This window comes from Streptomyces sp. NPDC030165, from assembly GCF_055573595.1.
Map to the genome: position 1 here is coordinate 115,344 of NZ_JBVIBD010000007.1, position 57,671 is coordinate 173,014.

The 57,671-nt window shown below is 70.9% G+C and carries 42 protein-coding genes and 1 pseudogene (1 of these 43 only partly in view); 8 read left to right on the forward strand and 35 right to left on the reverse strand.

Going from position 1 to position 57,671, the window contains the following annotated elements; translation table 11 throughout:
* Positions 1-96: 96 nt before the first annotated feature.
* From ACZ4Z1_RS15535 to ACZ4Z1_RS15595, 13 genes are all read right to left on the reverse strand, one after another.
* The gene (locus tag ACZ4Z1_RS15535) at positions 97-2,091 is read right to left on the reverse strand and encodes a hypothetical protein (protein WP_468487112.1); all 1,995 of its coding nucleotides are present in this window, start codon (positions 2,089-2,091) and stop codon (positions 97-99) included.
* Positions 2,088-3,173, reverse strand: coding sequence for a TRAFAC clade GTPase domain-containing protein (locus ACZ4Z1_RS15540; protein ID WP_468487113.1), 1,086 nt, complete (start codon positions 3,171-3,173; stop codon positions 2,088-2,090). The genes ACZ4Z1_RS15535 and ACZ4Z1_RS15540 overlap by 4 nt, the downstream gene beginning before the upstream one ends.
* Positions 3,170-4,279, reverse strand: coding sequence for a protein kinase family protein (locus tag ACZ4Z1_RS15545; protein WP_468487114.1), 1,110 nt, complete (start codon positions 4,277-4,279; stop codon positions 3,170-3,172). The genes ACZ4Z1_RS15540 and ACZ4Z1_RS15545 overlap by 4 nt, the downstream gene beginning before the upstream one ends.
* A gap of 9 nt (positions 4,280-4,288) precedes the next feature.
* Positions 4,289-6,961, reverse strand: a complete 2,673-nt coding sequence (locus ACZ4Z1_RS15550; RefSeq protein WP_468487115.1) for a hypothetical protein — start codon at positions 6,959-6,961, stop codon at positions 4,289-4,291.
* Positions 6,958-10,455, reverse strand: coding sequence for a tubulin-like doman-containing protein (locus ACZ4Z1_RS15555; protein ID WP_468487116.1), 3,498 nt, complete (start codon positions 10,453-10,455; stop codon positions 6,958-6,960). Before ACZ4Z1_RS15555 ends, ACZ4Z1_RS15550 begins: the two co-directional genes overlap by 4 nt.
* Before the next feature lie 111 nt (positions 10,456-10,566).
* Complete coding sequence (locus ACZ4Z1_RS15560) at positions 10,567-13,032, reverse strand: VWA domain-containing protein (protein WP_468487117.1); 2,466 nt, start codon at positions 13,030-13,032, stop codon at positions 10,567-10,569.
* Entirely contained in the window at positions 13,029-13,610 is a 582-nt protein-coding gene (locus ACZ4Z1_RS15565) for a Pycsar system effector family protein (RefSeq protein WP_468487118.1), read from the reverse strand. The genes ACZ4Z1_RS15560 and ACZ4Z1_RS15565 overlap by 4 nt, the downstream gene beginning before the upstream one ends.
* The gene (locus tag ACZ4Z1_RS15570) at positions 13,610-15,019 is read right to left on the reverse strand and encodes a hypothetical protein (protein ID WP_468487119.1); all 1,410 of its coding nucleotides are present in this window, start codon (positions 15,017-15,019) and stop codon (positions 13,610-13,612) included. Before ACZ4Z1_RS15570 ends, ACZ4Z1_RS15565 begins: the two co-directional genes overlap by 1 nt.
* 92 nt (positions 15,020-15,111) lie before the next feature.
* A complete protein-coding gene (locus ACZ4Z1_RS15575) occupies positions 15,112-17,454 on the reverse strand; it encodes a hypothetical protein (RefSeq protein WP_468487120.1) in 2,343 nt (780 codons plus the stop codon).
* Positions 17,451-18,455: a nucleotidyl cyclase domain-containing protein gene (locus ACZ4Z1_RS15580; protein ID WP_468487121.1), complete on the reverse strand. Its 1,005-nt coding sequence runs from the start codon at positions 18,453-18,455 to the stop codon at positions 17,451-17,453. Before ACZ4Z1_RS15580 ends, ACZ4Z1_RS15575 begins: the two co-directional genes overlap by 4 nt.
* Positions 18,456-18,521: 66 nt before the next feature.
* Complete coding sequence (locus ACZ4Z1_RS15585; RefSeq protein ID WP_468487122.1) at positions 18,522-19,268, reverse strand: Crp/Fnr family transcriptional regulator; 747 nt, start codon at positions 19,266-19,268, stop codon at positions 18,522-18,524.
* Between the two features lie 474 nt (positions 19,269-19,742).
* Positions 19,743-22,340 (reverse strand): polynucleotide kinase-phosphatase, encoded by a 2,598-nt coding sequence (locus ACZ4Z1_RS15590; protein ID WP_468487123.1) that lies wholly within the window; start codon positions 22,338-22,340, stop codon positions 19,743-19,745.
* A complete protein-coding gene (locus tag ACZ4Z1_RS15595) occupies positions 22,337-23,836 on the reverse strand; it encodes a 3' terminal RNA ribose 2'-O-methyltransferase Hen1 (protein ID WP_468487124.1) in 1,500 nt (499 codons plus the stop codon). The genes ACZ4Z1_RS15590 and ACZ4Z1_RS15595 overlap by 4 nt, the downstream gene beginning before the upstream one ends.
* A gap of 270 nt (positions 23,837-24,106) precedes the next feature.
* Here ACZ4Z1_RS15595 and ACZ4Z1_RS15600 point away from each other — a divergent pair, with 270 nt between their 5' ends.
* The gene (locus tag ACZ4Z1_RS15600) at positions 24,107-25,030 is read left to right on the forward strand and encodes an LLM class F420-dependent oxidoreductase (RefSeq protein ID WP_468487125.1); all 924 of its coding nucleotides are present in this window, start codon (positions 24,107-24,109) and stop codon (positions 25,028-25,030) included.
* Positions 25,031-25,179: 149 nt separating this feature from the next.
* Here ACZ4Z1_RS15600 and ACZ4Z1_RS15605 read toward each other — a convergent pair whose 3' ends face one another.
* Together ACZ4Z1_RS15605 and ACZ4Z1_RS15610 are read right to left on the reverse strand one after the other, a co-directional pair.
* Positions 25,180-26,418: a PP2C family protein-serine/threonine phosphatase gene (locus ACZ4Z1_RS15605; RefSeq protein WP_468487126.1), complete on the reverse strand. Its 1,239-nt coding sequence runs from the start codon at positions 26,416-26,418 to the stop codon at positions 25,180-25,182.
* 118 nt (positions 26,419-26,536) lie between these two features.
* Entirely contained in the window at positions 26,537-27,094 is a 558-nt protein-coding gene (locus ACZ4Z1_RS15610; protein WP_468487127.1) for a quercetin 2,3-dioxygenase, read from the reverse strand.
* A gap of 172 nt (positions 27,095-27,266) precedes the next feature.
* On the opposite strand from ACZ4Z1_RS15610, the gene ACZ4Z1_RS15615 reads away from it, so the two are divergent.
* Together ACZ4Z1_RS15615 and ACZ4Z1_RS15620 are read left to right on the forward strand one after the other, a co-directional pair.
* Complete coding sequence (locus ACZ4Z1_RS15615) at positions 27,267-27,716, forward strand: MarR family winged helix-turn-helix transcriptional regulator (RefSeq protein WP_468487128.1); 450 nt, start codon at positions 27,267-27,269, stop codon at positions 27,714-27,716.
* 897 nt (positions 27,717-28,613) lie between these two features.
* Positions 28,614-29,054, forward strand: coding sequence for an Ig-like domain-containing protein (locus ACZ4Z1_RS15620; protein ID WP_468487129.1), 441 nt, complete (start codon positions 28,614-28,616; stop codon positions 29,052-29,054).
* Between the two features lie 945 nt (positions 29,055-29,999).
* On the opposite strand, the gene ACZ4Z1_RS15625 is transcribed toward ACZ4Z1_RS15620, so the two are convergent.
* The 4 genes from ACZ4Z1_RS15625 to ACZ4Z1_RS15640 all read right to left on the reverse strand — a co-directional run bounded on the left by ACZ4Z1_RS15625 (position 30,000) and on the right by ACZ4Z1_RS15640 (position 32,928).
* Positions 30,000-30,455 carry a DUF6099 family protein gene (locus ACZ4Z1_RS15625; protein WP_468487130.1) on the reverse strand — a complete coding sequence of 152 codons (456 nt, stop codon included), beginning with the start codon at positions 30,453-30,455 and terminating at the stop codon, positions 30,000-30,002.
* 134 nt (positions 30,456-30,589) lie between these two features.
* The gene (locus tag ACZ4Z1_RS15630; protein ID WP_468487131.1) at positions 30,590-30,943 is read right to left on the reverse strand and encodes a nucleotide pyrophosphohydrolase; all 354 of its coding nucleotides are present in this window, start codon (positions 30,941-30,943) and stop codon (positions 30,590-30,592) included.
* A complete protein-coding gene (locus ACZ4Z1_RS15635; protein ID WP_468487132.1) occupies positions 30,940-32,484 on the reverse strand; it encodes a biotin transporter BioY in 1,545 nt (514 codons plus the stop codon). Before ACZ4Z1_RS15635 ends, ACZ4Z1_RS15630 begins: the two co-directional genes overlap by 4 nt.
* 54 nt (positions 32,485-32,538) lie before the next feature.
* Complete coding sequence (locus ACZ4Z1_RS15640; protein ID WP_031004748.1) at positions 32,539-32,928, reverse strand: cell division protein SepF; 390 nt, start codon at positions 32,926-32,928, stop codon at positions 32,539-32,541.
* Between the two features lie 222 nt (positions 32,929-33,150).
* On the opposite strand from ACZ4Z1_RS15640, the gene ACZ4Z1_RS15645 reads away from it, so the two are divergent.
* Both ACZ4Z1_RS15645 and ACZ4Z1_RS15650 read left to right on the forward strand, forming a co-directional pair.
* Complete coding sequence (locus tag ACZ4Z1_RS15645) at positions 33,151-34,311, forward strand: magnesium and cobalt transport protein CorA (protein ID WP_468487133.1); 1,161 nt, start codon at positions 33,151-33,153, stop codon at positions 34,309-34,311.
* A gap of 137 nt (positions 34,312-34,448) precedes the next feature.
* Complete coding sequence (locus ACZ4Z1_RS15650; protein ID WP_468487134.1) at positions 34,449-35,639, forward strand: IS110 family RNA-guided transposase; 1,191 nt, start codon at positions 34,449-34,451, stop codon at positions 35,637-35,639.
* An 88-nt stretch (positions 35,640-35,727) separates the two neighbouring features.
* Here the strand turns inward: ACZ4Z1_RS15650 and folE are convergent, their stop codons facing one another.
* The 8 genes from folE to ACZ4Z1_RS15690 all read right to left on the reverse strand — a co-directional run bounded on the left by folE (position 35,728) and on the right by ACZ4Z1_RS15690 (position 44,041).
* The gene (folE, locus tag ACZ4Z1_RS15655; RefSeq protein WP_468487135.1) at positions 35,728-36,318 is read right to left on the reverse strand and encodes a GTP cyclohydrolase I; all 591 of its coding nucleotides are present in this window, start codon (positions 36,316-36,318) and stop codon (positions 35,728-35,730) included.
* Entirely contained in the window at positions 36,318-37,052 is a 735-nt protein-coding gene (locus ACZ4Z1_RS15660; protein WP_468487136.1) for a 7-carboxy-7-deazaguanine synthase QueE, read from the reverse strand. Before ACZ4Z1_RS15660 ends, folE begins: the two co-directional genes overlap by 1 nt.
* Before the next feature lie 10 nt (positions 37,053-37,062).
* Positions 37,063-37,428 carry a 6-pyruvoyl trahydropterin synthase family protein gene (locus tag ACZ4Z1_RS15665; protein WP_468487137.1) on the reverse strand — a complete coding sequence of 122 codons (366 nt, stop codon included), beginning with the start codon at positions 37,426-37,428 and terminating at the stop codon, positions 37,063-37,065.
* A 103-nt stretch (positions 37,429-37,531) separates the two neighbouring features.
* Complete coding sequence (locus ACZ4Z1_RS15670; protein WP_468487138.1) at positions 37,532-38,206, reverse strand: 7-cyano-7-deazaguanine synthase; 675 nt, start codon at positions 38,204-38,206, stop codon at positions 37,532-37,534.
* A gap of 156 nt (positions 38,207-38,362) precedes the next feature.
* On the reverse strand, positions 38,363-39,613 hold the full coding sequence (locus tag ACZ4Z1_RS15675) for an ATP-grasp domain-containing protein (RefSeq protein ID WP_468487139.1): 1,251 nt from the start codon (positions 39,611-39,613) through the stop codon (positions 38,363-38,365).
* 501 nt (positions 39,614-40,114) lie between these two features.
* Entirely contained in the window at positions 40,115-41,386 is a 1,272-nt protein-coding gene (locus tag ACZ4Z1_RS15680) for an MFS transporter (RefSeq protein WP_468487140.1), read from the reverse strand.
* Positions 41,387-41,457: 71 nt separating this feature from the next.
* On the reverse strand, positions 41,458-42,366 hold the full coding sequence (locus ACZ4Z1_RS15685; RefSeq protein WP_468487141.1) for an MmyB family transcriptional regulator: 909 nt from the start codon (positions 42,364-42,366) through the stop codon (positions 41,458-41,460).
* 346 nt (positions 42,367-42,712) lie between these two features.
* Positions 42,713-44,041 carry a Rieske 2Fe-2S domain-containing protein gene (locus tag ACZ4Z1_RS15690; protein ID WP_468487142.1) on the reverse strand — a complete coding sequence of 443 codons (1,329 nt, stop codon included), beginning with the start codon at positions 44,039-44,041 and terminating at the stop codon, positions 42,713-42,715.
* Between the two features lie 803 nt (positions 44,042-44,844).
* On the opposite strand from ACZ4Z1_RS15690, the gene ACZ4Z1_RS15695 reads away from it, so the two are divergent.
* The 3 genes and pseudogenes from ACZ4Z1_RS15695 to ACZ4Z1_RS15705 all read left to right on the forward strand — a co-directional run.
* On the forward strand, positions 44,845-46,125 hold the full coding sequence (locus ACZ4Z1_RS15695; protein WP_468487143.1) for an ATP-grasp domain-containing protein: 1,281 nt from the start codon (positions 44,845-44,847) through the stop codon (positions 46,123-46,125).
* A gap of 179 nt (positions 46,126-46,304) precedes the next feature.
* Positions 46,305-47,303, forward strand: coding sequence for an isopenicillin N synthase family dioxygenase (locus ACZ4Z1_RS15700; RefSeq protein ID WP_468487144.1), 999 nt, complete (start codon positions 46,305-46,307; stop codon positions 47,301-47,303).
* A gap of 732 nt (positions 47,304-48,035) precedes the next feature.
* A pseudogene (locus ACZ4Z1_RS15705) lies at positions 48,036-48,227 on the forward strand (CorA family divalent cation transporter); the annotation flags it as partial.
* 204 nt (positions 48,228-48,431) lie between these two features.
* Here ACZ4Z1_RS15705 and ACZ4Z1_RS15710 read toward each other — a convergent pair.
* The 8 genes from ACZ4Z1_RS15710 to ACZ4Z1_RS15745 form a co-directional block, all read right to left on the reverse strand.
* Positions 48,432-49,064 carry a hypothetical protein gene (locus ACZ4Z1_RS15710; RefSeq protein WP_468487145.1) on the reverse strand — a complete coding sequence of 211 codons (633 nt, stop codon included), beginning with the start codon at positions 49,062-49,064 and terminating at the stop codon, positions 48,432-48,434.
* A gap of 26 nt (positions 49,065-49,090) precedes the next feature.
* On the reverse strand, positions 49,091-49,624 hold the full coding sequence (locus ACZ4Z1_RS15715) for a hypothetical protein (protein WP_468487146.1): 534 nt from the start codon (positions 49,622-49,624) through the stop codon (positions 49,091-49,093).
* A gap of 3 nt (positions 49,625-49,627) precedes the next feature.
* Positions 49,628-52,051, reverse strand: a complete 2,424-nt coding sequence (locus ACZ4Z1_RS15720; RefSeq protein ID WP_468487147.1) for a glycoside hydrolase domain-containing protein — start codon at positions 52,049-52,051, stop codon at positions 49,628-49,630.
* A 296-nt stretch (positions 52,052-52,347) separates the two neighbouring features.
* Complete coding sequence (locus tag ACZ4Z1_RS15725; protein ID WP_468487148.1) at positions 52,348-53,619, reverse strand: ATP-grasp domain-containing protein; 1,272 nt, start codon at positions 53,617-53,619, stop codon at positions 52,348-52,350.
* Positions 53,616-53,873 (reverse strand): hypothetical protein, encoded by a 258-nt coding sequence (locus ACZ4Z1_RS15730; protein WP_468487149.1) that lies wholly within the window; start codon positions 53,871-53,873, stop codon positions 53,616-53,618. The genes ACZ4Z1_RS15725 and ACZ4Z1_RS15730 overlap by 4 nt, the downstream gene beginning before the upstream one ends.
* A gap of 21 nt (positions 53,874-53,894) precedes the next feature.
* On the reverse strand, positions 53,895-54,782 hold the full coding sequence (locus ACZ4Z1_RS15735; RefSeq protein ID WP_468487150.1) for a hypothetical protein: 888 nt from the start codon (positions 54,780-54,782) through the stop codon (positions 53,895-53,897).
* 32 nt (positions 54,783-54,814) lie between these two features.
* Complete coding sequence (locus tag ACZ4Z1_RS15740) at positions 54,815-55,267, reverse strand: hypothetical protein (RefSeq protein WP_468487151.1); 453 nt, start codon at positions 55,265-55,267, stop codon at positions 54,815-54,817.
* Between the two features lie 1,027 nt (positions 55,268-56,294).
* Positions 56,295-57,671, reverse strand: the 3' portion of a protein-coding gene (locus tag ACZ4Z1_RS15745; RefSeq protein ID WP_468487152.1) for an FAD-dependent oxidoreductase. 3 nt of this gene lie beyond the right edge of the window; the window shows 1,377 of its 1,380 coding nt (coding positions 4-1,380); the start codon falls outside the window, past its right edge; the stop codon is at positions 56,295-56,297.

The window sequence follows — 57,671 nt, forward strand, 5'->3', positions numbered from 1 at the left end:
GGGCCGACCGCGACACGGTGTTTCCGGGGTTCCCTGACACGCGCCGGGTCCCTCCGGAGCCGACCGCGGGCCGGCACGGCCGTGTCCGTGTCCGTGCTAGGAGCCCGCCGCGAGGATGACCGCGATCAGGATCACCGCGACGGCTATCAGCGCGAGCAGTGCGGTCACCCAGAGCTTGCCGGCCGCGTCCTCCGCACGGCCGTACCCGTCGTCCGGAGGGCGGCGGACGCGGGAACGGTGGTCGGGGGAACGGCGGTCACGGGAACGGCGGTCGGGGAGCCGGAAGCGGCCGGCGGTGCGGCCGGCCCGCGGTTCCCCGCGCACCGCCGTCGTCGCGCGTGTCGCGGCCTCGAACAGGGCCCGCCAGCCCTGGTCCCCGAAGCCGGTGGGCCGGCCGTCGTCGAGCAGCTGCCGCAGCAGCTCGCGGCCCCGTCCGTGGTGGCCGTCCCACAGGTCCGGCAGGACGTGCCGCAACAGGCCGGGGACGCCGCCCTGTTCGCCGTACGGATACACCAGCTCGTTGTACAGGTGCACGGCGGTCACGATCCGCCGGTGGCCGTCCGGTCCGGTGACCGGGTCCTCGTCGCGGTGTTCGCCGTACGGGCCGAGGAACAGGTGCGCCCGGAGAAGCCGTTCGCAGACCTCCTGGGCGTCGGCGGCGGAGCGGTGCGGAGCGCGCAGGACGATCACCTCGGCCACATGGGCGGCCTGTTCGGCGGGGAGGCCGCTCTCCAGTACTTCCAGGAGCACCCTGTCCGCGCTGTTGGCCAGGTACTTCTCGGCGTCGTCGTGGCGCAGTGCCCGGCGCAGCTCGCCGGCGGTCACGTCGCGGACGAGTCCGGTACCGGCCCGTACGGCCTGCGAGGCGGAGGCGGGTGGCACGGAGTCCCGGCCGGAGTCGGCGGCGTGCTGTGACGTCCTGGCCGGCTGACCGGCCGGCTGCTCCTGATCCTGCCGCATGTGGTCGAACACCGCGGTGTCGTACACCTGGCCGTCATGCGCCTGACCGTCATACGCCCGGCCGTCGTACGCCCCGCTGCCGTACCGCTCCTCACGGGCCCGGTCGTACGGCGGCTCGCGCCGCGGCTCACGGGGCTCGGCCACCTGGGCCGTACGGGTGCGGCGGTGGCTCCCGGCGTGGCTGAGCCACTTCAGCGCCTCGTGCACCAGGCGCACCCGTTCGTCGAGGCGCTCCTCCTCGAAGACGTGCCGCTCGGCCAGCGCGTCGCGCGTCTCACGCAGCGCGCCGGGGTCGTGGCGGACGTCCAGGTAGTGCTCGGCCAGCCGCGCGGCGGCCTCCCTGGCCTGGTCGCCGTGGTCCGGCACCCGGTCGTCCCGGCCACCCCCGCCGCGGCCCGGGCGGGCCGGGTCCAGGCGGGTCAGCTGCTGGTCCCGCGTGGCCGACACGGGCCAGTCCGGTACGAAGACATAGCGGAACGGCCGGGCTTCACGGGTGTCGTGGGTGGCGAAGGACCAGCCGGGCAGTGCCCGGCCGGCCAGGTTCCACAACGCCCACAGGACGTGCACCGGTCCGTCTCCGTCCGTGTGGTCGAGGACGGAGAGCCGCTGCCGCGGTGCGCGCAGGCGCTCGGCGAGCACCGCCGTCAGTTCGCCGTCGAACCGCCCGGCCCGCTCGGTGAGGGCGGGCGCCTCGGGCTCGGTGGCCGCCCGCAGCGCCTGGGCCGGTACGCAGTCCAGGGACCGCCCTTCGGCCTCCCGCAGGTTGATGCCGCTGCCGTCCCAGCGCCAGGCGTGCAGGCCCAGGCAGCGGGCGGGCGTCAGCACGGACGCGCTGCCCAGCAGCGCGTGGGAGGTGGTGCTGGGGCGGCCGCCGTGGTCCTGGTCGGGAATGCGGCGGATCAGCAGGACCGAGCTCTCGTGCCCCGGTTCCCCCCGCAGCTCCACCCGGGCCAGGTTCTCGCGTGCCCTGTCGCCGGGGACGCTCAGCAGCGAGGCGACCTTGCGGTAGATGGGCTCCAGTCCGGCCCGGTTGCCCGACCAGGCGACCGGGCCCACGCCCGCGCCGCCGACGGCGAGGTCCGCGTCCCAGCGGAAGACGATCTGGTGCACCGGCGCGTCGGTCCCGCTCACAGTCCCACCTCCTGGGGATCGGCTCCCGGCAGGAGCCCGCACATCGCGAAGACCGACAGCAGCGGGGAGAGCACCCGCCTCGGCCGTACGCCCTGGGGAAAGCCGCCCGCGTCCTCCTGCCCGCCGGTGGCCGACGCGAAGTGCAGGGTGCACCGCGCGCAGTCGCTGAACGGCTTGAGCCACGCGGGCCCGCCGTGGTGGCGCAGGAAGGCGTACACGTCGCGGCTCTCCTCGCGCAGCGCCCGTGCCGTGGGCCGGGCGCTCTCGGGCGCGGTCAGCCAGCGCGCCACGGCCGGCTCGAACCGGATCAGGTCGCTCTTGCCCACGACGACCGCGGCCGCCGCGTCCACGTACGGCCCGTCGCGCGGCACCCGGTCCAGCACGGTGCCGAACGAGCGGTCGCCGAGGTCGTCGGTGCGCTGCTTGGTGCGTTCGCGTACGGCGTCCAGATACGGCAGCGGCAGCGCGCGCAGCGGGTCGACGACGAAGATGAACGCGTTGACGGCGGCGAGGAACCGGGTCACCCGGCCGGTGCGTTCCAGGTCCTCGCCCGACAGGTCGAAGAAGACCACGGGCCGGGTGGTGCCGCCCCGGCCGACCAGCAGCCCGTCGGCGAACTCCGCGAAGTCCGTCTGCTCGGTGTGTGCCAGCATCTCGCCGGCCCGCAGCCTGAGCACCCGGTCGTTGAGGTAGGCGCGGTGCGACTCGGTGTGCAGCGGGGTGGCCTTGAGGCCGTAAGCGTCCAGCGCGCCGCGCTCCACCTCGCCGATCATCGAGGCGAGCAGGTGGGTCTTGCCGGCGCGGGAACTGCCGACCAGGGCCACGGTCAGCGGTTCGCCGTTGCGGAGGTAGGGCGCCGGCAGGAAGTGGTCGGGCATCTTCGCCGAGTTGTGGCACTCCTGGAACGCCTCCCGCAGGGCGTCCTCACGGCGCAGTGGGTTCTGCTCGCAACTGACGTCGAGGCGGATGAAGTTGCTGTCGTCGTCGCGCACGAACAGCCGCTCCGCGTCGAAGGTGATCGAATCGAGGCAGTACGGGCACACCACCGGCCGGTGGCGGGGCGGCATCGGGTACGTGCTCACCGGTGCCCTCCCGTGCCCGTACGGCCGGCGCCGAACAGGGCGCGCAGCCCGCGGCCCGGCACCCGGCCGGGTCCGGGCTCCGCCTCCGGGCCGCCGTCCAGCCCCAACTCCGTTCTCTTGCGCGCCAGTTCCTCGTCGAAGGCGCGGCGCCCCGGCTCCAGGGGGTCGGCCGGGAGGGGGCGTCCCTGGAGCGGGTCCTGCCGGTTGAGCATCCGCAGCACCTCGACGGGGTGGCCGCGCTCCGCCGCCCTCGGCGCGTACGCGGTGGACAGCACGCCGAGCGCGGGCAGCCGCGCCAGGTCGCGCGGCGGCCCGTCCGGCTCCCCTTCGCGGCCGGTGACCAGGTGGTACATCACCTGGGCCACGCTCCACAGGTCGTCGCGCGGATCCGCGGCGCCGTGCCCGGCACGCTGCTCGGGGGAGGCCCAGGGCGCCTCGCCCAGCGCCTCGCGGGGGTGCCCGGCGCGGGTGGCGAGGCAGGGCTCGGGCAGCCGGACGTGCCGGCCGTCCCACCGTACGGCCTGCGGGGTCAGTCCGCGGTGCACGACACCGATGGCCTCCAGCAGCCGTACGGCCAGCACCAGTTCACTGCGGATGCGCTCCTGTTCCCTGACCGTGGCCCGGCCCGCGAGCGCCGCCAGCGGGCGGCCGCGCGCGGGTTCGTAGAAGACGAACGGCTCCCGCACGTCCAGGTGGTAGCCGCCGAACCGGGCGAAGAGCTGGTGGTACGGGGCGTCGCCGAACGCCCGGCGCACGGCGAGGCCGACGCCCACCTCCGCCTCCAGCCGGTCGCGGGCCCGGTGGTCGCCGCGCGCGGAGTGCGCGAGGCGGTACTGCAGCACCCGCCAGTCCTCGCCCAGCGTCACCGGCCTGGCGCGCAGCCCGTGCCGCTGCTGCCCGGGCGGCAGATCGCCCCAGTAGGCGGCCAGCAGCCGGGCGGGCGCGCCCTCGTCCGTGAAGAAGGCCAGTTCCACGCGGTCGCGGGCGGGGCGGCCGCCGTTGCGCGCGGCGGCCGTCGCGGGTGCCTCGTCCGCGGGCGCGGCGCCGTCGTCCGGCGCGCGGTCAGGCGTGCGTACCCGGTCCTGCCGGTCCGCCCACTCGTCCATGACGTCCCCTCATTCGTTCGCGTTCGCCGGCAGTTCCGGCCCGGTGGTGTCGCGGCCGCCGCGCAGCCGGACCGTACGGACCGATCCGGTACGCAGCGGCAGCAGCCGGAAGACGCCCGCGTACCGGCCGGCCGGGGTCCACACCATGTCGTCGGCGCCCGACGGGTCCTCGCCGTGCCGTGCCACGTCGGGGGCGAAGCGCACCCCGCGTCCGGCGTGCCGGTCGCGGGAGAGCAGCCGGCGGTGTTCGGCCGCGCAGAGCGGCACCGTGCCGGTGCCGTCGCCGTGTTCGCGCAAGATCCGGGTGACCCGGTCGGGCGGCAGGCCGAGCAGGACGGCCGGGTCCGGCCGGGAAGCGGGGTCCCGGGCGAACGCCGGGGCGGCGGCGACGCCGTCCCGGGCCAGCCGGGCGGTCTCGTCGTCGATCAGCGCCCGCACCTCGCGGTCGAGGGGCAGGGCGGTGGCCGCGCCGGGGTCGCGCTCGATGGTGCCCCAGTACGGGTCGAGGAGCCCGGCGATGCCGTCGGCGAGATCGCCGACGAGGGTGGCGACCAGTTCGGGCCCGCCGTCGCCCGCTTCGCGCTCCAGCCAGGGGACGGGCACGTCGTCGGGCGGCGGCGCGGCCGGGGCGGGGGCGGGGGTGTCGGCAGGGGTGTCGTTGTCCGGCTGCCGGGGTGGCGGCACCCTGTCGGCGAGCGGGTCCCGCCAGGGGGTGTCACGGCCGGTGGCCGGTCCGCCGCCGGGCTCCGGTTCCCCGTCCCAGTCGTCCCAGTCGTCCCAGCCCTGGGCCGTGGCGTCGTCGTAACGGGGGTCGCCGCCCTCGAAGGAGTCGTACGAGGCCCGTGCCGCGAAGCCCTGGTCGTACGACGGGCCGAACCAGTCGTCGTCCGGCAGGCCGTCGGCCGGCGGACCGGTGTCCCGGGCACCGGCCGCCGTGCCGCCGTCGCGTCCCGCCGTCACCGGCACGGGATCGCGGCCCTCCGCCGCGGCTGCCGCCCGGCGGATCATCCCGGCCACCGCCCGCGCGCCGTCGGCGCAGTACAGGCGGGCGTCCGCCAGCAGCCAGTCGTGGTTGACGGCGTCGGTCAGCAGCCCGTCGAGGGAGCGCAGCACGTCCCGGCCCTCGGAGCCGCCGCCCGCCGCCCACCACGTGTCCAGGGCCTCGGTCCAGCGGCGCACCGCCAGCAGCGGCAGCACGATCAGCGCCACCAGCAGGGTGCTCAGCCCGAGCCACGCGGGCACCGCGAGCGTCCGGCCCAGTGCGATGCCGGCGCCCGCGCCGAGCAGTCCGGCGCACAACTGTGCCAGGGCGCCCGACTGTCCGCCGCCGTCGAGGTGACCGTCTCCGCCGCGCCCGGGGCGGCGGGCCAGGGCGAGGGTGGTCAGCCCGGCGGCGGCCAGCGCCGTCAGCGGTCCCAGCGCCCAGCCGGGCCCCGGCCACAGTCCGGCCGCCGCGGCGACGGCACCGCCGCCCGCCAGTTCGGTGACGGCCGCGCCGCGCACCTCGAACGGGCGGGGCCCGGCCAGGTGCCGCGGCAGGCCGGGCGGGCACAGTTCGTCGAGGCGGCCGAGGCGGGCCGCGCTGCCGGCCGGTGTGGCCAGGTCGGCGACCGCGCCGAGCCGGGCCGCCGTCGAGCGCAGCGGCAGCCGCTGCGTCAGCAGCTGCTGGGTGTAGCCGCGCAGGCCGGGGCCGATCCGTTCCCGGTCGGCCTCCGGCACGGGGGGCAGGTCGATGCCGCGCTCGTACAGCCGCCGGCGCTGTTCCGGGGGGAGGCCGACGCCGTCGCCGTCGCGGAGGGTCTCGGCGACGGTCTCGCGGTACGCGGCCAGTTCCGCCGCGGCCGCATCCAGACCCTCGGCGAGGTCCACGTCCTGGGTCCCCCGCAGCAGGCCGCCCGCGCGGCGCTGCCGTTCGTACGCGTACTCGGCCTCCAGCAGAGCCGTCTCGCAGGCCCGGTAGCGTTCGTCGGCCTCGCCCCCCGGCCGCCGCCAGTCCTCGCTCTCCACGGGCTTGGACATCCCGGCGCCGACCAGCGACGCCAGTACGGCGGGCACCCCGCCCGCCTCCGGATCGGTGAGCGATACCCGGCCGCCGGGGTCGTCCTGGCCGACGAGGCCGGCCAGCGCCTGCCGCCGGACCCGGTCGCGGGCGGTGCGCGAGAGGTCGTGTTCCAGGACGCGCAGGGCGGGCACGGCCACGCCGTCGGGGATCTCCGACACCGCGTGCAGCACGGCGTCGAACACCGCGGGGGCGGCGAGGAGTTCGAGGAGCGGGCGCAGCGCGCCCTCGTCCTCGTCCGGAGTGGGGCCGGCCACCGTGCCGCAGTGCGGGTCGAGGATCCACAGCACGCCGACGGCGGGCGGGCGCAGCGGGGAGGGCCGGTCCAGGGCCCAGGGGGTCGGCGCGGGCGGCACCGCGACGCCGTCCCCCGGTTCCGCGGGCGGGGCGCCGACCGCGACGCACAGCGCACGGCCGGTGCCGTAGGCGAGGACCTGTTCGTAGACGTGCTGGTGGCGGACGAGGCCGGTGGCGGTGTCCACGAGCAGGAAGCGCTCGGCTTCCTGGGCGGGGGCGCCGCCCAGCGCGGTGCGGACGGCGCGGTGCAGCCCGTCCGCACCGTCCAGGCCGGCGTGGCCGCCCCGCAGGTCGAGGGTGACGACCGCGGTGGTGGGGGCACTCACAGCAGGTCCTCCTCCCTCGGCTCGTCGTCCCAGGGGTCGGCCCACAGGTCGTGTCCGGAGTCACGCCCGGAGCCGGGTCCTGAGCCGTGTCCGGAGCCGTCCGCCGCGCGGGGGTCGTCGGGTTTCGCCTGCGGCTCGTAGGGGCCCCTGGCCTGGCGGGGCAGCGGTTCGTGCGGGTCCGGCTCACGCGGGTCCGGTCCGTGCCGGTCCGATTCGGCCGGGTCCCGTTCGTACCGGTCCCGTTCACCCCGGTCCGTTCCGTGCCGGTCCGGCTCGTACGGCTGCGTGTGCCGCGTACGCGCTTCCGCGGCCGGGCCGTGCCCGTTGGCCTTGTGCAGCCGTGCCGGTGAGGTGCCGGTCTCCCGCATCTGCTGCTGCGCCTGGGCCAGGGCTCGCAGCGAGGGCCGGTTGGCCCGCAGGCTCCTGGGGAAGCGCAGGTCGAGGGCGCCGTCCAGGGTCGTGGTCCAGAAGTGCAGCAGCGGCTCGATCCAGTCCTGCTCGTCCTCGTTCAGGTCGTGGGCGCGCTGCCGCAGCCGGGCGCCCTCCGCCGGGGCCACCCGGCGCAGGAAGGTCCAGAACAGCGGGTGCGGTTCCCTCGGTGTGGTGCTCAGTCCCTCCGGCAGGGCCTCCATCAGCACCGAGCAGAAGTCCTTGACCGCCGAGCCGGCGTCCAGCAGCGCCCAGCGCTCGTACGCCCGCAGCAGGTCGGACCAGCTGGAGACGTCCCGGTCGTACGGCTGCAGGGCCAGGGTCATGGTGGCCGAGTCGCCGCCGCGCAGCCGGAAGCAGACGCTCTCCGGGGAGAGCGGGTCGCCGGTGACCTCGACGCGCCCGTTCCACATGGCGCTCAGCATGCGTTGCAGCACCCGCTGCCGGTCGCTCTCCGTGCTGGCCAGCCAGGAGTCGCGGTATCCGGTGCGCTGGCGCCACTGGAGGTGGTCCTCGCGGCCCTCCCGGTCCCTGGCCCGGCCCCACAGGCGCAGCACCTGCCGTACCTCGGAGATGTCGGTCAGGCTCATCTCGCTGCGGAACAGCACAACCGTGATCGATTCGGTGACCACGGCCCGGAACTCCGGCGGCAGCCGGTTCTCGTCGCGCGGCAGCAGCAGCGACTGCTCCAGGAAGCGGTCCACACTGCCCTTGGCCTTGGTCTGCGGACGGACGATGAGGGTCTTGAGCTTGCCGGTGCCGTCCGGGGTGAAGCCGGCCGGCAGCAGACCGGCGAGCTGGGAACGGAACTGCTCCAGCCACTTCTCGTCGACCGCGTCGGCGGCCTCCTCGTCCCCGGACGCCGCCGCGAGGAGGTCGCCGAGGGACGGCAGCAGCGGCCGCTCGTGGTGGACGCCGGCCTCCCCGAACAGCTTCTTGATCCGGCCCTCCAGGACCTGCTTGACCTCCTTGACGGCGGCACGCGGCGAACGCTGGACGGCTTCCAGGGCACGCTCCCAGTGGCGCGGTTCGACGATGCGGGCGAGCAGCGCGGCCTCGTCCTGGTTGTCCGGCATGCCTTCGCGCTGGAGGAGGCGGGTCAGGACGTCGTCGTAGAAGGCGTCGAGGGAGTTCTGCGGCGGGAGCAGGTACGACACGCCCGTGCGGTCCTCGCGGTACAGCTCGCGGCGCCGCTCGCGGAACTGGCCGTTCTCCCCTTCCTCGTGGTCGCGGAAGGCCCGTACCAGCGCGGCGAGTTCCTTCAGGGCGCGGTCGGCGATCGGCCGCCAGCGGGACTCCTGCGCCTTCCACCGCTCGTGCCACGTCCGGTTGGTCGCCCAGCGGTACCAGGCGTTCTGCTCCTGGATGGCGGCGTCCACCTCGGGGTCGCCCCAGCGCGCGGGCACCACGCCGCCCATCCGGCGGCCGATGCGCGGCACCTCCGGCGGGTTGGTCTCCACCCCGGGCGGGCATTCGGGGTGGTTGCGCCGGTTGTCGAGCATGCCGGAGAAGCCCGCCTGGGCCACCCGGTCGCTGTCGCCCGGGTTGCCGGTGAACACCCGCTCCAGCCGGAACGGGTCGTGCTCCTTGAGCAGGTGCAGCAGCGCGCGGCGCGGGTTGAAGCGCTCCGCGCTCTCCGCCAGCCGGCGCGAGAGGTCCTTGCCGAGCAGGCGCAGCTGGCTCTCCATGTTGGCGCGCCGGTTGTTCAGCTCCTCGCTGATGGCCCGGACGCCCTTGGGGACCTGGTCGGGCGCCTTCACGGGCCGGGCCTCGCGGATCCACACGTCCTCGATGCCCGCCCCCTTGAACGCTTCGACGACGAGGGCGCGGTGGTCCTCGCCGCCCTGCCGGGCGCGGTCCAGCAGGCCGCGTACGGCACAGGCCAGCATCCGGGCGGCGACGATCTCGGCGAGCTCGTCGACGGGCACCGTCATGGAGGCCGCGAGGCTGGTGGACATGCCCTGCAGGCCGATGCCGGTGGCGGCGGCCGCCGACCGGCTGGCGCCGCGGTTGACGAAGCTCGCGGCGAACGACTGGTACGCGTCGTCCGCGCGCCCGCGGGCGTTCTCCTCGCCCAGGTCGGTGCCGATCAGCGAGGTGACCATGGCGGTGATGGAGCGGCGCAGGTCGTCGGGGCGCATACCGGCGGTACGGCTGAAGAGGAACGCCGTCTGGACGGTGGAGGTACGCAGGCTGACCGGCACCATGTCGGGGTACTTCACGCTCAGCGAGCCGCGCTGCTCCACGTCGCCGAGGTCGGCGGTGGCGTCCGCCGCGTTCTGGTCATCGACCAGGTGCGAGAGGTCCACCAGGGCGCGGGCGGCGTTCAGTTCGGCCTCCCGGCCGCCGCCGGACTCCGGCGGGAACGCCGACGGCATCACGACCAGCGGATAGATCTTCGCGCCGGGCAGGTTCACCGAGTGGAAGGCGTGCCCGATCAGGTGCAGGAAGTCGTAGAAGATGCCGGCACCGGTGCCGCCCGCGACGGAGAACGCCACGAACACGTCGTAGCCGCGGATCTGCCCGCCACCCAGCTCCTGGAGGTCGCCGGCCGACTTGCTGAGCGCGTCGATCGCCTCGCGCAGCGGGCCGAGCACCTGGTCCGGACCGTTGCGCAAAGTGGCGAACAGCGCGGCCCGGCCGACGGTGGGCAGCTGTCCGGCGCCGGTGTGCAGCGGGGAGACCCGGGGCTCGTCGACCCGCGGGGGCAGCCAGCCCGCGGTCTCCTCGTGCTGGGCGATACGCAGCATCCGGGTCATCTCGGGTGAGTTGTCGTAGGTGGGCAGCAGGTTGTGCACGGCCCGGGACGTACGGGCGAACGCCGCCGCCTGCGGGCCGCGGGCGCTCAGGTGCGGCAGCCGGTCCAGTTCGGACTCGCTGAAGTCCGCGTACACGAACTGCAGGCAGTCGGGCAGCTGGAAGGGGACCCGTTGCTTGCCGCGGCCGACCAGGTCGGTACCGTCCGGGCCGCACAGTTCGCGGCGCAGGTTCCGCTCCAGTTCGGCGCCGATCCGGGCACCGGTGCCGCCCAGCCCCACGAACAGCATGGGCTGGTAGATCTTCATGTCGTCGCTCCCCTCGTCCGCCCGTCGGGGGCGGCCTGTGCTGCGAGATGTGGTGCCGCCGGTGGTCCGGCCGGCCGGCCGCCCGGACCACGGCGCCGTGGCGCGGGCGCCTCAGAACGCGGAGTCATATCCGGACGGTCCGCCCGCCCCGCCGGAACCGCCCGAGCCGCCCGGACGGCCCGCGCCGCTCGTCCCGGCCGGTCTGCCGGTGCCGTTGGCCGGGGCGCCGCGCCTGCCCCGCCCGTCGGTGCCGCCGTTCGCGCCGGTGCCGCCCCGGCCGATGCGGCCGCCGAACCGGCCGGCCGTGCCGCGGAAGCCGGCCGCCGTGCCCGGCCGGCGCCCCGGGCCCGTACGCGCCCGGCCCGGCCGGCTTCCGCCGCGTGCGAACAGTTCCAGGTCGTGGCCCAGCCGGGCGGGCGCGCCGCGCGGCACGGCCTGCTCCTTGCCGTCCGGGCCCCGCAGCCGCAGCCCGTCGCCCTTGCGCCGCAGCCGGTACGTCTGCGCCGCGCGCTTGCTGCGGACCTGTAGGCCGGGACGGTCCGAGGAGGGCTCCTCCACCGCGAACCAGAACGTCTTCGTGCGGGCTCCTCCGGGCACCTCCAGTTCGTCCAGCGAGCGCCCACCGCGGCGCAGTTCGATGACGAGGCCGTGCAACGAGCTCTGGACACCGCCGTACCAGACCCGTACGGCGATCACGGCGGCGACGGCGAGCCCCAGGCCCGCGCCCCCGATGACGGCCCACCACCACCGGTCCCACCAGGTGGGTGCGGGGGTGACGGTGACGGTCAGGAAAGCGGAGCCGACCTCGCGGCCGCCGTCGGTCCGGTCGGTGACGGTGATCCGGCCGCCGGTGTCCCCCGCGGGCGCGACGGCGCCGAAGGACACGGTGAAGGGCACCGGCTCCTGGGCGCCGGGCGCGACGGTGACGGTGGCCGGGCTGATGCGCAGCGCCGCCGCCGTGGACTGGTCGGCCAGGCCCAGGCGCAGGGTGTGCGGACGGCTGTCGTTGTTGCGGGCGACCAGCTTGCCGGCGACCGAGCCGCCCGGGTGCACGTCGTGGCCCTCCAAGGTCACGCCGGCCGCCACGGGCGCGGCGCCCGGGGACACCCGGGTGTCGTAGGGCCGCCGGTCGCCGGTGACGCCGGGCGCCGCGATCGCGCCGGCCAGCCGCAGGGCGCCGGTGGCCGTCTCCGGCACCGTCACCGACGCCCCGTACAGGACGTCCCCGGCCTTCTCGTCGGGGCCCTCGCCGTCGTCGCGCAGCGGGACGTCCACCGGCTCGAAGCCGTCACCGGAGAGCTGGGCGGCGGCCCGTACCCCGGCGAGCTGCCCGGGGTCGGTGATCACCACGCCGCGGCGGGTCTGCAGGCGCATCCGTACGACGACGTCCTCACCGGGCCTGGGCGCGGACGGCTCCAGGGTGACCGACGAGCGCAGCACGCCCTGCCAGATGGCCCGTACGGTGGCGGGCTGGTCCCGGTGCCCCTCGGGCGCGGACAGCTGCACCCGCCACTTCCCTGGCAGCGGGTCCTTGACCCGCAGTGCCTCGACCGGCCCGTCCTGGCCGCTGACCTCGAAGCGGGATGCGTCGAAGTCGCCCTGCAGGGGCACCTTGCGGCCCTTGGGGTCGTAGTACGTGGCCGTCACCCGCGGGTCGCGCTTGGTGACGGTGATCGAACCGTCGGTCGCGATGGGCGGGATGGTCACGGTCAGTTCGCCCGGCGGCTTGGCGCTGGTGCCTTCTTCGACGCGGGCGCAGCGGGCGGCGGCGAACGCGCTCTGGAGCGCCTTGTCCACGTCCGCCGCGCCGTCGACGACCTCCGGCCGCGGACGGGAACCGGGCAGGTCTGCGCAGCCGTTGCGGTATCCGCCGTCGGCCATCTGCTGGAGGGCCTTCCTGTCGATGCCCTTGCCGAAGCCCAGCGGCCAGATCTGCACGTGTTCGCGGCGTGCCCGGTCGAGGACCTCGCGCAGCCGCTTCTCGCCCTCCTGCTTCCGGGCGGCGGGGTCGGCTCCGTAGGCGGGGCTGTCCTCGACGTTCAGCTTGCCGTCGGTGAGCAGGAAGACGACCTTGGGCGTGTCCTGCGTACTGCTCTCTCGCAGCCGGGTCAGGGCCTGGGTGAGGGCGGCCGGGAAGTCCGTGCCGGGGCCGAGGCTGCTGCTCTCCCGGTCGGTGAGCCGGCGGGCGCAGTCGCTGATGCGCTGCCGCCCGGCGGCGTCGACGACGGTGGGCGGGCACACTTCCCGTACGGGCTGCTGCCCCTCCTTCTCGGCGCTGCCGAAACCGATGACGCTCGCCCGGGACCGGTCGGAGATCTCGCCCTGGCCGATCAGCGCGGCCGCTTCGGCCTCGCGGGCCAGCGCCTCCTCGCCGATGCTGGCCGAGGCGTCCACGACGACGGAGAAGTCGACGGGTGCGGGGCCCGCGGACGGCGCGGTGGGGGCGGGTGCGGCCCACGCGGGCGGCGGCCCGAGCGGCACGGCCGCGCAGAGCGCGGTGAGGGCGGCGACGGCGGCGCGGCGCGTCCCGCGCCGGGTCCGCGCGGCCGCCGGTGCGGTCCGGTGCGTCACGTTCACCACAGCCCTCCGGTCAGGGCGCAGCAGCCGCCGGCCGCCAGGCAGCCGACTCCCCAGCGCAGCCAGCGGTACTTGGCCCCGAGGATGCGGCCGAGCGCACAGGCCTGCTCGACGGCCCACTGCCCGGTGTCCCGGCCCGCGAGGGCCACCCGGGGCAGCAGGATCTCGGCGGTGGCGCCGCGGGTCAGCTGCGGGAAGAAGGTCAGATGCCCGTCCGCGGAGGTACGGGTGCGGGGCAGCACCGCCGCCACGAACATGGCTATGCCCAGCGTCCACAGCACGGTCCCGGCGAGCAGCAGGGCGGTGCCGGCGGCGGGCAGCACCGGGAACCGCACGTCACGGCCGAGGAGCAGGACCAGTGCCGCCGTGGCGCCGGTCAGCATGACGGACGCCTTGGTGTCGGCCCGGCTGATCTCCTCCCGTACGACCTTCAGCAGGCGTTCGGCCACGAAGTCGGGGCCGGTGGCGGTGGCCGGTGCGGAGTTCGCGCAGGGGCAGGCCGCGGCGCAGGGGCAGAGTCCGGTGCCGCGGACGGGGGTGGGTGCGGGTACGGGTACGGGCGGAGCGCTGGTGGTCATCACTTTCCCCAATCCAGGCCCGCGCCGCGGCCGCGGCGCGGCGCGGGGCCGTTCCGGTCGGCGTCGCGGTGGTCGTCCCGGTGGCTGTCACGGTGGTCGTCGTACCGGTCGTCGTACGGGTCGTCGTGGAAGTCCCCGTGCCGGCCGCTTCGGTAGTCCTCGCGCTCGGCGGCCGACTGGACGCGGTCGGGCTCGTAGACGCGGCCGCGGTCGTCCCGTTCGTACGGCTCGTCGTGACTGCCGCCGTCACCGCCGTGACCGGCGCCGCCGTAACCGCCGTCGTCGGCGTACACGTCATCGGTCTGCCGGTGGCCGGCGTGCCTGTCGCCGCCCGGGCGGTCACGCCCCGGCCCCGGCTCGTGGCCGTCCTCGTACGCCGTCTCCCGGCCGGGACCGGAACCGCGGTCCCGGTCCCGTTCCGGCTCGGCGTCCGGATCGGGCTCCTGCGCCCAGTCCATCCGCTGCCGCCCGCGGTCCCGGTCTTGCTCACCGCGGAGCCCGCCGCCCTCCAGCGCGCGCCGCCGCGGCTGTTCCAGGAGGTCGTCGGCCGCCCGCCCCACCACGCCGCTCGTCGTCGACCGCAGGAAGTCGATGGCGGCCAGGGTCTGGTCGTTGAGGTCGTGGCGCTCGATCAGGCCGCCGTCGACGAAGCGGAACACCGTCTCGATCGACAGGGCCCGCTCCTCCCGGCGCTCCCTGCGGAACGCCTGCTGGATGTCCCACTCGTGGGCGGAGTCGCGTGCCATGAAGTACGCGAGCCGCCGGTCGTCGCCGCCGCTGAGCATCTCCTGGAGCTCGGCGGCTTTCATCCGGGTCAATTCCTGTTCCTGCCGTTCCCTCTTCAGTGCCTCCACGTGCTGCCGGCGCGCGAGATCGCCCTCGTGGTCGATCTCGGTGCGCTGCCGCTCCGCGCTGATCCCGCGTTCACTCAGGTCGATCCGTACGAACACCTCGGTCTCCAGGCCGAGTTCGTGGCCCAGGCGCAGGTCCGCCAGTTCGTCCTCCACCGCCCGGTCCGCGCGTTCCGCCTCGCTGATGCGGTAGCGTCTGGTCACTCCGCGCAGCTCCCGGAGCAGGACCGGCGAGAAGTACTGGGCGAGGTTCCAGACGTTGGCGCGGACCGCCGCGTACGCGTCCACGACGCGCCAGCGCACCTCCACCTCCACGCGGAAGGACTCCGCGTCACCGGCCGCGGGCAGTGCGGTGCGGAACTGGGTCACATGCCAGCCGGCCCGCACCTCCATCACCTTGAACGGCCCCCTGAACAGTGGCTTGTCCACGTCCTCGCGGCGGTCCGGCCAGATCACGCTGTGGCCGCCGTTGTTGTACGTGAGTACCGCGGCGACCTGTGTACCGGGCCGCCGGAACCGGCCGGACGACTCGTACTCCCGTACCAGCGGGCCCGGCACCGTCCCTCCGGGCCCCTGGCCGTGTCCCCCTGGCGCACCCGGACCCGGGACCTGCCCGTGACCGTGCCGCGCGCCGTTCCGGCCGTCTTGCGTCATCGTCGTCCCACTCCTTCCAGCACCGCCCGCATCCGCGCGGCCGCCCGGGGGGCGAGCGGTTCGTCACTGTCCCGCTCCAGCCGGGCGACCAGCAGCAGCAACCGCTCGCGGTCCCGCCGCCCCGTCACCAGCAGCGGCAGGAACCCGCACAACACGTCGAGCTGCCGCTCGTCCTTGGCCGCGCGCCGCATCCAGCCGCCCGTCTCCTCCAGCGCCGCGGCGCCCGCCCGCGCGGTGTTCAGCGCTTCGTGCACCAGGTCGGCCAGCCAGGGCGCCCGGTCGGGATGGGCCGCGGCCAGGGCCGCCGCCAGCGGCCAGGAGCCGTACGACTCCAGGACGGGGCTGTCGCCCTGGAGCCCCCACAGGTGGGAGGTCCGGGTGGACAGGGCGCGCAGCACCACCATCAGCGCGAGGTCCTGCCGGATCTGCCGCCGGTCGCCGAGCCAGCGGGCCAGCCGCCTGAGCACCACCTCCGGCTCGGGGCCCGCCAGCAGCCGCACGACGCTGTACGAGGCGACTTCGGCCGCATTGTCGGCGTCCTCCCGGCAGCCGATGCACGCCAGTTCGTCCAGGGATTCGGCGACCGAGCCCGCCACCATGCCGTAGCCGTGGGCGAACGCCGCGATCCGGCAGACGGCCTCGTCGTCGCCGCGTGCCCAGCCGCGCAGCAGGCCGCGCACGGCGGGCCGCACCTGCGGGTCGCGGGCGGTCTCGGCCAGCGCGGTGGCCGCGGCCATCTGCTGCACCGGGCTCTCGGCGCGGGCCAGCGGCAGCAGCAGTTCGGAGAACCCGTAGAGGTAGTCGCGTCGGCACAGCGTGCCCGCGACGATCGCGGCGGGCACCCACATCTGAGGGCGCTGGTCGTCGCACAGGGACCGCAGCCAGCGGGTCAGCGGGCCGCGTACGTTGTGGTAACCGTCCCATGCCTCGTACAGGACGGCGGTGGCCAGCTTGCGGCCCTGGAAGCGGCTCACCCGTACGGGGATGGCTGCGTCGCCCAGGTCCTCGACGCCCGTGCCCGGCACCGCGCGGGCGGCGGCCAGCCGGGCCTGGGTCTGCGCGGTGAACAGCGGGCGGCCCGGCGCGTACTGGGGGTCGAGGGTGACCGCCAGCTCCCAGGCGAGCAGTTCGCCCGCCTCGGTCACCAGGCTCTCCGCTGAGCCGTTGAAGACCGCGAGCGACAGCCGCAGGGCCGCGGCGCGCAGGGCGGGCAGCGCCTGGGGCAGGGTGCCGGGCCGGTCGGCCCCGGCGAACCACTCCTGCGCCTGGCGCTGCGCGAACCCGGCGCAGGCGGCGAGCAGTTGGCTGTCGTCGGCGTCGCCCCTGGCGTGCGCGGCGAGGTGGCAGGCGAGCCGCGCCGCCTCGCCGGGCCGCAGTGCGTCCAGGCCCAGCGCCTGCTGCACGTCGGCACGCCGGGCGTTGTCCCGGGCCAGCTGGAGCAGCTGCGCGGGGGCGTCGGCGAGCAGATCGGCCACGTGCCGTTCGAGGACGTCGTCGGCGGGCGGGGGCGTGCACTGCGCGCCGTAGCGGCCGCGCACCAGCCGGTCGGCGAAGTCCCCGGCGCCCACGACCAGGACGCCGTACGCCCCGCGTCCGGCGAGCAAGGCGCTGAGCCGGTCCAGGTGCAGGTCGGATGGCCGGGGCCCGGTGCCGTGCCCGTTGCCGCCCCGGTCGCCGCCCGCGGACGCGGCCGGTACCGCACCGGCGTCCTCGGCGGGCAGTTCGAGCAGATAGCCGCGGCCGGCGTCGAACTTCTCCTCGCCGACGCTGTCGAGCGCGGTCGCCGGGTCCAGGCGGGACACCTCGGTCGCGACGTCCCGGAGCAGGGCGAGCCCCGTGGAGGTACGGCCCGTGCCATGCTCGCCGCAGAGCGCCAGCAGGTGCGTGCGCCGCAGCCGGGTCCGCATCGCGTCGTAGCCGGGGGCCCGGCAGTAGACCCGGCCCAGGCGCTCCAGTTCCTCGGCGGGCACCGGCCCGTCGACGAAGACGTCGTCGGTGCCGACACGGACCTGCGTCTGGTAGAAGGTGTTGCCGTCGAAGATCTGGCTGTCGCCCTCGACGTGCAGATTCGTACGGGCCTCGCGGGCGGTGCGCGCGCCGCCCGCCTCCCCCGCGCCGCCCAGCGGACTGCCCTTGGGGGCGCCCAGGCGGGGCTTCTCCTCGGGCTGTTCGGTGCCGTCGCCCTTGCCGTCCTTGTTGTCCTTGTTGTCCTTGCCGTCCTTGGCCGGCTTCCCGTCCCTGGGCGGCCGGCCGACGTCGTCCCGACCGCCCGGCCTGCCGTCGGGCTGCGGCGGGGGCTGGTCGCCGGCGGGCGGCGCCCCCTCGTCCGTACCGGTCACCGGCCACCGCCTTCGGGTGCGGCTTCGGTGCCGGGGGTGTGGGCGCGAGGCGGTTCGGGCTCGGACGCCGGGGGCGGCGCGGGCCGGGATGCGGGAGGCGGCTTCGGGGCGGTGGCGCCCTTGCGGATGCCGTTGAAGTCCCCGCTGATGTGGAAGGTGCCGCCGTCGACGGTCTGCTGGTCGCCGCCGATGTAGCCGAAGTGGTACTTGTTCCGGTACGGGGCGGGAGCCGGCGCCGTGCCGGCTGCTGCCTCCTCCCCTCCCCGCCCGGAAGCGGGCGGCGGGACCGCACCCCCATGCCCCGCCCCGCCGCCCTGCTCCGGCGGCGGGTCCTGGACCGCGCGCACCCCCGTCGCGCACGGCCGGCCCCGCCCCGGCACCGCCGGGGACGGCGGTGCCTCGTGCGACGTGCGTGCCGGAAGGGGCGGGAACGGCAGCCGTGGGACGTGGAACCACGCCTCCGTGTCCGTCTCCTTCTCCGACACCCGCGCCCGCCGGTAGTGCTCGGGCTCGATACAGGCACCGCCTTCCGCCACGACGTCGTGGTACAGCGAGTCGGACACGACGAACAACAGCGGTGCCCGGTCGGCCCGTTGCATGACGCCGCGGGCGGTGTCGCTGTCGCACAGCCGGCAGGCGAGGTCCACGGCGCGCCCGGCCAGCCCCTTGGCGTCCTGGGCGACCGGGCCCGCGTGCATGGCCACGCGCATCCGCAGCGGCTCCAGCCGCCCCGCGTTGACCTGGCGCAGCTTCTGGTAGACGCCTTCGAGCCAGGGACCCACCAGGTGCGCGGACGGGACGTCGGGGGCGAGTGCGACCAGTACGCCGTCGCCGCGGTCCTCGATGTGGCAGGACCGCTCGGCGACCCCGGCGGCGGTGAACCCGGCCTCGAAGACCTCGTACATCACCTCGCGCATCCGCAACTTCGCCCGCCAGCCCAGGAGTCCGGATCCGCAGACGTCTCCGTTGACGACGAGTCGGTGCAAGGCTTCCGTGCTCACTGGACCTCCTGGTTCGTGCCGACATGAAGCAGCATGGCCGGGGCGGACAGGCGGGGCTGTAGCCGTTTACACAGCCGGCGGAGATTGCTCGGGGCGTATCGGAGCGGGGCCGGCCGGCGTGCGGCCGCCGACCGTGCGCCCTTCGGCGAGCAGCCGCAGCAGCGCGAGGTCGAGCACGGCCAGCCGCCGGGGGCCGGTCTGCACGACGCCCTGCTCGCGCAGCAGGCGCAGTGCCTTGGCCACCGCTTCGCGGGTGGAGCCGACGGCCGCCGCCAGGTCGTGCTGCGGCAGGGGCAGGTCGACGTCCACGCCTCCCGAGCCGGGGGTGCCGGTGCGCTCGGCCAGCTCCACCAGGCGCGCGGCGAGCCGTTGCAGCACCTTCTCCGAGGCCAGGGACCGCCGTTCACCGTCCGAGCTGCGCAGCCGGGAACTGAGCTGCCGCATGATCAGTACGGTCGCCACCGGCCGCGCCGCCAGGTAGCTGCGGAACCGGTCGCCGGGGATGACGACCCCGTCCACCGGGCCGAGCGCGGTGACGGTGGCGCTGCGCGGCCGGTGGTCGACGGCGGCCTGGTCGCCGACGACCTCGCCGCTGCCGCGCAGCGCGAGGATGAGCCGTACGCCGCGCTCGGTCTCCAGGGAGACGCCGGCCCAGCCGTTGACGATCGCCACCACGAAGGTGGTGGTGTCGTGCTCCCTGAGGACGACCTCGCCCGGCGCGTAGCTGCGGCCCCGGCCGAGCGCGAGCAGCGCCCGCCGGTCCTGCGCCGGCAGCGCCTTCAAGAAGGGCCTGCCGTCCTCGAAGAGACTCATCCGCCTCCTCCCCCCGCTGGTTCGCTCACCCCGGCCCCGGACGCCCGTCGGCACGGCGGACGCTCCGCTCTTGTGCTTCTGGTCGCACCAGGGCCCCGACCCGGTTCCTCAGCCTGGCGGAGAATCGGGCTCGTCTCTGATTTCTTTCGTTACAGGCGGGGTTCTTGCGCAAATTGATCGAGCTGCGCTCGGTTGAGTTACAGAACATTAGGGTTGCGGCCAGGCCCCGTCAACGCTTTCCCGGCTCTCAACTACCCACACTCACAAGGGTTTTGACCTCACCGAACACCTGTGCCTCACTCCGTCCGCCCGCGCGCGGGCAGCACGCAAGCGGCGCGCATCGCAGGCTCACCGAACGTGACCGGACGACAGCGGGGGCCCGGCCGTCTTCGGCCAGGCCCCCGGGGCCGCGGGCTGTTCGTGCTGTTCTTGCTCTTCGTGCTGCAAGGACTTGCGGCTTGCGGGCCGCGCGGACTACAACCGCGGGTCCACCGGCTCCGACTCCAGTGCCAGCACCGCGAAGACCGCCTCGTGCACCCGCCACAGGGGCTCCCCTTCGGCGAGGCGGTCCAGGGCCTCCAGGCCGAGGGCGTACTCGCGCAGGGCGAGGGAGCGCTTGTGGCCCAGGTGGCGCACGCGCAGCCGGTCCAGGTTCTCCGGGCGGGTGTACTCCGGACCGTAGATGATCCGCAGGTACTCCCGGCCACGGCACTTGACGCCCGGCTGCACCAGCCGCCCGTCACCCTTGCGCACCAGCGCGCCCAGCGGCTTGACCACCATCCCCTCGCCGCCGGCGGCGGTCAGGTCGAGCCACCACCGCACGCCGGCCGCGACCGACGCCTCGTCCTCCGTGTCGACGACCAGACGGCCGGTACGACGCAACAGTCCCGTTCCGTCGTGCTCGACGAGCCGGTCCAGCCAGGCCAGCTGCTCGTCGTGCGGTACGGCGGCCAGGCTGCGGCCCGGAGCGGCCAGGATCTGGAACGGTGCCAGCCGTACGCCGTCCAAGCCGTCGACCGGCCAGCAGTACCGCCGGTACGCCTCGGTGAACGCGGCCGCGTCGGCAGCCCGGTCACGCTGCCTGGCCAGCAGGTCGGGCACCTCCACGCCGCGCGCCGCGGCCGCCTCCAGCGCGTCCAACGCCCCGGGCAAGGCCGCGCCGGACGCCGCACCGACCGCCGCGTACTGCCCGCGCAGCAGGCCGGACGCCTTCAGCGACCAGGGCAGCAGCTCGGCGTCGAACAGCAGCCAGTGCCCGGAGGCGGCCGCGGCGGGGTCGGCCAGTTCCTCCCACAGGCCCGCGCCCTCGACGGCCTCGCGTACGGTCTTCAGCACCTGCTCGGTGACGGCCGGGTCGTCGAAGAACGGCCGTCCGGTGCGTGTGCAGACCGCGCCGGTGACACCCTCCGCCGTACCGAACCGTTCCCGCGCCGCCGCCTCGTCCCGGCACACCAGGACCACGGCCCGCGAGCCCATGTGCTTCTCCTCGCACACGACCTCCCGTACGCCGTCCGCCCGGTACGACGCGAACGCCTCGGCCGGGTGCTCCAGGTAGCCGTCCTCCTTGGACGTCGCGCAGGGCGCCATCGTCGGCGGCAGGTACGGCAGCAGGCGCGGGTCGGCCGCGAACCGGCTCATCACCTCCAGCGCCGCCGCCGCGTTCTCCTCCTTGACGGCGACCCGGCCCATGTGGCGCGTCTCCACGACCCGCCGCCCGGCGACGTCACCGAGGTCCAGCGGGCGCCCGTCGGCACCGCCCGGCGCCTCACTGGCCAGGGGCTTGGCCGGCTCGTACCAGACCCGCTCGGCCGGTACGTCGACCAGTTCCCGCTCCGGCCAGCGCAGCGCCGTCATCCGGCCGCCGAAGACACAGCCGGTGTCCAGGCAGATGGTGTTGTTCAGCCAGCTCGCGCGCGGCGCCGGAGTGTGCCCGTAGACCACGGCGGCGCGCCCCCGGTAGTCCTCGGCCCACGGGTAGCGCACCGGCAGCCCGAACTCGTCCGTCTCGCCGGTCGTGTCGCCGTACAGCGCGAAGGACCGCACCCGGCCCGACGTACGGCCGTGGTACTTCTCCGGCAGCCCGGCGTGGCAGACCACCAGCGCCCCGCCGTCGAGCACGTAGTGGCTGACCAGGCCCTCGATGAACGCGGCGACCTCGCCGCGGAACGCCTCGTCCTCCGCCTCCAGCTGCGCGACGGTCTCGGCGAGTCCATGACTGTGCTGCACCTTGCGGCCCTTGAGGTAGCGGCCGAGCTTGTTCTCGTGGTTGCCCGGTACGCACAGCGCGTGCCCGGCGGCGACCATGCCCATCACCAGACGCAGCACGCCGGGACTGTCCGGGCCGCGGTCCACCAGGTCGCCGACGAACACCGCGGTACGGCCCTGCGGGTGCCGGGCGTCCACGGCGCGGCCGAGCGCGTCGTGCGCGACCTCGTACCCCAGCCGTACGAGCAGCGTCTCCAGCTCGGAGCGGCAGCCGTGGATGTCACCGACGATGTCGAACGGCCCGGTCAGGTGCCGCAGATCGTTGAAGCGCCGCTCGGTGACGATCTCCGCCGCCCCGACCTGCTCCACGCCCTTGAGCACATGCACCTTACGGAAGCCCTCGCGCTCCAAGTGCCGCAGAGAACGGCGCAGTTCGCGCTGATGGCGCTGGATGACACGGCGCGGCAGCCCGGCGCGGTCGGCGCGCGCCGCGTTGCGCTCGGAACACACCTCCTCGGGTACGTCGAGGACGACGGCCACCGGCAGCACGTCGTGCTCCCGGGCCAGCTTCACCAGCTGGGCGCGCGCCTCCGGCTGTACGTTCGTGGCGTCGACGACGGTCCGCCGGCCGGCCGCGAGCCGCTTGGCCGCGATGTAGTGCAGGACGTCGAAGGCGTCACCGCTCGCGCCCTGGTCGTTCTCGTCGTCGCTGACCAGCCCGCGGCAGAAGTCCGAGGAGAGCACCTCGGTGGGCTTGAAGTGCCGCGCGGCGAACGTCGACTTGCCGGAGCCGGTGGCGCCGACGAGCACCACCAGGCACAGGTCGGGGACGCCCAGCGGCCGGCGGGCGGGGGTGGAGTCGGTCATGCCTGGGCCTCCTTTGCGGGGCTGGGGGCGGTTCGGGTGGCGGGGGTGGTCGGGTCGGGTTCCGTCTGACGGAAGTACGCGAGCTGGGTCGGTGGGCCGACCTCGGGGTCCTCCGGGCCCACGGGCCGGAACTCCACCTCGTACCCGTGCCGCCCCGCCACCTCCCCGGCCCACGCCCGGAACTCCTCGCGCGTCCACTCGAAGCGGTGGTCACCGTGCCGTACGTGCCCGGCGGGCAGCGACTCCCAGCGCACGTTGTACTCGACGTTCGGCGTGGTCACCACGACCGTACGCGGCCGGGCCGCACCGAAGACCGCGTACTCCAGCGCGGACAGCCGCGGCAGGTCGACGTGCTCGACGACCTCGCTCAGCACGGCGGCGTCGTACCCTTTCAGACGCGCGTCGGTGTACGCCAGCGAACCCTGCACCAGGCGCAGCCGCTCGGACTGCCGCTCGGGCATCCGGTCCAGCCGCAGCCTGCGCCGCGCCTCCTGGAGCGCGCGCATCGACACGTCCATGCCGACGATGTCGGTGAACTGCCGCTCCTTGAGCAGCTCGCCCAGCAACTGCCCCTGCCCGCAGCCGAGGTCCAGCACCCGCGCCGCCTTCACCTCGCGCAGCACGCCGAGGATCGCGGCCCGCCGCTGCACGGCGAGCGGCACCGGGCGCTCCTCGGTGTCGGCCGACTCCTCCACCGCGTTGTCGATCTCCTCGACTGCGGTGTCGTCCGCCTCGGCGAGCCGGGCCAGCTCCAGCCGCTGAAGCGCGTCGCGCGTCAGCGCCCCGCGGCGGGCGAGGTAGCGGCCGACGATCAGCTTCTGCTCGGGGTGGTCCTCCAGCCAGCCCTCGCCGGTCCGCAGCAGCTTGTCGACCTCGTCGGGCGCGACCCAGTAGTGCTTGGCGTCGTCGAGCACCGGCAGCAGGACGTACAGGTGCCGCAGCGCCTCGGCGACCGTCCGCTCGCCCTCCAGGCCGAGCCGTACGTACCGCGAGTCGCCCCACTCCGGGAACGTCTCGTCCAGCGGCACCGGCTCGGCCCGTACCGTCCACCCCAGCGGCTCGAACAGCCGGCGCACCAGGCCGGCGCCGCCGCGCGCGGGCACGGCGGGCAGCGCGATGTGCAGCGGCAGCGGCTGCGCGGGCAGCTCGGGGCGGGCCTTGCACTGCCCCTTCATCGCGCTCGCGAAGACCGTGCTCAGGGCCACGGCCAGCAGCGACGAAGCCGCGTACGGGCGGTCGTTGACGTACTGCGCGAGCGCCGAGTCCGGGGCGCCGCCCCGGCCCCTGCCCCGGGCGCGCCGCACCAGCGCGACCGGGTCCACCTCCAGGAGCAGCGCGGCCGTGCACCGGCTGTCGTCCGCTTCGGGGTAGAACACATGGGCCGTGCCGTGCGCCGTCGAGAACGCCTGCGCCTTGCCGGGGTGCTTGTGCAGCAGGAACCCGAGGTCGGTCGCGGGGCGCTCAGCGCTTCCGGTGGTGGATATCGTCAGGAACACGCGTACGAGTATTGCCCGGTAGCGACCTGTTTGACGAACTGGTTTTTGCAGGTGGGAACAGGGGCGTCGCGGAGGGGAGGGCGGGGGGGGGCGGGGCAGATCCTGCCTCGGTTCGGCCCCGGCCCCGGCCCTGCCTTCGTCCTGCCCAGACCCCTCTCGGCCCGGCGCCGCCCGCGGCCGCCCGCCCCGTCCTGCTCGTCGCGCCTGCCGCTCCCGCGCGCTGCCGTGCCTGTTCCCGGCTCCCGGCGCCCGCAGGGCAAGATGGGCGGCATGGAACTCCGGATCTTCACCGAGCCCCAGCAGGGGGCCACCTACGACACCCTTCTCCGCGTCGCGCGAGCCGCCGAGGACCTGAACTACGGCGCGTTCTTCCGTTCCGACCACTACCTGCACATGGGCAGCACCGACGGCCTGCCCGGCCCGACGGACGCCTGGATCACCCTGGCCGGCCTGGCCCGGGAGACCAAGCACATCCGGCTCGGCACTCTGATGACCGCCGGCACCTTCCGCCTCCCCGGCGTGCTGGCCATCCAGGTCGCCCAGGTCGACCAGATGTCGGGCGGCCGGATCGACTTCGGCCTGGGCTCCGGCTGGTACGAGGACGAGCACAAGGCGTACGGCATTCCCTTCCCCAAGGAGAAGTTCGGCCGGCTGGAGGAGCAGCTGGCGATCATCACTGGACTGTGGAAGACGCCCACCGGCGAACGCTTCAGCTTCGACGGGAAGTTCTACCAGCTGGCGGACTCGCCCGCGCTGCCCAAGCCGGCCCAGCCGAAGGTGCCGGTCCTCATCGGCGGGCACGGCGCCAAGCGCACCCCCGCGCTCGCCGCCGAGTACGCGGACGAATTCAACATCCCCTTCGCCTCGTTGGACGACACCGAGCAGCAGTTCAAGCGGGTACGGGCGGCAGCCGAGCACCGCGGGCGGAACGCCGACGACCTGGTGTACTCCAACGCCCTGGTCGCCTGTGTCGGCCGGAACGACGCGGAGGTCAAGCGCCGCGCGGACGCCATCGGCCGCCAGGTCGACGAGCTGAAGGCCAACGGCCTGGCCGGCTCCCCCGCCGAGGTCGTCGAACGCCTCGGCCGCTTCGGGGCCGTCGGCTGCCGGCGCGTCTACCTCCAGATGCTGGACCTGACCGACCTCGACCAGATGGAACTGATCGCCTCCGAGGTCATGCCGCAGGTGGCCTGAGGAGCGCAGGGCTCGCGGGGGGGGACGCGGACGGCGTTGGGGGCGCGGAATATGCGCGGCGTGTGGCGCGGGGCGTCGGGCGGCGTGCGGCGCGGAGTGTGGGGGTTGGGTGCGGGTGCGGGACTCGTGAGCCGCCGCTGCCCTCGGCCTCACACCGGCGCCTCCCCACCCGGCCCCCACGGGCCCGGACACCACTCCACCAGCAACAGCGTGGCATCGTCCCGCAGCTCGTTGCCCTGGTCGTCGACGATGAAGTGGATCAGTCGGCGCAGGGTCTCGAAGGCCAGTTCGCCGCCCGCGGTGGCCCGGATGATCGTGTCCGTGAACCGGTCCATCCCGAACAGCGCGCCACTGGAGTCCCGCGCCTCGGTCACACCGTCCGTGTAGAGCAGCACGCGGTCGCCCGGCTCCAGTTCCGCCACGTGGACGGTACGCATTTCCGAGCTCAGCGCCGCCGGCAGGCCCAGCGGCAGCTGCCCGGGCCGCTCCAGCGCGCTGTCGAGGACGGCGTGCCGACGGATGAGGAGCGGCGGCGGGTGGCCGCAGTTGACCCAGCGCAGCCGCCCGTCGGCGAGGTCGAGCTGCAGGAAGATGCCGGTGGCGAACCGGTCGGGGAGCCACTCGTACAGTGCCTGGTCGACGGTGTCCACCGTCTCGCGCAGATCCGCACCGGCCCGCCGCCCGCTGCGGCAGCCCGCCAGGGCGACGGAAGTGGCCAGGCCGGCGGCCAGGTCGTGGCCCATCGAATCGATGATCGCGGCGTGCAGCGTGTCCTGCGTCACGGAGTGGTCGAACGCGTCGCCGCCCAGCTCGTACGCGGGTTCCAGCACCGCCGTGGACACCGCCTGCTCGTTGCCGATCGTGCGCGGCGGCAGGAAGGCCCGCACCATTTCCGCGGGCAGCTGCATCGGCTGCGTACGCGCCTGACGTACGAACGTGTCGCTGTAAGCCCGTTTCGAGGTGATGATCGGGGCCAGCAGGGCCGCCAGCGCACGGCAGCGGCGCATCCGGTCGCCGTCCAGCAGGTCGGTACGTACCTCCAGTACGCCCAGCCGCTCCACCCCGTCGACCAGCGGCAGCCAGACCCGGATGCCGCCCTCCGGGGCGTCCACGTCCTCCACCCGCATGGCCAGGGTGCGGTACGTCCATCCCGCGAGGGAGGCGTCCACCGACAGCGAACGCTGCCCCGTGCCCATCGGGCACAGCTGCCGCTGCTGGATGTCGACCAGGTAGAGGCCGACGTGGCGCAGCCCGAGCGCCGCGGCGTGCCGGTTCACCAGGTCGGGCATGTCCGTGGGGGCCGCGCGCTGGGCGTGCTCCAGCAGCGTTTCGAGCATCCCGTAGCCCTCGGCGCCCGGGTAGGCGTCCGCAAAGGCTTCGCCGGCCATCGTGATCACCTCCTACCGCAGTCTCGCACCGCGCCCGCACCCCCGCCGTCCGGGCGACCCGGCAGCGCCGGTCATTCCCCCACTCGGGTCGCGGGCGCCCCCGGCCGCTCCCGGTCCGTCACCGCGTACGCCACTCATGTCCCGGGAGGAAGTGCACGTCGTACCGCTCGGGAACCGTCTTGAACTTGCCCGCCTCCGGGACGACCGGTTCACGCGGCAGGCCGAGCTGCTCCGTGGGAATTCCGAGGTTCTCGAAGAACCGCTCGAACGTACCGCCGGGACCTGCGGCGACGCCGACGACCTGACTGTGGTGGCGTTCCATGCGATAGGCGTGTGCACAATTCGCGGGGACGAAACCGAAGTCACCCGGGGTCAGCAGCTTCTCCTGCTGCTCGCCCTCGGTGTCCTCGACGAACAGCCGGACGGCGCCCTGGGTGACGTAGAAGACCTCGTACGTGTCGGTGTGCAGGTGGGCCGGGATGAGGTCGCCCTTGGGCCCCTCGACGGTGAAGAAGTTGAACGCGTTCCCGGTCTGCTCGCCGCCGGCGTAGACGGTGACCAGGTCGCCGAACAGGTGGGCCCGGTCCCCCTCGCCCTTCTCGATGAAGTACGGCCGGCCCGGCTCGGCCGGGATGCGCGAGGCCCGGCGATAACGCGTGGCGTACTCGATAGTCACAAAACCTCCTGAAGCGGACAGACGACAGGCGAAACGTCAGGCACCCTGACGCTCGCTCCGTCAGGTACCCTGACACGCACCCACCCCGGAAGCAACCCGCTCAGCCCCTCCCCTCTCCCCACCTCCCACCCCTCCCTCCCCTCTCTCCCCGCCCTTCGCCTCAAGGCCGGTCATGCCCCTCCAGCACCACCACCCCAGCCGCCGCAACCTTCCCCAACTGCTCGGCGATGCCCGACGCTGGTTCGAGGAAGCCCTCCTCGCCGCGATGAACGCGGCCGGCGGCCCTCCGGTGACATCGACCCAGGTCCACCTGTTCGCCGTCCTGGACGCGGAGGGCACCACGGTCGCCACCCTGGCCCGGCGCATGGGCGTCACCCGGCAGACCGCCCACCAGGCCGTACACGGCCTGGTCTCAGCCGGACTGCTGGAACAGGCCCCCGACCCCACCTCCGCCCGACAACGCCTGATCCGCCGCACCCCAGCAGGCGAACACGCCCACCACCAGGCCGAACGCCTCCTGCAAGACCTGGAGGGCCAACTCGCCGAACGCATCGGCCACGAAACGGTCGAAGCCCTCCGCACGGCACTGGAGACCCCGTGGGGCCCGCCACCGACGCCCTGAAGGCCGCCTTCCCGACAGGGGGGTTCAGCCCTCAGCCGCCGTAACGTCGGATACCGGCGAATGCCGGTGGACATCCGCGGATGCGACCTGGACCGGAAACCCTCCGCCACCGTGGGCGAGTGCCTTCGGCACGCCCATTACCGCGGCCGGACACAGCTGCTGGGCCCACCAAGGCCGGCTGGTACAAGGCCCACACGATGAAGGCCTCTCCCAGCAGCGGAAAGACGCCGAGCAGCATGAACACCGACGCCGCCGACGCCGGCTTGCCGCGCCAGCCATCGAGAACTTCGGGCGTACGACGCCGAGCACGTGCGGACACCCCCCATACACAATGACAGCGCCCGCCCCGCACGCCAGCGCTCCATATGCGAACGCATACATCTGCCAACTGACCGGCACGTCACCGCAGCGCGCCCATTCAGCCTTCTCGTGGGCCTTTCCGTCCGCACTCTGAGCAACGTCCCCGCACACACCGAGAAGACCATCACCGGCGCCCCCAGCGCAGCAAACCCCGTCCTACGCGACGACGTTCCGCACCCCACCACCCCCCTCCCGACAAATCCTCCACCCGCCCCCTACGCCCTGCCTACTTCCAACTCCCCAGTCCGATCATGCGATGACGCACTCATATCCCACCCCACTCCCCCACGCACACCCAACCCCACTACACCCATCAACCACTTTCCAGATCATCGCACGAGCGCCCTGGCACCCCACGCCCCTAAGCGGCGAATAACCCCAACAAGCGGCCCTCCAGCCACTACCCACCTCCTCCACCCCTCCGCCCCCATCCTCGCCTCACCCTTTCGGCTCAACAACCCGCACCCCCGCACCCATCTCTTACTGCGGCACGTTGATCAGTAAGTCGGAGATAGGACTTACTGAAAGAGGTATGACGTGCCCTGTCCCACCTCCCGCGCAGCCGCGATCTCCACCACGGCGCTGACCCTGGCCAGCGCCCTCACCGTCACCGCGGCCTCCGCCCTCGACCACGACGCCCGCCCCACTCCCCCCGAGCGCCTGAGCGCGAAATCCTTTTACGGCTCCTTCGACGTACTGACCCGCCAGACCAGCGGCCTGAAGGCGAAAATCACCGAAGCCGACGGCACACCCGTGGCGGGCCTGCCGGTCAAGTTCACCGTGGCCGGCGAAAAAGCCGTGCTCTGCGAGGCCACCACCGACACCCACGGTTACGCCGAGTGCAAGAAATCCCGCCTGCCCGCGCTCCTCGCCTCCGCCGTCAAACTGCTGACCGGCGGCTACAACGCCACATTCCACGGCAACACCCGCTACACCTCCGTATCCACCCGCAATTCCGTCAGCGTAGACATGCGCTGAACACCCCCACCCCGAATCCCCCACACAACCGCAAATCCGCGCAACCCCGCACCCGCACCCGCACCCGCACCCGCACCCGCACCGAACGTACGGAGCCTCCGGTCACTCCGCTCACCGGCGCCCGCAAGCACCTCAGCCGCCTTCAGCCCCTCAGGCGCTCCCCTCCTTACCCAACGGCCCCCAGCCCTCGAACGCTCAGAACCCTCCGACACCCCGAGCCTCCCGTCGGCCGAAGCCGCCCAGCCACCCGGCAACCGCACACCCCGGCCGCCCGGCCCCATTCCGCAGGCCCCGAAGCATTCCGCTCCCCTGAAGCGCCGGCGACCACCAGCCGTCCTAGCCGTCCGCTCACCCCGCGCCGGAGATGGAACCCAGCGGACCGAGCCGCCCAGGTGCGCGCAACGCGACGCCCACCGTGTCCCCACGCGTTCCGGCCGACCGGCGCACCGGGTTGCCCAACCGCTGCCACCGGCTGCCCCAGCCCCACCCCCTGGGCCCGGCCGAAGCCCAAGAAGCGCGACTCGACGAGCACCGACCAGGCGGCGCCCACCCACGACCGGCCGGAGCGGGCTTGCGAGCAGTAGGCAGCAAGCAGTGGACGACGGATGTCGGCGGCAGGTGGCGAGCAGATACGGCTTCTGGTCCTACGTCAACCTCACTGATCCCCCACGGCGGCTGCGTCCACGGGCACCAGCACCAGCGCTAGCACCAGCACACCCCAACACGCGGCCACCGTTCGAGCAGTCACCGACCAACCAGTCACCGCCCAAGCGGTCACGTCCATCCTCGGCAACCTCCTCCTCAACAGCCCTCCCCTCAGCAACCTCCTCCTCAGCAACCGTTTTCTCAACACTCCTTCCTCAGAGCCACCCGATCCCAGCCGACCGGCCACCCACCCCAGCGCCCCCGCCCCCCGAAGGAGCAAGCGCCGGAGTACGCGCCCCTTCAGGCTGTGTCTCGGGGGCGGACGGTGAGGTGTTTGAGTATTCCGGTGACTCGGTCGCGGGATTCGTCGGCTACGTCCATGGCCTCTACGCAGGTCCAGTACATCCCCTCCTCGTCCGCCGCGCAGACCACGCCCACCAGGGCCTCGCACACCTCGCCGAGGAGCCAGGACAGTCCTCGCAGGGCGGCCAGGGTGTCCCGTACCTCGGAGAGCTGGGCCGCCCGTGGGCCGCCGATCCTCGGCGCGGGGATCAGCAGTGCCGCGCTCGTCCTCCCTCCCGCATCGCCCAATCCCCGCGCCCGGGACCGCACTTCGTGCGGCCCGGATATCGCGAGATGGCTGCCCACCGCCTCGGCCAGAGCCTGTGCCTGCCACGCCTCGACGACGATCTCCTGGACCGTCTGCGCCTGCGCCAGACCGCGCCGACTGGCCGCGATGATGCGCACCGCGTCCATCCGCGACCCCCTCCCTCAGACCACTGTCAGCTTCGCCGCACCTACCTGCCACTACCCAGCGTGAACTTGAAAGGCCAAAAAGGCCAGAGGAATTCGCAAATCTGTGGACAACCAAGACGATGCGGGAAGATCCTTCACTCCATAGAGTGACGATTGGCCCGTTCGGCCCCCTTCGCGGGAAAACGTGTCTCGTTGCGTTCGATCTTCGCGGCCAGCGCCTGAAGCACATCGATACCCAGGGCGTCGCAGAACTGCAGCAGGTACGCCAGCACGTCGGCGACCTCGTCCTCGACCCGTCCGGCGGCCGTCGCGTCGCTCATGACCTTCGCCGACTCCTCGGGCGTCAACCACTGGAAGATCTCGACGAGTTCGGAGGCCTCGACGCTGAGCGCCGCCGCCAGGTTCTTGGGGGTGTGGTACTGCTTCCAGTCGCGGGCCGCCGCGAACTCGGCGAGCCGCTTCTGCAATGCATGGAGATCTTCACTCATACCCCTAGGTGTAGCACCCGCACCCCGGGCAGCCCCTCGGCGGCCGACGCGTCCCGTACCGTCCCGAGCAGCCGGATGTGCCCGCGCCCCACCATCCGTACGGCCAGCTCCAGCAAGGCCCGCGCCTGCCGGTCGTCGAGGCTGCGGTCCATCCCGTCGGCCATCAGCCCCAGCACCTGGCGGGCAGAGAGCACCTCGCCCGCCGGGTCCATGGCCAGCACCTCCGGGCCCGTCAGGAGCACCAGCGCCAGCGCGACGTAACGCAGCTCGCCGTCCCCGAGCTGTTCCAGCGGCGTCGCCGGCAGTCCGCCGCGCTCGACCAGCGCCCGCATGCCGACCGTGCCGCCGCGTTCCATCGGCTCGGCCCGCAGCCCGGCCACCGGGCCGACGCACCCCGCGCGTACCGCCTCGACCAGCACCGCGTGCCGCCGCGCGCACTCCCGGCTGGTCCGTCCCAGTACGGCGGGGAGGTTGTCGCAAGCGGTACGCAGCCGCCCGTCCCCGGCGGACCAGCCCCAGCTCCCGCCGAACGTGCCCCCGTCGTCCGCCGCCCCTTCGCCGTCCGACGCGGTCACGAAGCCCTCCGGCACCCCGGTTTCTGTACGCGCCTGGGCACGGGGAGCGCTGTCGGGCCCGGTTGCACCGCTGGGGTCGGTGAGGTTGACATGTCTGAAGGGGCCGGTGGGACTACCGGGTTCGCCGGGGCGGTCCGGCCCAGGAGGAGGGTCTGGGGGTGCATGGTTACCGGCAGCGTTACCGGTGCCTTCGCGTGCGGGGCGGCCGGCGCGGGGGCCGGGTGTGCGGTCGGCGGTGGCCGTAGCGCCGGTTCCGGCCCCGGAGCTGCATCTGATCCCACCCCGGGGCCCCGGGCCGCCCATGTCCGCTGTCGCGCCGCAGCCGCCGCCGGGGCCCGCCCCGCGCATCACCTCCGGGCGCGGGTCGCAGGCGAACACCGACCGCAGCGCCACCACCACCTGCTCCGCCGCCGCGAGGACGAGCCGCTGCCCGGCCGTCTTGCCCGCGACGCGCAACGGCAGCAGAGCCGTACCCAGACGGTCGTCGGGCAGCGGCGCGCGTGTCACGGGGGTCGAGCCGGCCGTGTACCAGGCCGCCTGTACCGCGCGCCGGGCGGGATCGGTCAGGGCTGTCGACAGCAGGGTCTCGCCGGCGCCCGTCAGGCGTTCGCCGACGATGCGCAGCTCCGGCTCGGCCTGTACGGCGACGTCGAGGCGGACCGGGCCGACCGGGCCGTCGACCGTGCAGCCGATGCGGAAGCCGCGTCGTCCCTGCCCGTCGGGGCGCGCCCAGGCCGGTACGCACCCGGCCGCGCCCCCGGGTGCCGCTGCCACGGCCCGCCCGAGCCGGGCACCGCTGCCCAGCCGCGCGAGGATCTCGTACGCCTGCAGCACGCTGGATTTCCCGCTGCCGCTCGCGCCGGTCAGCAGCGTCAACGGGCCCAGCGGGAAGGTCGCGGCGCGATGCGACTTGAAGGCGGACAGACGTAATTCGGTGACCGCCGGGCGCACACTTTCTGTGTCCATATGAAGACGCTAGGCAACCGGCGAAAGCAAAACCGTTACGGCTGCAACGCCTTCCTACGATCGGGGTACGAGACCCGCCGGCGGCTCGGCGACCTCGGTGCCGACGGGTGCGAGGAGGAAGACGTTGGTGTCGACCCGGTGCATCCCGCTGGCGAGCCCGAAGACGACACCGCTGGAGAAGTCCAGGATGCGTTTGGCCACGTCGGCGTCGGCGCTGCTGAGGTCGAGCAGGACGGGGATCTGCGCCATCAGGTACTCGGCGACCTCGCGCGCGTCGGCGAAGGTCTGCACCCGGATGACGACGAACCGCCGCATCTCCTCGCCCGGTTCCTCGTCGGGCAGGGCACGGTGATCGGGCCACGAGGGCCATTCACTGCCGCTGCGAAGGGGAACGACCTCGGCGAGCCCTTCCCACTGTTCGTCGGTGGCGTCGGGCCCGTTCACCGAATCACCTCTCCCGGAGGGGCTGGACAACTTCGCTATCTGCATCGCGCAATTGTAGGTATAAACGCTTATACGCCTTCGGGTGCGACACACGGATGGCGTCACCCGGCTCCTCCATCCTGCACCATGGCCAGTGATCAGCGCCGACACCCCAGGCATATATCCTGCGTCGAGATCCCCTGTTCCTGTTCGTTCCCTCTGTTACATAGGTCGTGTTCCGCCATGAGCGTTGACCCTCCCGGCCGCGGGCTGCGCGGCCTGCGTGGCCTGCGCAAGCCGGCGAAGAAGCGGCCGGCGGCCGCGGCGACGCCCGCCGGCAGCGCGGACGAGCCACCGGCGCCGGACGCGGGTGCCACGTCCACCGGCAGTGTCATCAATGCCACGCTTTACCGCGACGGACATCGCCTCAGTACCCACGAAACCCTCGCCGACACCTTCCGGAACCTGCGTACCACCGCCGGTTCGCTGGCCTGGATCGGCCTGCACCGGCCGTCGTCCTCCGAATTGGTCACCCTCGCCTCGGAATTCGACCTTCACCCGCTGGCCGTGGAGGACGCGCTGGAGGCCCACCAGCGGCCGAAACTGGAGCGTTACGGCGACACCCTCTTCGTCGTCCTGCGGGCCGCGCGCTACCTCGACGACCCCGAGGAGGTCGACTTCGGCGAACTGCACGTCTTCGTCGGACCCGACTTCGTGATCACCGTCCGGCACGGCGGCGCGCCCGACCTGCCCGCCGTACGCCGCCGCATGGAAGCCACCCCGGAACTCCTCGACCGCGGTCCCGAGGCGGTCCTCTACGCGATCCTCGACGCCGTGGTGGACGATTACGCTCCGGTGGTCGCCGGGGTGCAGAACGACATCGACGAGATCGAGACCGAGGTCTTCGGCGGCGACCCGCGCGTTTCCCGCCGTATCTACGAACTCTCGCGGGAAGTCGTGGAATTCCAGCGCGCGACCCGCCCCCTGAACGGCATGCTGGAGAGCCTGACCGCGGGCTTCGAGAAATACGGCATCGACGAGGAACTCCGCCGCTACCTGCGCGACGTCGCCGACCACGCCACCCACACCACCGAACGCGTGGACGGCTTCCGCCAGGCCCTCCAGGACATCCTCACCGTCAACGCCACGCTCGTGAACCAGCAGCAGAACGCCGAGATGCGCGCCCTCGCGGAGGCCGGCTTCGAGCAGAACGAAGAGATCAAGAAGATCTCCTCCTGGGCGGCCATCCTCTTCGCCCCGACCCTCGTCGGCACCATCTACGGCATGAATTTCGATCACATGCCGGAGTTGCACTGGGTGTTCGGATACCCCTTCGCCATCGTCCTGATGGCGGTCGTATGTACCGGTTTGTACGTCATCTTCAAGCGGCGGGACTGGCTCTGAGTAATCGGCGTCAGCGCAGGTGTGCCGCTGGCGGCAGGCCGCGAAAGCGCCAGCAGCACATCTCCTTCAGGCCGCTGGGGAGAATCTGGGGAGAATGAGCTCGGCCGGTCTCCGGCCGAGACAGCCGTGGATCGCACGTGACAGCGATCTGGGCCGGTATCGACGCCGGGAAGACCCATCACCACTGCATGGTGATCGACGAAACCGGTAAGCGGCTGCTGTCCCGACGCGTCGCCAACGACGAGACGGAACTGCTCAAGCTCCTCGGGGACGTTCTCGCTCTGGGCGACGAAGCGGTCTGGGCCATTGACCTGGCGGACGGCGGCGCCGCCCTGATCATCGCAGTGCTGCTCAATCACGGTCAGCAGCTCCTCCACATCCCCGGTCGGGCGGTCAACAGGGCTTCTGAGCGCTACCGCGGCGATGGCAAGACCGACGCGAAGGGCGCGGCGGTGATCGCCGATCAGGCCCGCATCCGGCGCGACCTCGCCGTGTTGCGGCCAGGCGACGAGCTGGTGTCCGAGCTGAAGGTCCTCACCCGGCACCGCCGCGACCTCAGCGACGACCGCACCCGGACCATCAACCGGCTCCGCGGCCACCTCACCGAGATCTTCCCTGGTCTGGAGCGCGAGCTCGACCTGAGCAACGTCGGCCCCCTGCTTCTCCTGACCGGCTACCAGACCCCGGCTGCCATCCGCCGGGCCGGCCGCCGACGACTGGCCACCTGGCTGCGCAACCGCAAGGCCCGCAGCGCCGACGAACTCGCCGTCAAGGCCGTCCAGGCCGCCGAAGGCCAGCACACCAGCGTCCCCGGCGAGGATATGACCGCCCGCGTGGTGCACTCCCTGGCGAAGGAGGTGGTGGCCCTCAACGAAGAGATCGCCGAGATCGACAAGCTCATTGAGGGCCGGTTTCGCCGGCATCGCACCGCCGAGGTGATCGCGAGCATGCCCGGCACCGGCGCTCTGCCGGGCGCCGAATTCCTGGCCGCCACAGGCGGCGACATGGCCGCCTTCGCCAGCGCGGACCGGCTGGCCGCCTTCGCAGGCGTCTCCCCGACACCCCGCGATTCCGGGAAGGTCAGCGGCAACCTGCACCGCCCCACTCGTTACAGCCGGCGCCTCCAGCGCGTTTTCTACACCTCCGCGCTGATCAGCATCCGCTGCTGTGACGGGTCCCGCCGCTTCTACGACCGCAAGCGCGCCGAAGGCAAACGACACAGCCAGGCCGTCATGGCCCTCGCACGCCGACGAGTCAACGTCCTGTGGGCTCTCCTGCGTGACGGGCGGCGCTACCAGCCCATACCGCCCGTGACCCTGACTGCTTGACATCCAGATCAGGAATCGGCGGCCACAGGGGGCCACCCCGTACGCGCGGGGACCGCACCCCCGGCCATCGCCCCGCGGCCGGCCGCGGTTACTTCACCCCGAGCTGGGCGAAGAGTTCCGCCCGGGCACGCTCCGACTGGTCGAACACCCCACGGAAAATGGATGACGACATCGTCGAAGGCGTACGGATACCGCGCATGGTCATGCAGAGATGTTCACCCCGCCCCATCACGGCCAAGTCATTCGTCCCGGTGATGTCGGAGATCTCGTCTGCGATGTCGACCACGAGTCGTTCCTGTACCTGCAATTTGTGTGCGTGCTTGTGCGCGATACGGGCGAACTTCGAGAGTCCGAGCAGTACCCCGCCGGACTTGTAGGCCACAGTCAGGTCACAGCTGAACGGAAGCAAGTGGTGTTCGCACAACGACCAGACGGTCATGCCCGAGACCATAACCGTCTGGCCCAGGGTACTGCTCTCGAACAGGGTATCCACCTTTCCGGCGTCGTACTCCACGAACTCCTTCCACCATTTGGCATAACGTCGCGGAGTCTCGCGGAGTCCTTCGCGGGTAGGGTCCTCCCCGATTTCGATCAGAATCTGCCGGGCCAGCTCTTCGAGCCGGGTGGCGTCGACGGATGCGTCGACCGCTTCCTGCCTTTCCCAGGCGGCTTTCACCATCACACACCCCTGCGGTTCCCCCACGCCTGCACATGGATACGGGTCGACATGTTCCACCGCCGGGCGACGACGGCGTCGGCGAGCGACGACATATGGCGGGTCAGCGTCTCCTGGTCCTGCCCCTCCGGCATGATCCAGACGGATTCCAGGCCGTGGCGCGCGACGATGGCGTCGACCTCTTCGAGATCAGCTGGGCCACGGCAGACGAACTTGAAAGCCGCGCCACCGGTGGCGTTCAGGGCCCGCAACGCGACCGGTACCACCGTCCGTTCCGGCCCCATGCCGCTGTGCCGCAATTTGGGCGAGACGTTGAAGCGGGCTTGCGTCGCCGTCAATGCGGGCGATGGCGCGATGGTCCCGTTGGTTTCGATCTCGACGGATACCCCACTCTCCTTCAGCATGTGGCACAGGAGCGTCACGGTCTGCTGCTGCTGGAGTGGTTCACCACCGGAGACGACGACCAGCCGGACATCCGTGGCCCTGAGCCGGTCCGCCACGTCGAGGACGTGCATCGCGTGCAATTCGGCCTTCGGATCGTACGCCGTGCCCTCGTTGCTCTGCCCGGTCCAGTCCCAGGTGTACGGCGTATCGCACCAGGTACAGGTCAGATTGCAGCCGCCGAGCCGGACGAAGGAACAGATGCGCCCCATGGAGGGGCCCTCGCCCTGAATCGTCGGGCCGAAGATTTCATTGACGACGATCTTCCGGCCGGGCGTTGTCTCCTGCCGGCTCATCGCACCGCTCTTACTTCCCACGGTAGGTGGCCCAGGTCCGGGGCGTTTCCGATACCCGTACACAGCTCAGTTCCGGCAGACGTTCGACCCACTGGTGATAGACCCACCAGGCCAAATTTTCCGCGGACGGGTTCATTCCGGGGACGGCGTCGTTGAGGTGCCGATGGTCGAAGGTCGCGTCGAGCCAGTGCTTGAACTCGTCGAGTTCCCCGTAGTCGCGTACGAAACCGGGCTCGGTGAGTTTCGTGTCGTCGCAGCGGAGTTCGAGAACCACCAGGTAGTTGTGGCCGTGCATTCTGGCGCACTGGTGTCCTGCCGGCAGGGCGCCGAGCTGGTGGCTTGCGGAGAAGTGAAATTCCTTGGTGATCGCATACATGGGTGCAGCTCCGTCCGTTCTGGTCTCTCGATACTCGTCAGGCCGTTTCGGCTGGCATGGGCTCGGCTTCGCCTGGTCCTTCTCGGTTCGCCGGAAGCGGAGTTCACCTCTGATATCGGGTCGGGTCGGTGAGGTCCGCTTCGGCGAACGCGTTGCGGCGGTCATGGCAGGACGCGCAGCTTCCGCAGTGGAACCGCTCACCCTTGAAGCACGTCCAAGTCTCGCGCCAGTCGACGCCGAGCTCCGTGCCCAGGAGCAGAACGTCGGCCTTGCGCAGGGTGAGCAGCGGGGCGGTCACACGGGGTGGTGGATCAGCGAGCCCTTCCATGGCTCGGACTTCCATCGCGTTGAACGCCGTCAGAAACGCGGGCGAGGTGTCCGGCGCGGTGGCCGCGTCCTCGGCGAGGAACCCGAGACACATTTCCTGCGCTCCGGCCAGTACGGCATGGGCGTAGGCGACCGTCATAAAGACCGGGTTGCGGTTCGGGACGACATTGACGCTTCCGGTACGGGTGTAGTGCTCGTCGGGAACCGCGACGTCGGCGTCCGTCAGGGAGAAGCCACGCATCAGCCGGGAATAGCCGCCGAGATCGGCGACGGTCAGGTCGATGTTCAGCTTTCCGGCGGCCCGTCCCGCGTACTCCAGTTCCTTGCGGTGGCGCTGGCCGTAGTCGATCGCGATGGCGGATACTTCTCTTCCCTCGGCCTTGCAGGCGTGGGCGAGCACGACGGAGTCGATGCCGCCGGACAGGACGACCAGCGTCTTGGCCGACGTCATCGGCCTTTCCCTTTCCGTTCGTGTCCGTACGTCGCTCTCTCCCGCGGGGGTGTCTTCCGCAGGCCGAGCAGCGTGGGCAGAGCGCACCGCCGCGGAGCAACCTGGTTGCTCGCGGTCACCCCGGGGTGGGGCCTGGTGAGGGTGTCGCTGCGGAAGTCAAGCATCAGAAGGCCCGTCCGCTTCCCGGTCGATATCGAGTTGTACGAGATCGCGCAAGCGGTGCATTCGCTCACGGACTTGGGCCACGGTGTCACCGGACACCCACGCGCCCAGCGGGATATTGGTCGTACTGTCCGTGGTGGGGACCCAGTCACCGGGGGCATAGGCGACCAGTACCTTTTCGACACCCGGGCCCGCGGAGAACGCGTCCAGCCCTTTGATCTCCCGCAGGACTCCCGGGGCGCCCTCGTTGCGAACGGCGATCGCGCCGAAGGCCGCGTCGAACGTGATGTGCTGCCCCAGCGCTTCCGGGCGCCGGGCGGTACGGCAGTCGATATCGGCGTAGTAGGGGTTGAAGTCGCTGTGCGCCAGCCACATGTCCGTGACGGGACCGCCGGCCAGGCGTGCGGCGACCTCGATCAGGTACACGCCGTCCGCGTTGCACTTCACCTCGGTGTGCCCGGGGCCGATACGTACGCCGAAGACATCCAGAACCTCGTGCGTAAAGGCGGCCACCCGGTCCCAATCCGGGTCCTCGCGGTTGATCTGGACGTTGTTCCAGTAGGGGAAGTCGTAGTCCGAGTCGTCGGGCTGGGAGTAGAACCACATGTCGATGATCTGGTGCTGCCCGTCGTAACTCATGGTGTTCACCGCGATCTCCCGGCCGCGGATGTACTGTTCCACCAGCCACTTCCGGACCGGCTCACGGAAGTGGTCGAACTTCACCAGGCGGCCCAGGCCGGCCAGCGCCGCATCGTCGGCAAGCAGCACGGCGCCGTGGGACCCGCCCCCATAGGTGTGTTTCACGATGGCGGGGAAGCCGACCTCGTGCGCGGCGGCGGGGATGTCCGCGATCGATGTGACCAACCGGTACCGGGGGATGCGCAGCCCCGCCTGTCCGGCCACCCGGCGCATCGCGTCCTTGTGGTTCCTGGCATAGGCCAGTTCCACGCAGTTGCCGGGGAGGTGAAGCGTGTGGGCCAGACGGTCGGCGAGGTCGACGGACGCATCGCTGCCGGAGAGCACCGCGCGGATGTCGTCCCGGTACGGCTCCAGTTCATTCAGCATCCCATCGAGGTCCCGGCTGTAGAGGGAGACATCGTCACCATCGGCATGGCACGGCCAGCGTTCTTCCAGCAACTCCTCGTTGAAGGAGTAGAGTGAAATGAGCCGGTGTCCTCTGGCCTGGACCGCCCGTTTGTAATGGAGGCCGAACTTCACCGGGTTGAGGACGACGATGCTGGACATGGGGAGTCAACCTCCGTCGTTTTGAACTGCGATGACAAGACACCGAAGCTCCGGGCGTGCAAGCTCCGCGGGGCAGTGGAACGCTCGTTACGTCATCCGGCAGTCGCCGCGCCCGGGCGGGCGTGCGCAGCGGGCTGTGAGGCAGCAGGGGGCGAGCCGCATCGGGCCGAGGCGCACCGCACCGAACGCGGTTTCTTCCGGGTGGCAAGTGTGGGAGGCGAGGACGGGATGCCGCTGATGCCGTCCGACGGAGCGAACGGGTCCGCGCTGTTACCGACGCACCTACCGCGCCCGCTCACAGGTTTCCTGGAGAGCGATAAAACAGAACTTTCTGCATTTATTATTCCCCGTCTTTCCCGACCTTATTAGTCCCATTTATCGGGTCAGTGGAGGACGGTTTTTTTCTGCAACCGTTCATGAGGTCGGGGAGTTCGCGGCGCGCACGCACGAACACACCGCCGGCGCCTCGTGGCCCACCCCGCGGACACCGGAGCCGCGCCATCAGCCGCGCGTGGCACCGGAGCCGTTCGCGTCGGCCGTCAGCGGCTCCGCACGCGTCCGCGCGCCCCAGCCGAACACCGCGGCCAGCAGAGCCACCGCGGGCACCACGAGCAGTGCCGTCCCGCTTCCCCGGGCGGCTGCGAACTGCGCGAAGACCGCGGCGCCGACCGCACCCCCGGCCAGATCGAGGCTGCTGAGCCAGGACATCGTCTCGGTCATCCGGCCGGGCGGCGCGAGTTCGCCGCCGATCGTCCGCAGCGTCCCGAACGTGGAACCGATGGCCAGCCCGGCCACCGGGCAGAGCAGCAGCACCATCTCCGGGGACAGCCGCGTGCCCAGGCACAGCACTCCCGTACCGAGGACGAAGACGATCAGGAGGACGAATGCCTTCGGTCCACGGGCCAGCAGGTCGGGTACGGCCCCCAGACCGAAGCTCCCTACCACGCTGCCGACGGACAGTGCGCCGAGGTAGAGACCGGTGTACGCGCCGGCGTCGTGCTCCTTGGCGTACAGCGGCAGGAGCACGTCGACGGCGGTCACGGCGGTCACGAACAGTCCGCTCGCGGCCAGCAGCCGCCGCAAGGGGAGTGAGGCCAGCGGCCCCAGCCAGTGCCCCCGGGCGCCGGAGGCGGAGCGCGGCGCGGCCGGGGCGTCCACCGGCAGGAGGAGGACCGAAAGCGCCGTCAGCGTCGCGGTGACGAAGAACGGGGCGACGGGCGACACCGACAGGCTCAGCCAGCCGGCCAGCACCGGGCCGGTGATCAGCGCGGCACCCATCATGGACGAATCCAGGGCCATGGCCGTCGTCAGCGTCGCCCCCTCGCCCGCCGAGAACCACACCGAGCGCATCATGACCGCGACCGGCGGGGCAGTAGCCCCCAGACCGACCGCGGTGATCAGGATCACCGGCACGGGCCCCCCGTTCCGCACCATGAACAGCAGCAGCGCGGTCACCGTCAGATAGGCGGTCAGGCAGCCCAGCAGGACCGGACGTGGCGCGTACCGGTCGATCAGCCGTCCGCGCAGCGGCGCCGTCACCCCCTGCCCGATCGCCGAACCGCTCACCATCAGGCCCGCGGTGCCGTACGAGTAGTCCCGGCCGACCAACAGCAGCAGGCTCAACGCGACCATGCTGGGCGGGAGTTTGGAGATCATTCCGACGAGCGCGTTCCTCCAGAAGCCCGGGACCGCCATCAGGTCCCGGTAACTGGAGAGCACACGCCGTGGGGCACGGCCGTCCGGGGCGGCGGACACTTCCGGGGCAGCAGACATCGACTCGATCCCTGGTACGGAGGGGAGACGGACAGCCACCACGTTCGGGAGCGGTGGCCCGCAACGACGGTTCAGCGGTGGGCGGAGAGTATCGCGCGGAGATTCTCCGCGGCTCGGGCCGGCGCGTCACGCTGGGGCCGGCTGTCGCAACACGGCGGCCTGGCTATCCGTCCGGCCACCGACGTGGCCGAGCCGCAGACGCCGCTCGCCGGACCGGCCGGACCTCCCGCGCAGGGTGTGAAGATCAGGATAATGAGGCGGGTGCCGGGTGAGGTGGTGGGCTGCGCCATGCACATCTTGACCCAGCCCGGACCGTTCCGCGCATGCTGCAGCGGACGCCTGTCCTCGTCCGGGTGGACGGCCACACCGGCGGTCTCGTAGAGGGGCGCCACGCAGGGATCCGTCAGTACGGCCGCCTCGAACCGGCGCAGCGTGTTGTCGTCGGGGCGGACGGCCAGATCGGCCCGCAGGAGGGGCAAGAGGTGCGGTGCCCAGGTGGTGGCCCAGTCGGTGAGCAGGGGCCGACCGTCGAAGAGCATCCACTGCATCGTATTGGTGGGGCGTTTCCCGTACGGAAAAATATCGGTGAAGGGCTGATTATGGGCAAGAATGTTCCATGACGCGTCAATGACACAGGCGGCGTGGGTCATTCCGGCGACAGCCTCCTGCCACACCTGGGGCACCTCCTGCCCGGACTGCGGCGTGAGGGGCCTGGGCGGGTCGCCGATGCCGGCGTAGCGGCACAGGGCCACCCATTCCACCTCGGAAAGCCGCAGCAGCAGGGCGAGATCCCGCAGAAAGTCCACGGGCGGATTCCGGTACTTGCCGGACTCCAGACGCTGATAGGTCCCCCAGCCCCGGTTGAGCAGGAGATCGACCTGGTGCTGGGCGAGACCGGGGGCACGTCGGCCCTTTCCCCTGGGCCGTGTGAGGCCATGGGATTCCGGCGCTACTGAGGCTCGCCGCTCCGTGAGGAGCAACCGCAGTGCCTCCGCATTCATCTCCGTCCTCTCGTGATGCCGCTCTCCGGAGACACGTGACGCGGAGCGACCTCGAAGCGGCGTCAGTGGTTCCGGACAGCCCGATGAACTCACATCAATCAACTCCCCGACGGGGCGTGTCGTTCGAACCCCCCATGAGTCGCGCCGACGGAGAGACCGCGGCGATACAGCCATGCGCCCGCCTGTTGGGATCCTCGCTGTCATCATCTCCTTCGACGGCCGCTCAGCCCGGGTAGTGAGGGTGCCGAGTCACTGTGGTGAATGATCCGGGTGAGTGACTCGGGCATCTGAATGGTCCGTATGAGTGACGCCTGCGCGAAAGGCGTCACACGCTGCCGGCAGGTGCCTTCCGTACGACGCCCGCGATCTCGTCGTACTCCTTCTGGAGGTGGCTCGGCCGCCCGGCCTGCACCGTCCAGAATCCGCCGATCCCGAGGAGCCCGTTCTTCTTGCGGGCAGCGAGTTTCTTCTCGAAAACCTCGCGCGGCACCCCTTGTGTGTAGCGGGCCTTGCCGAGGAGGGGCAGTTGAATGCTGACATTGGCCGCGGGGTCGCGCACCGTGCCCGGCGGGTCCTCCCCCTGCGCCACTTTCCGCATCGCTTCGAAGTACCTCCGCCGTAGCAGGGTGATGCCTTTGTCGCCGCGCCCCAGCTGCTCGGCGGTCCGGTCCGCGAACGTTCCCTGCCCGATCCACGCGGCGAAATCCTGGTTCCCGGTGTGCGACGTGATGATGTCACCGGTCGCCGGGTCGGTGAGCGGGCCGTACCAGTACGGAATCGCGCCGGGATCCTGCCGGCCGGGCGGTACGTCGTCGGGGAGCACGGAGTACTGCCAGGTGAAATTGAGGGTGCGCCGTTCGTCCACCGGCACCCGGAACTCGATGGTGTTCCCGGAAGCGAGGGTGTAGGGCCACAGGCTGAGGATCCCGCCGTCGGTCACGTCGTTCGTGCTCGAGTAGGAACCTGTCGGGCGGACGTCGGGGACTTCCACCACCCGCCCGTTGACGAAACCGTGCTCGAATTCCAGAAAGTCGATCGACAGGTGCCGGGGTACATACGTGGGGGATTCCGGGTCGCTGCGTACGGCGTTCCCGTTCTGGTGCAGCCACTCGAAATGGACGGGGTCCATGCTGTTCTCGTGGCACTGGAACCAGTTGCACGGGAGTTCCGTCATGATGATCTCGACGAAGCCGTGCTCCCAGGTGAACGGTTCGAAGTCGGGCAGCAGCGGCGCGGGGGCGGGGCCGAGATAGGCCCAGATCAGCCCTCCGAGCGTGGTGGTGGGGTACGCGGCGACGCCGACTTTGTCGCGGAATCCGCCGGACGGGCCCGTCTCCTCGAACGGCTGGCTCGTGCAACGGCCTTCGGAGTCGAATCCCCACCCGTGGTATGCGCACCGCATCACGTCACCGTCCACCCAGCCGATACCGAGGTCGGTGCCCCGGTGCGGGCAGCGCCGGGAAATCAGACCGTGGCTGCCGTCCGGCTTACGGAACAGGACGAGGTCCTCACCCAGCAGCCGTACCGGTTTGACGCGACGCTGGGTCAGCTCCAGGACCGGCGCCACCGGATGCCAATATCTGCGCAGCAGTTCACCCATTCGCGTACCGCGTTGAACCTGGGAAAGGATGCGGTTCTTGTCCGCTGAGAGCATGGGTACTCCTTCGCTCACGACGTGCACAGAGTGGGGGCACCAGCCGGGCATCCGCCCTGTCAAGGCGACACCGTCGGCCCCCGGAAGAGAAGAAGAGCCGACGCGCAAGAGTGGGCACAGCCCCGAAGCGCTGCCGCTCGGCCTCGATATCGGAACATGCGGTACCTGGCTTGGTGGACTTGAGTGAGCACCTGTCGACCCGTACGGCGCGGCTTCGGTGGTGCGACGGCTGGAGGCACCGCGGCGTTGATGCAGCGGGTGGGGCGTGACGGTTGCCGGAGGAGGAACAGTTATCGAAGCAGTGGAATGGTGCGCCTGGCGGGCATTGAAGTATCGGGCCCTGTCCGTTCGTCATCTTCACTCGGTCCGGGCAGTGTTGTCCACGTGCATCTTTTACACCGAAGAAGTGACGGTCGAATTCGCCTTGCGCGTCCCGTGCGGGGTGTGCTGCTGCCACCTGCCCCCAACGGCGGGCGCAGATGCGTTTCTCCGGCGAAGGGCGGCGCGCTTCCTCGGTTCACCCGTCAACTCTGCCGGGAAGAGAACCCGAACCAAAATGAGTGGATGCCCATTCGGCGTAAAACGCAGCGGTGGATAACGGCCGCCGGCCACGTGATGATGTGAGTGCCCTGGGACAAGGGCCCAAGTCGCCCACGATGGGACCGGGGCCAAGCCGCCCACGACCGGCCCGTCACCGGCCGATGCGTCCACCACCGACGGGTGGACAGCATCAGGAGCCCCCGCCCCTCACCACTCGCCCCGCCTGCCGCCCCACGCATGACACGACGGAGGAACCGGCCCGCATGCCGACAGCGAACACCGACACCACTGATGCGGCTTGCTCTTCAGCCGGTTCCTCGGGGCGGCCGCTCCTGCTGCTGGTAGGCAGCGGCAGCGAGCACTGGCGTGCTTACGTACTGCGGTCCATGGCGTCCGGATACCGGTTGCATTTGCTGCGCCCCGCGCCTCCCACCTGGGAAAAGCCCTACATCGATTCGTTCGGTGTGGTGGACACCCTGGACGTCGCGGCGATGACCGCCGCCGCCCGGGCCCACCCCGAGCGATTCGCGGGTGTGCTCACCTACGAGGAGACGCGCGTGGAGGCCGTCGCCGAGCTGGCGACCGCGCTGGGGCTGCGTACCAGCCCGCGCGAGGCCGTGAGGGCGTGCCGGGACAAGTACGCCGGCCGGAAGGCGCTCGACCGGGCCGGTGTCCCGCAGGCCCGGTCGGCAGCCGTCGCGAGTCTGGCCGAGGCGAGCGAGGCGGCAGCCCGGATCGGCTATCCGGTGGTGGTCAAACCCCGGGCGCTTTCAGCGAGTTGCGGAGTGACCTATGTCGGCGGCGAGCGGCAGTTGGCACGGGCCTACCAGCAGGCGGGCAGGATCTGGTTCGACGAGGTGCCCCGGTACGCACAGCCCATCCTGGTGGAGGAGTTCCTCGACGGACCCGAGATCAGCGTGGAGGCGGTCTGCCGCGACGGGCAGGTCACGGCGCTGTTCGTGGCGCACAAGCAGCTCGGCTACGCCCCCGGGTTCCAGGAAGTGGGCCACACGGTCCGGGCGGACGACCCGCTGCTGTCCGACGACGTTCTGCTCAAAGTGGTCCAGAAAGCCCACACCGCCGTCGGCCTGACCGACACGGTGACCCACACCGAGCTGCGCCTGACCTCCTCCGGCCCGAAGGTCGTGGAGATCAACGCACGGATCGGCGGCGGCCGTGTCCCGTACCTCGGTGGCCTGGTCACCGGGTTGGAGATCGGCCTGATGGCGGCCGATCTGGCGGTCGGCGCCACGCCGGACTTCCGGACGTCCGGGGCCTCCGCAACGGCCGCGGTCCGCTTCCTGTATCCCGAAAGGGAGGTACGGGTCGAGTCCGTCGAGATCGCGACGGACCGGCTGCCGCCCGAGATCCGGGAAGTACGGGTGCTGACGGCCCCGGGCCGGGAGCTGCGGCTGTACCCGCCGGGCGACTCCCGCTCCCGGTATGCCCTCCTCGTCGCCGTCGCCGAGACGGAGCGGGACTGCACGGCGGCACTGGAGCGGGCGGCCGACGCGGTGACCCTGCACGGTACTCCGCTGTCCTGACGGGGCATCGACATCGGCGTCGGCCGGACACCTGGTCGACGCGGGCTGTTCCCACGCCCCTGTAACTGCCCCGCCTTCTCTCTTCTCCCCGCCCCCGCGTGCCGCCTCCGTGCGGGCCGGTCCGGAACCGTAACGCAGTGGTGAGGTTCACAACCGTATCGAGAAACCAGGAGCACTCCATGCCAGAAGCGATTCCCGTGATCGATCTCCGGGACAGCGAACAAGGTCCGAAAGCGCGCGCCGGGTTCCTGAACCGGCTGCGGGCCGCCGTCCACGACATCGGGTTCTTCCAGCTCACCGGCCACGGCGTCACCGGCGCCGCCGAACTGCTCGACCTGACGCGTCGGCTGTTCTCCCTGCCGGAGTCGGAGCATGCGGCTCTCGATGTCCTCAACTCCCCTCACTTCCGGGGCTACTCCGCGATGGGGCGGGAGCGCACCCGGGGCGTCCCGGACCAGCGCCGGCAGCTGGACATCGGTCCCGAGCGCCCGGCGCGGAGCCCCGGCCCGGGAGAGCCCGCGTACCAGTGGCTGGTCGGCCCCAACCAGTGGCCGGCCGCCCTGCCGGAGCTGCGGCCGGCCGTATTGGCATGGATGGACCGGTTGACGAGCCTCTCGCACCGGATGCTCAGGCTCATCCTGGAGTCCCTGGAGACTCCCGAGGGCTTCCTGGATGATGTGGTCACCCCGGAGCCGCAGATCCATTTCAAGCTGCTGCACTACCCGGGGCCGGACGCCACGGCGGGCAGCGTCCCGAAGGGCGACGGCGCGGGCACCCACAAGGACTACGGACTGCTCACCCTGCTGGTGCAGGACGACAAAGGCGGGCTGCAGGTCGCCGTCGAGGACGGTCACTTCGTCGACGTCCCGGTCCTGCCGGACGCGTTCGTGGTCAACCTCGGTGAACTGCTGGAGGTCGCCACGCGCGGATACCTCAAGGCCACCGTTCACCGGGTCGTCCGCCCGGCCCCGGGGGTCGACCGGTACTCCATGCCGTTCTTCTACAGCCCTCGTCTGGAGGCGTCGGTCCGGCCCCTGCCGAGCCGGTACGTCAGCGCCGCGGGCGGCGTGACGGTGGACCCGGACAACCCCCTGTTCGCCTGCTACGGCGATAACGTCATGAAGGGCCTGACCAGAGGGTTCCCCGAACTGATCGCCCGCCACCACCCCACCTGGTGACCGCTGCCGGACGGTGGGCGTCCTGCGGCCGGCCGTCAGTTGCGGCATTGGCCCTAGGTCCTGTCGTCAAATTCCCGTCGTTCGCCCGAAGGGCGGGCCGCGCGGCGTCTGGTGCGTGCGATCGCAAGGCGGAGGGTCGTCCTCGTAGTGGGTCTACGTGGACGATCCCGACAACGCGGCGAGCGTGCGTGCCAGGCGTCGCGCGGCAGGCGGGAATTTGACGACAGGGCCTAGGCGCTCGCGCCCTGTCACCCCCGCGCGCCCAGCCTGAGTCCTGGTCAGCCTCGTCACCCATAGCTTGTCCCGCTGGGCAGAGGACGAGTCCAAAAGAGTGAAGATGACGGGGGAAGACCGTCATCGTCGACAGGGCCTGCCCGCACCACTTGAGAGTGCGCTCCGGTAGAAAAACGGGCGCCCGCAGGACCAGGCATTGCGCGCTTCACCCACCGCGACCGAAGCCGTGTGCAGCCAGGGCAGACCGGAGGCCGCGTAATCTGGCGCCTCACCGAGCGAAGGTCACGCTAGTAGTCACTGAGTGCCTCGTCCAGGACGGGCACGACTCCAACCGAGGCGCTTCTCTGGGGAGAAACTGAGGAGAACGGAGCCCGGTGGGGAGCACCTGGGGAGGATCGGCTGCGTAAAGCTGAGCCACATTGAAGAACCCTGAAAGATCCATTTGCCCTGGCCAGACTGCCACCGCAACACAAAAGCCCAGGTGAGGGCCGCCCGGAAGAGGACTCCAAGAAGATCTCCTCCTGGGCGGCCATCCTCTTCGCCCCGACCCTCGTCGGCACCATCTACGGCATGAATTTCGACCACATGCCGGAGTTGCACTGGGTGTTCGGCTACCCGTTCGCCATCGTCCTGATGGCGGTCGTATGTACCGGTCTGTATGTCATCTTCAAGCGGCGGGACTGGCTCTGAGCAATCGGTGCCGGCGCAGGCACACTGCGGGCCGGACACCATGGAAGAGCGTGTGCGCACCTCCTACAGAATGCTGGGGAGAATGGGCTCAGCCATCGCAGCCAGGTGCGTCACCGGGACACCCGTGAGCGAGGATGCACAACACCGACCGATCGGCCATGCCCCTCGCTGCACGAGTATGCCTGCCCGCTACGCACCGGCTCGTTACGCGGCGCGGCGTTGGAAGGACCGGGCCGCACCGGCGCGCTCGGGGGCGAAGGCGTCCGTCGCTCCGGCGCCCTCGCTGCTCGGGCCGGAGTTCCACTGACGGATCTTGCGGGCCACTCGCGTGAGCTTCGCGTCTCCGGGCTGGACCGCGATTTCGAAGTGGGACTCCTTGGGCTTCTTGAAATCACCGCCCCATGCCACGACACCGTCCAACTCGGCGAGGATGTCTCTCACGACCACCAGTTCGTTCGGGTAGAGATTGCCTTGGGAGCCGACCGGGTAGCACAGCGGGCGTATCGCGATGGCGCTGCCGGAGAGATAGTTCGACTCGTAGCTCGCCACCAGGGTGCGGGCCTTTACCCAGCCGTGGACGTCGCCGTCTCGGAGAGAGTCGATCTCGTAGTGGAACCGTCGGGCCACGTAGGTCAGGACAGTTGCCGCGTCTCCGTCGGCGAGCGGGACCTTTTGGTCACTACCCTCGATGTCGAACGACGTCGCGGTGACCAGTACGGGCCAGCCGTTGTCGGACTGCCTGCCCGACCAGTCCGTCCGGTCGGCCGCTGATGCCGGGTGTACCGCTCCGGGTGCCCCGAGGACAGCGACGCCGGCGACGCCGGCTGAGACGGCCATGAAACGACGCCGCGAGAATCCGCGCATCATGTATTTTCCCTCATTCTTGTCGTTCTGGAATGCGTCACGGCGACGATGGAAACCGTGATGATGCCGGCCGCCAGGAGCACGGCGAAGATCACAAGAGCGGGGTTCACCCAGGCAGGAACGAGATCGAAGTCCGCGTTGCACTTGTTGTGCAGCGGGAACCAGCGATCCATTTCCCCCGCGTGCTGCGACCGGTAGGTGGCGTCGTAAAACTCCTGATGAACCCCGCAGGATTTCTGCACGCTCAAGGCGCCGGAGAAAGCACCGACGCAGTAGGAGACGAGCAGGCCCAGGAGCGATACCGGCATGCTCGCCAGGGCGAGCAGCAACCATGCCGTGTGCCTCCGTCGCGCGCGCAGGGCGGAGGTGGCCCGTCGCGCGCCGGCCACGACGAGGAACACGGCAGCCAGAAGGACAGCCGAGAAGACGGCGAACAGCCAGCCGAGCACCAGGGTGACGAAGAGGACCATCAGGACGACGCCACCGAGGTAGAGCCTTTTCTCCGGGTGGCTGAGGAAGTCGCGGCCACGCATGGATCAGTCCTCGATACGTGTCGATCGGAGGAACGTCTCGTGGTTGCTCCGATATGCGGCGGCATTGCGCTTCTCCGTGCCCGTGCGGGCGAGCAGCGCGTCGACGAAACCTTGTTCGAAGGATGCCAGCTTCTCGTATCCCCCCGGCGCATTCTGCAGAACGGTGGGAAGCATGGCGCCCTCAAGCATGATGAGCTGCTTCCGGCCGGTGCCGAGCGTGACATCGCTTGCGGTGAGGGCGTTGTGTGCGGCCTGCTTGCAGTTCTCGGCGGTGCCCCAGCGCTGCTGGAAGAAGTCGTTGAACCGGGTCTGGCCGCCGCCGTTCTTACCGTACTGTTCCTTGACTGCCTGGACGATGTCCTTGCCGTTCCGGACGGCTCGGGCGATGAGGTAGCCGTCGGCGTCCTCGATGAAGTCGTTGAAACCGAACGAGGAGTATACGCCCGGCTTGGCGAGTTTGGCCTCACAGAACGCCTTGCCGGACGCGTATTTCTCCTCGGAATTCCGCCAGTCCGCGTAGAAGGTCATCAGGTCGCCGGCCCAGCCGCCGACGTCACCGCCGTTGGCGCTCTTCTGGTGGGACGGCTGCGCCTTGAGGAAGTGGGCGTTGGCCGTGGCCATCATGTGCTCGGCGCCCAGGTCATATCCGGTGAAGGGGTCCTTGAACCACTGCATGACGGACATGCCCTTGGAGTTGGCGTACGCGACGAAGTCCTCGTCGTACGAGCCGATGAGGAACCACCAGCCGAGCTTGTTCTTCCAGTCCTTGCCACCGTACTCGTGGTGCCGGATGTATTCCATGACGAGCTGGCTCGGGTTGCCCTTGCCGTAGGACCTGGCGATGCCGTACAGCTTCTCCACGTACCGGATGAAAGCGTCTGCCGGGCCAGCACTGTCGTTGACGGAGGAGGTACCGGGGTCGGCTCCGGAGACGACATCACGGTCCAGGTCGAAGGTGTCGGAGCCGTTGTTGACCGTGAACGTCTTGATCTGGTTGAAGGACCAGTTGCGGGGCATCGGGAATCCGAGGTTCCCGGAGAAACCCCAGGACATGCCAGAGACGAAGGAGTGCCGGGCGAACGTCTTGTCGGTGACGTTCTTGCACACGTTCCGGGAGCCGTAAACGCCGTGGTTGTACTTCTTTCCCTGGCTGGCGAGGGCGGCCTGGACGCCGTGGAAGTAGGTTATGACGCCTTGCGGTTTCCCGTCGATGGCTTCCTGGGTGGCATCGTAGTCCACAGCGAAGTAAATCGTGGTACCGGGGTTGAAGCCGTACCCGGAAGCCAGTTTGTGGGCGTTCAGGCCATGCTCGTAGCCGTTGCCGTAGGTGAAGTCGGCGAGCCGGCGGGCGTTGTCCTGGTAGATCGGAAACACCTTCAGGCCATGACTGAATATGGTGTCAAGTTCGCCTGGCTTGATGTCCTTATCCAGTTTGTCGCCGGGCGGATTATAAAGGTAGCGGCCGACGATCTCGTAGCCGTTGGCCTTCAGCCACTTCGCTCGGGGCCCGGTGATCTCGAAGCGGGTGTCGGAGCCCGTGGCATGTCGCTCGGGGTCACCCATGGACACCAGAAGCTGCGCCCATGTCGCATAGTTTCCGATGCCGTTGGCATCCAGCTTGGAGAACTGCTGGAAGAGCCTCACCCACTCGGTCAGCTTGCTGTCGAAGGTGGACCGGTGAGTGGTACGCACCTCCTCCAGCCTGGAATTATAGGTCGGCGAGTTGAAGACGCAGGCGGCGGAGAACAACTCGACGAAGATGCCGGTGTCCCCCTGCTTGACAGTGTGGGACTTGAGGCCCGTCTGCGTGCCGGGGCCGAAGTTTCCGTTCGGTGCCGCTATGCCGAGTTCATATTGGAGCGCGATCAGCAGTGACCGTTGGACGTCCCGAGAGTAGATTCCGTCCGTCGGCCCGATGTTGAAGGCGCTCTTCTCCCAATAGCGGCCGTTGAGCCAGCGTTGGATATCGCGGATCTCATCGGTTCCGCCAGCCACGACCACGTAGGCATCCATATTGAGAATGGCCTTGGTCAGCTTGGCGTTGATGCTCCCGTCGCCCTCGGGGAGGCCCATGTTGCCGCGGAGCTTTTTGACCGCGTCGCGGGTGACTCCGGTGAACCAGCCTTCGCTGTCGGGCTCGACGGCCCAGTAGCCCTTGCACCACATGCCGTATTGAAGGATGGCGACAATTTTGCGGTTCTTGTCCCAGTTGAAGCCGATGTCACCGAGCGCGGCGACCTTCGACTCGGTGCCGGGGCCGAAGTTCGCCACGACCGGGGAGATGCCCAGTTCGTGCTGGAGCCCCATGAGCAGGGAATACACGGTGCCCCAACCGGGACGGCCGTCCTCCGGGCAGCGCTGGTACCCGGCGACACCGCCGTATGTCTTGTTGACCCACTTCTGGGCTCTGAGTACTTGCTCGTCCATGCTGGACGCCTTTCAGTCGTTGGGTGGGGGTATATGCCGCGGGGCGTGAACGTCACCACGCCCCGGCGCGCTCTTCGCCGGCGGGGGGGCCGGCCGTGGCTTTCGGTGCGGATCCGGTGACGGCACAGCCAGCGGTCACGGCCGTTCCGATACGGGTGAGTGGCGTGCGGGTGGGTGCGGTCCGGACGTCCTCGACGGCGAGGGGGCACTCGGTACCGGGGCGACACCCTCGATGACGTGGTCCGGAACCTGTGCGCGGCGCGGCGAGAAGGACGAATCGATACGTCCGTCGGTGCTCATGGTGTCTCACCGCCCGTGGTGACGTGGACCACGGATGCCGCCTGGCGTGCCGTGGCCAGAGCCTGCTCGGCGGTGTCGGCGTGGGCGTGGACGAAGCCGACCGAAGCGGAGTTGTCCAGGGGGCTGCCGACGTGCTCACCGAGTTCGGCGTGCAGGGTGATCTCCACGCTGTGAGCGACGGCCTCGCGCAGACCGCCGATGCCGATGAATCGTCCGGGCGCGTCGGGGTGGAGCACCACAACGGCGGAGGCCGGGCAGGGCCCGTCTCCGGGCGCACCCGGGTGCGGAGTGCGGCCCAGAGCGAGGAGCTTCGCATCGAGGTGCGGGTTGGTGCCGCAGGTATGGGTGACCATCGTGGTGATCTGGGCCGGCAGCCGCAGGCTGATCCCCACGATCCGCGGTCCGTCCTCGGTGATCATCACCTCGGTGTGGGCGAGGCCCTGTCGGTAGTCGATCGTGCGCAGCGCACGGTCGACGCAGTCCTTGAGGCCGGCCCAGGTGGTGTGGTCGAGGGCCGCGGGGAAGGAGTGCGCTTCTTCCAGGACCGTGCCCTTGTGCGGCTTCGAGGTGACGCCGAAGAAGTGCGTCGCACCGGCCACTGTGATCGTTTCGACGCTCACCTGGACGCCCCGGATGTATTCCTCGAACAGGACGTGGCCCGGGCGGGTCTGTCCACGCAGCGGTTGACGGGCGTTCGACAACTCCCGCCACGCCGCGAACGCTTCGGGCGGGGTGGTGCACTTGCGGACTCCATAGGGATCGGTCCCCGCCGGCGGCTTGGCGATCAGTGGCAGACCCACGTGCCGGACGGCAGCGTTCAACTCCTCCCTGCCGGTCACCAGGCGCCACCTGATGTTCGCCGGATCGCTGTCCAGGGCGCGGCGCAGCAGGTGTTTGTGGTGGGCCGTCCGCACCGCCTCAGGTGCCGGCGAGGGCAGGCCGAGGTGGGCGGCTGCCTGGGCAGCCGCTTCGGTGTGGCAGTCGGAGAACGACAGCACACCGTCCACCAGCGGCTCACCGTGCGCGCCGGTGAGGACGTCGGCGATCGCCGTCCAGTCGTGGGTGTCGGCCCGGAGGACCTTGTCGGCCGGTGCGCGCGGATGCCCGGAGTAGGAACGTCCGGCGGTGTACGAATCCTCGCTCTGCGTGAGCAGCCAGATTTCACAGCCGAAGTCGCGTGCGGCGTGGATGCCTTCGTGAAAAACCTTGTGCGGCATCGTTTCGACGAGGGCCAGGCGCCGGCCCGCGAACTGGGTGTATGCGGTCACTGCTTGCTCTCATATGCCGTGCGCGCTGCACCGCGGGGGTCGTGGACGGACGTGGTGTGGGGATGTGTGCGCACGGTGCCTTCGTGTCCGTCTGCGCCGCTGTGCGGGTCAAATGCCGCGCACACTGTGTCGCGCAGGACCTTGCCGACTTCGCGTGTCGGCTTGGTGCCCGTCGCCACCGCGTACGCCATGGTGGGCGCCGTGGTGCGCAAGGCGGTAAAGGCGGCGGTCGACGCGACGACAGGTGCTTGCATGGGCAACTACTCAAAAATGGGTCAGACCGACTTCGCCTTGTCGACCGATTCCCCAACCGCCTGGGCTGCCTTGTTGAATTCGTCCAAGTGCTCAGCTATCTCGGCACGTTGGATTTTCGCCTCCGCGTCGAACCAGGTACGGGCGACGTTGTACTTGTCCCGGCAGGCGATGTCTGCCGTCGCTGTCGCGATCTCCTGGTCCGTCACCTTGCGGGGATCCATGAAGCGCGGATCGTCACTGGCGTCCAGCGGCCGCTTGTACGAGGGGTAACCCTTGTCCTTCATGCAGGACGACCACTTGGCGAACACCGCGACGACCTCGGGCGCCTTCGCGGACCTCTCGTACGCGTCGCCGCTGATCTGCTGGACGATGGCCGACGGCTGCGGATCGGGGACCTTGCCGTCCGCCTGCCCCACGCAACGCCTCAGCGTTGTTTCGTCGGCTCCGGAGGTATCCACCGCCCCCGCTTCCATCGCTTTGTCGTACGCCTCCTGTTCACCCTTGGCGGGGTGATAGCCGCGCTCGGCGGCCAGTTGGCCATCGTGAATGCCGTAGCGCCAGTCGGTGAGGGTCTTGCCGCCGACGGCCGGCAGGTCGGGAGCGGGCTCCCAGGAGTCGTAGCCCGCCGCGCTCATGCACGTGTCGATCAGATGGTCCCGCGACTCGGTCACCAGGCGTGCCTGTGTCGCGGTGGGCATATACGCCTGGATGGGCAGACGCCAGGTCGCCGGATTGTCCGAGGAGCCCACGTACGCCTGCGCCACCTGCCCCGGAACAGCGGAACGGTTCGTGGCGGAGGGACTGTCGGTACCCGTCTTCGCGCTGCCGGACCAGGAGCAGGTGGCGCCTATCCCGGCGGCGAGCGCGAGCGCGGTGGCCGGGACCGTGACCTTGATTGTCCGTCGCATGCCTGGGGCTTTCCTTCGTTCTTGTTCTGCGGTCACCAGCTGGTCCACTGGAACGAGGCGTTGTCGTTGTAGACGTTCCGGAACCGGTCGTGGTGCTGATAGGGGTCCATGACGTCCTGGTTGCCCTTGAAGCCGCTCCTGGAATACAGCCGGGCCTTGTACTTGTAGTGCTCGTTCTCGCCGGACGCGGCGTTGTTCTTGATCTTCGCTCCTGCACCCGGCGCGCCATTGGCGCAGAACGTCAGCGGCGTTGCCGCGCCCGCCACGCCGTCCGGTACGTCGTTGAAGTTGTAGACGGCGTAGCCGATGTTGCGGTAGGCGCCGCCCTGGCCGGAGTTGTAAAAAATATGGAACTTGAACTGCGAGCTGCCGGGATACTTGCACGCCTCCGGGCTGTACAAGTTGTCGAGGTCATCGGCAACAGCCGGGGTGGCGATCGCGACCGAGGCCGCCAGCCATGCCGCTACGGCGATGCCTCGGAACATTCTTCGTGAACGTGCTGCTGTGCGCATCGAGGTCCTTGATCCTTCCATTTTCGGGGCGCGTTGGTGTCACGGAGGGCATACGACGACGGCTGTCACTCACTGCCTGGTCCATGAAGGCCCGTAAGGCGTTGGCTGGCGACCTGCCAGCGTGCTCTTGATGGATGTGCCGGCACGGCGCGGCCCAGAAGTGCGACAGCGGGCCGACGCGGGAATGACGAGCGGTCACGGGGTGACGCGCCCGGCGCTGCGAGACACACACGCGAACACACCTTGAACAGCAGGGCAACTGCTGCGGCGATGGACGGTTCGCGAGCCGAAGGATGCCTGGGGGCGAAGTGCTCGCCCATGCTTCGGAACTTGGTTTCGCGGCCCGCCGCTACGCCGATGTGATGCGGTGTCAGCGAATGCCGCGTCATCTTGTGACCAGAACGGCGGCTCAGCGGTCCGACGCTCGCATTGAAACCGTTTCAGTAAGACACAGCCGTCGTCTGATTGCACTGGATGTGCCCCTTTCCCTCATACCGCCGTCATGCACCGGCACGTGCGGGCCACGCATCGGTGGCCGGACGAACCAACACGAACGTAGGTAGCTGACGCACCTGACACAACCAGTCAACGCATGCCTAAATGGCTAAATAGGGCGATTGCCGACCAGCGCTGCCATGTGGATCATCACGGTTGTGCCATCCCGGCTTTCGAAACCGTAACGGGGCAGAAACAAATCGATCAATCGGTATGTTCTGGCTCGAATCGACGGCTATGACCACGCGCCCGCAAAGAAACATGGACCGGGTGGGGCGGCCCCTGAGAGGCTGGTGAGGAGTCCTGCCGAAGGCACGTCTCCTTCAAGCGGCGGGACCGGCCCTGAGGGCACGCGCCGGCGCCGAGGACGGTCGCGGCCGGTGATGACGGTGTGAACCGAGCGGAACGGGCGGGCGCGGGAGATGTCCGCGTCCGCCCGTTCCGGGGGCCTGTCGTGGTGGTGGGACGCCGTTCCGGTAAGGGCCGGCGTGGGCACGGGGGTGGGTCAGTTCTTGTCGGGCGGGACGATCTGGCCGTAGTCCTCGCGATCGCCGCCGCGGTCCAGGTAGAGGTCCTCCGCCATCTTCTTCTGTACGGAGGGGACGTGGCGGGCGACCCAGAAGTAGCCGCGCATGGAGGCCAGGGCGGCCCGGCCGACGACCGGCTTGTGGATGGGCTGGTCCCCACCGGTCTGCTTCAGCGACTCCTTGACCGCTTCGAAGCCGTAGCGGACCATCTTCGCCTCGTACGTGTCGATGGCCTTCAGGAGTGTGGTGTCACCGCGGACGTATGCGATCAGGTTGGTGCACAGCCGGGCCGCGTCGCGCAGGGAGGTGTTGGCGCCGACGCCCTGGCCGGGGGTCATGGTGTGGATGGCGTCGCCGATCAGGGTGACGTTGCTGGCGCTCCACCGCGGGATGGGCACCGAGGTGCGGATGTTGATGGGGAAGGTGGTCTGGCGGTCGCCCATGCTGAAGAGCTTGCGGAGGTTGGGGCTCCAGTCGGGCGTCATGTCCAGGACGATCTTGATCAGCTCGTCCGGCGACTTCTTCATGACGTCCGACGGGAACTTGTCGGTGGAGGCCCAGAAACCCCAGTTGATGTAGTCGCGGGTGTTGTCGAAGAGCAGGCCGGGCCACTGCTTGATCAGCTCTGCGTCGTTGCCGCCGATGCCGGACTTGACCCGGCCCTCGCGGTCCCAGCCGAACTCCATGGTGTGCAGGATGCAGCTGTAGCCCTTGGGGGCGACGACCAGGCCGATGCCCTGGTAGACCTTGGGCGGGAGCAGTGCCTTGGTCTCCTGGGTGATCGGGACCTTGGCGGTGATGGAGATGATGTTGGCGTCCTTGACCTGCGAGTGCGGCAGGTACTGCTGACGTACGCGCGAGTTGGAGCCGTCGGCGGCGACGAGCAGATCGCCGGTGGCGTTGGTGCCGTCGTCGAAGTACGCGGTGACGCGCCCGTCGGACTCCTTCTCGTAGTGCGTGAAGGTCTTGCCGAAGTGGACGTCGTCCTCGATGCCGGTGAGCAGCACCTGCCGGAGGGTCATCCGGCTCACGGACTTCTCGTTGTTGACGGGGTCGTCGCTCTGGACGATGTCGAGGGTGACGCTGGGCTTCAGGTCCTCCTTGAGGAAGCTGAAGTACTTCGGTGCCCGGGCGCAGGTGGCGACGAAGGTGTCGAACAGCTCGGGCGGCAGCAGGTACTTCAGCGCCCGGCTGCCGTCGGGGTTGATGCCCACGCGGTATCCGTGCAGGCCGCTGCTGCGGGTCGCCTCGCGCTCGTAGACGGCGAAGCTGATCCCGGCCCGCTTGAGGCCGTGCGCCAGGGCCATGCCACCGGTGCCGCCACCGATGATGAGGACGTGGAACGGTGCGTCGGT

What these genes read in the sequence shown, in the direction of transcription:
- ACZ4Z1_RS15545 (WP_468487114.1), bottom strand. Translation starts at nt 4,279, where the DNA reads ATGGACGAGTGGGCGGACCGGCAGGACCGGGTACGCACGCCTGACCGC.
- ACZ4Z1_RS15555 (WP_468487116.1), bottom strand. Translation starts at nt 10,455, where the DNA reads ATGAAGATCTACCAGCCCATGCTGTTCGTGGGGCTGGGCGGCACCGGT.
- ACZ4Z1_RS15565 (WP_468487118.1), bottom strand. Translation starts at nt 13,610, where the DNA reads ATGACCACCAGCGCTCCGCCCGTACCCGTACCCGCACCCACCCCCGTC.
- ACZ4Z1_RS15585 (WP_468487122.1), bottom strand. Translation starts at nt 19,268, where the DNA reads ATGAGTCTCTTCGAGGACGGCAGGCCCTTCTTGAAGGCGCTGCCGGCG.
- ACZ4Z1_RS15590 (WP_468487123.1), bottom strand. Translation starts at nt 22,340, where the DNA reads ATGACCGACTCCACCCCCGCCCGCCGGCCGCTGGGCGTCCCCGACCTG.
- ACZ4Z1_RS15600 (WP_468487125.1), top strand. Translation starts at nt 24,107, where the DNA reads ATGGAACTCCGGATCTTCACCGAGCCCCAGCAGGGGGCCACCTACGAC.
- ACZ4Z1_RS15605 (WP_468487126.1), bottom strand. Translation starts at nt 26,418, where the DNA reads ATGGCCGGCGAAGCCTTTGCGGACGCCTACCCGGGCGCCGAGGGCTAC.
- ACZ4Z1_RS15615 (WP_468487128.1), top strand. Translation starts at nt 27,267, where the DNA reads ATGCCCCTCCAGCACCACCACCCCAGCCGCCGCAACCTTCCCCAACTG.
- ACZ4Z1_RS15625 (WP_468487130.1), bottom strand. Translation starts at nt 30,455, where the DNA reads ATGGACGCGGTGCGCATCATCGCGGCCAGTCGGCGCGGTCTGGCGCAG.
- ACZ4Z1_RS15630 (WP_468487131.1), bottom strand. Translation starts at nt 30,943, where the DNA reads ATGAGTGAAGATCTCCATGCATTGCAGAAGCGGCTCGCCGAGTTCGCG.
- ACZ4Z1_RS15635 (WP_468487132.1), bottom strand. Translation starts at nt 32,484, where the DNA reads ATGGACACAGAAAGTGTGCGCCCGGCGGTCACCGAATTACGTCTGTCC.
- ACZ4Z1_RS15645 (WP_468487133.1), top strand. Translation starts at nt 33,151, where the DNA reads ATGAGCGTTGACCCTCCCGGCCGCGGGCTGCGCGGCCTGCGTGGCCTG.
- folE (WP_468487135.1), bottom strand. Translation starts at nt 36,318, where the DNA reads ATGGTGAAAGCCGCCTGGGAAAGGCAGGAAGCGGTCGACGCATCCGTC.
- ACZ4Z1_RS15660 (WP_468487136.1), bottom strand. Translation starts at nt 37,052, where the DNA reads ATGAGCCGGCAGGAGACAACGCCCGGCCGGAAGATCGTCGTCAATGAA.
- ACZ4Z1_RS15665 (WP_468487137.1), bottom strand. Translation starts at nt 37,428, where the DNA reads ATGTATGCGATCACCAAGGAATTTCACTTCTCCGCAAGCCACCAGCTC.
- ACZ4Z1_RS15670 (WP_468487138.1), bottom strand. Translation starts at nt 38,206, where the DNA reads ATGACGTCGGCCAAGACGCTGGTCGTCCTGTCCGGCGGCATCGACTCC.
- ACZ4Z1_RS15675 (WP_468487139.1), bottom strand. Translation starts at nt 39,613, where the DNA reads ATGTCCAGCATCGTCGTCCTCAACCCGGTGAAGTTCGGCCTCCATTAC.
- ACZ4Z1_RS15680 (WP_468487140.1), bottom strand. Translation starts at nt 41,386, where the DNA reads ATGTCTGCTGCCCCGGAAGTGTCCGCCGCCCCGGACGGCCGTGCCCCA.
- ACZ4Z1_RS15690 (WP_468487142.1), bottom strand. Translation starts at nt 44,041, where the DNA reads ATGCTCTCAGCGGACAAGAACCGCATCCTTTCCCAGGTTCAACGCGGT.
- ACZ4Z1_RS15695 (WP_468487143.1), top strand. Translation starts at nt 44,845, where the DNA reads ATGCCGACAGCGAACACCGACACCACTGATGCGGCTTGCTCTTCAGCC.
- ACZ4Z1_RS15700 (WP_468487144.1), top strand. Translation starts at nt 46,305, where the DNA reads ATGCCAGAAGCGATTCCCGTGATCGATCTCCGGGACAGCGAACAAGGT.
- ACZ4Z1_RS15710 (WP_468487145.1), bottom strand. Translation starts at nt 49,064, where the DNA reads ATGGCCGTCTCAGCCGGCGTCGCCGGCGTCGCTGTCCTCGGGGCACCC.
- ACZ4Z1_RS15715 (WP_468487146.1), bottom strand. Translation starts at nt 49,624, where the DNA reads ATGCGTGGCCGCGACTTCCTCAGCCACCCGGAGAAAAGGCTCTACCTC.
- ACZ4Z1_RS15720 (WP_468487147.1), bottom strand. Translation starts at nt 52,051, where the DNA reads ATGGACGAGCAAGTACTCAGAGCCCAGAAGTGGGTCAACAAGACATAC.
- ACZ4Z1_RS15730 (WP_468487149.1), bottom strand. Translation starts at nt 53,873, where the DNA reads ATGCAAGCACCTGTCGTCGCGTCGACCGCCGCCTTTACCGCCTTGCGC.
- ACZ4Z1_RS15735 (WP_468487150.1), bottom strand. Translation starts at nt 54,782, where the DNA reads ATGCGACGGACAATCAAGGTCACGGTCCCGGCCACCGCGCTCGCGCTC.
- ACZ4Z1_RS15740 (WP_468487151.1), bottom strand. Translation starts at nt 55,267, where the DNA reads ATGTTCCGAGGCATCGCCGTAGCGGCATGGCTGGCGGCCTCGGTCGCG.